The organism is Paenibacillus sp. 4624 (assembly GCF_050435065.1).
Taxonomy (GTDB): domain Bacteria; phylum Bacillota; class Bacilli; order Paenibacillales; family Paenibacillaceae; genus Paenibacillus; species Paenibacillus amylolyticus_D.
On the sequence record NZ_JBNDJR010000011.1, the window covers coordinates 230,113 to 281,428 of the forward strand.

The 51,316-nt window shown below is 45.5% G+C and carries 52 protein-coding genes, 15 tRNA genes, 1 rRNA gene and 1 other annotated feature (1 of these 69 cut by a window edge); of the genes, 15 read left to right on the forward strand and 53 right to left on the reverse strand.

The window, feature by feature from the left end:
- A protein-coding gene (locus ABIE27_RS23755) for a transglutaminase domain-containing protein (protein WP_123064714.1) crosses the window boundary here: on the reverse strand, positions 1 to 9 show its start. The gene continues 1,137 nt to the left of window position 1, outside the view; 9 of the gene's 1,146 nt are visible here — the first part of the coding sequence; the start codon lies at positions 7 to 9; its stop codon lies off the left edge, out of view.
- Between the two features lie 21 nt (positions 10 to 30).
- Positions 31 to 486, reverse strand: a complete 456-nt coding sequence (locus ABIE27_RS23760; RefSeq protein ID WP_123064715.1) for an ATPase — start codon at positions 484 to 486, stop codon at positions 31 to 33.
- Positions 487 to 700: 214 nt separating this feature from the next.
- Between ABIE27_RS23760 and ABIE27_RS23765 the strand changes: the two genes are divergently transcribed.
- Positions 701 to 1,918 (forward strand): MFS transporter, encoded by a 1,218-nt coding sequence (locus ABIE27_RS23765; protein WP_123064716.1) that lies wholly within the window; start codon positions 701 to 703, stop codon positions 1,916 to 1,918.
- Between the two features lie 170 nt (positions 1,919 to 2,088).
- Positions 2,089 to 2,436: a toprim domain-containing protein gene (locus tag ABIE27_RS23770; protein ID WP_090919605.1), complete on the forward strand. Its 348-nt coding sequence runs from the start codon at positions 2,089 to 2,091 to the stop codon at positions 2,434 to 2,436.
- An 86-nt stretch (positions 2,437 to 2,522) separates the two neighbouring features.
- Here the strand turns inward: ABIE27_RS23770 and ABIE27_RS23775 are convergent, their stop codons facing one another.
- Positions 2,523 to 3,140, reverse strand: coding sequence for an SCO family protein (locus tag ABIE27_RS23775; protein ID WP_123064717.1), 618 nt, complete (start codon positions 3,138 to 3,140; stop codon positions 2,523 to 2,525).
- 479 nt (positions 3,141 to 3,619) lie between these two features.
- Between ABIE27_RS23775 and ABIE27_RS23780 the strand changes: the two genes are divergently transcribed.
- On the forward strand, positions 3,620 to 4,600 hold the full coding sequence (locus ABIE27_RS23780) for a metal-dependent hydrolase (RefSeq protein WP_123064718.1): 981 nt from the start codon (positions 3,620 to 3,622) through the stop codon (positions 4,598 to 4,600).
- Positions 4,601 to 4,700: 100 nt separating this feature from the next.
- On the opposite strand, the gene ABIE27_RS23785 is transcribed toward ABIE27_RS23780, so the two are convergent.
- Entirely contained in the window at positions 4,701 to 4,916 is a 216-nt protein-coding gene (locus ABIE27_RS23785; RefSeq protein ID WP_090919614.1) for an alpha/beta-type small acid-soluble spore protein, read from the reverse strand.
- Between the two features lie 119 nt (positions 4,917 to 5,035).
- On the opposite strand from ABIE27_RS23785, the gene ABIE27_RS23790 reads away from it, so the two are divergent.
- The gene (locus tag ABIE27_RS23790; RefSeq protein WP_123064719.1) at positions 5,036 to 5,233 is read left to right on the forward strand and encodes a hypothetical protein; all 198 of its coding nucleotides are present in this window, start codon (positions 5,036 to 5,038) and stop codon (positions 5,231 to 5,233) included.
- 136 nt (positions 5,234 to 5,369) lie between these two features.
- Here ABIE27_RS23790 and trpS read toward each other — a convergent pair whose 3' ends face one another.
- Positions 5,370 to 6,362, reverse strand: a complete 993-nt coding sequence (gene trpS / locus ABIE27_RS23795; RefSeq protein WP_123064720.1) for a tryptophan--tRNA ligase — start codon at positions 6,360 to 6,362, stop codon at positions 5,370 to 5,372.
- A 126-nt stretch (positions 6,363 to 6,488) separates the two neighbouring features.
- Positions 6,489 to 6,754: a binding site (T-box leader), on the reverse strand.
- 248 nt (positions 6,755 to 7,002) lie between these two features.
- Here trpS and ABIE27_RS23800 point away from each other — a divergent pair.
- Together ABIE27_RS23800 and ABIE27_RS23805 are read left to right on the forward strand one after the other, a co-directional pair.
- Entirely contained in the window at positions 7,003 to 7,980 is a 978-nt protein-coding gene (locus tag ABIE27_RS23800; RefSeq protein WP_429351668.1) for an aldose 1-epimerase, read from the forward strand.
- A 204-nt stretch (positions 7,981 to 8,184) separates the two neighbouring features.
- On the forward strand, positions 8,185 to 8,418 hold the full coding sequence (locus ABIE27_RS23805) for an alpha/beta-type small acid-soluble spore protein (RefSeq protein ID WP_090919627.1): 234 nt from the start codon (positions 8,185 to 8,187) through the stop codon (positions 8,416 to 8,418).
- 124 nt (positions 8,419 to 8,542) lie between these two features.
- On the opposite strand, the gene ABIE27_RS23810 is transcribed toward ABIE27_RS23805, so the two are convergent.
- Together ABIE27_RS23810 and ABIE27_RS23815 are read right to left on the reverse strand one after the other, a co-directional pair.
- The gene (locus ABIE27_RS23810) at positions 8,543 to 8,953 is read right to left on the reverse strand and encodes an O-methyltransferase (protein ID WP_429351669.1); all 411 of its coding nucleotides are present in this window, start codon (positions 8,951 to 8,953) and stop codon (positions 8,543 to 8,545) included.
- A gap of 286 nt (positions 8,954 to 9,239) precedes the next feature.
- Positions 9,240 to 11,039: a M3 family oligoendopeptidase gene (locus ABIE27_RS23815; protein WP_429351670.1), complete on the reverse strand. Its 1,800-nt coding sequence runs from the start codon at positions 11,037 to 11,039 to the stop codon at positions 9,240 to 9,242.
- Positions 11,040 to 11,153: 114 nt separating this feature from the next.
- On the opposite strand from ABIE27_RS23815, the gene ABIE27_RS23820 reads away from it, so the two are divergent.
- Together ABIE27_RS23820 and ABIE27_RS23825 are read left to right on the forward strand one after the other, a co-directional pair.
- Positions 11,154 to 11,324, forward strand: coding sequence for a YycC family protein (locus ABIE27_RS23820; RefSeq protein WP_090919636.1), 171 nt, complete (start codon positions 11,154 to 11,156; stop codon positions 11,322 to 11,324).
- Positions 11,321 to 11,551, forward strand: coding sequence for a hypothetical protein (locus ABIE27_RS23825; RefSeq protein WP_090919639.1), 231 nt, complete (start codon positions 11,321 to 11,323; stop codon positions 11,549 to 11,551). The genes ABIE27_RS23820 and ABIE27_RS23825 overlap by 4 nt, the downstream gene beginning before the upstream one ends.
- 17 nt (positions 11,552 to 11,568) lie before the next feature.
- On the opposite strand, the gene ABIE27_RS23830 is transcribed toward ABIE27_RS23825, so the two are convergent.
- Both ABIE27_RS23830 and ABIE27_RS23835 read right to left on the reverse strand, forming a co-directional pair.
- Positions 11,569 to 12,300 (reverse strand): DUF2225 domain-containing protein, encoded by a 732-nt coding sequence (locus ABIE27_RS23830; protein WP_429351692.1) that lies wholly within the window; start codon positions 12,298 to 12,300, stop codon positions 11,569 to 11,571.
- 42 nt (positions 12,301 to 12,342) lie between these two features.
- A complete protein-coding gene (locus ABIE27_RS23835; protein ID WP_429351671.1) occupies positions 12,343 to 12,720 on the reverse strand; it encodes a globin in 378 nt (125 codons plus the stop codon).
- A gap of 556 nt (positions 12,721 to 13,276) precedes the next feature.
- Here ABIE27_RS23835 and ylbJ point away from each other — a divergent pair.
- Both ylbJ and ABIE27_RS23845 read left to right on the forward strand, forming a co-directional pair.
- Positions 13,277 to 14,518, forward strand: a complete 1,242-nt coding sequence (ylbJ, locus tag ABIE27_RS23840; RefSeq protein ID WP_429351672.1) for a sporulation integral membrane protein YlbJ — start codon at positions 13,277 to 13,279, stop codon at positions 14,516 to 14,518.
- 103 nt (positions 14,519 to 14,621) lie between these two features.
- Positions 14,622 to 15,425, forward strand: a complete 804-nt coding sequence (locus ABIE27_RS23845; protein ID WP_123064725.1) for an NAD kinase — start codon at positions 14,622 to 14,624, stop codon at positions 15,423 to 15,425.
- Positions 15,426 to 15,483: 58 nt separating this feature from the next.
- Here the strand turns inward: ABIE27_RS23845 and ABIE27_RS23850 are convergent, their stop codons facing one another.
- Together ABIE27_RS23850 and lipA are read right to left on the reverse strand one after the other, a co-directional pair.
- Positions 15,484 to 15,906, reverse strand: a complete 423-nt coding sequence (locus ABIE27_RS23850; RefSeq protein ID WP_429351673.1) for a YutD family protein — start codon at positions 15,904 to 15,906, stop codon at positions 15,484 to 15,486.
- A 14-nt stretch (positions 15,907 to 15,920) separates the two neighbouring features.
- On the reverse strand, positions 15,921 to 16,820 hold the full coding sequence (gene lipA / locus ABIE27_RS23855; protein WP_123064726.1) for a lipoyl synthase: 900 nt from the start codon (positions 16,818 to 16,820) through the stop codon (positions 15,921 to 15,923).
- 200 nt (positions 16,821 to 17,020) lie between these two features.
- Here lipA and ABIE27_RS23860 point away from each other — a divergent pair, with 200 nt between their 5' ends.
- Positions 17,021 to 18,094 carry a M23 family metallopeptidase gene (locus ABIE27_RS23860; protein WP_429351674.1) on the forward strand — a complete coding sequence of 358 codons (1,074 nt, stop codon included), beginning with the start codon at positions 17,021 to 17,023 and terminating at the stop codon, positions 18,092 to 18,094.
- Positions 18,095 to 18,222: 128 nt separating this feature from the next.
- On the opposite strand, the gene yunB is transcribed toward ABIE27_RS23860, so the two are convergent.
- The 3 genes from yunB to zwf (ABIE27_RS23875) form a co-directional block, all read right to left on the reverse strand.
- The gene (yunB, locus tag ABIE27_RS23865) at positions 18,223 to 19,179 is read right to left on the reverse strand and encodes a sporulation protein YunB (protein ID WP_429351675.1); all 957 of its coding nucleotides are present in this window, start codon (positions 19,177 to 19,179) and stop codon (positions 18,223 to 18,225) included.
- Between the two features lie 251 nt (positions 19,180 to 19,430).
- Positions 19,431 to 20,324 (reverse strand): phosphogluconate dehydrogenase (NAD(+)-dependent, decarboxylating), encoded by an 894-nt coding sequence (gnd, locus tag ABIE27_RS23870; RefSeq protein ID WP_123064728.1) that lies wholly within the window; start codon positions 20,322 to 20,324, stop codon positions 19,431 to 19,433.
- Positions 20,325 to 20,695: 371 nt separating this feature from the next.
- Entirely contained in the window at positions 20,696 to 22,150 is a 1,455-nt protein-coding gene (zwf, locus tag ABIE27_RS23875) for a glucose-6-phosphate dehydrogenase (protein ID WP_429351676.1), read from the reverse strand.
- 425 nt (positions 22,151 to 22,575) lie between these two features.
- On the opposite strand from zwf (ABIE27_RS23875), the gene ABIE27_RS23880 reads away from it, so the two are divergent.
- Positions 22,576 to 22,896 (forward strand): winged helix-turn-helix transcriptional regulator, encoded by a 321-nt coding sequence (locus ABIE27_RS23880; protein WP_090919666.1) that lies wholly within the window; start codon positions 22,576 to 22,578, stop codon positions 22,894 to 22,896.
- A 126-nt stretch (positions 22,897 to 23,022) separates the two neighbouring features.
- Here the strand turns inward: ABIE27_RS23880 and ABIE27_RS23885 are convergent, their stop codons facing one another.
- A complete protein-coding gene (locus ABIE27_RS23885) occupies positions 23,023 to 25,587 on the reverse strand; it encodes an S-layer homology domain-containing protein (RefSeq protein ID WP_429351677.1) in 2,565 nt (854 codons plus the stop codon).
- Positions 25,588 to 25,811: 224 nt separating this feature from the next.
- Positions 25,812 to 26,972 (reverse strand): Gfo/Idh/MocA family protein, encoded by a 1,161-nt coding sequence (locus ABIE27_RS23890; RefSeq protein ID WP_429351678.1) that lies wholly within the window; start codon positions 26,970 to 26,972, stop codon positions 25,812 to 25,814.
- Between the two features lie 115 nt (positions 26,973 to 27,087).
- On the opposite strand from ABIE27_RS23890, the gene ABIE27_RS23895 reads away from it, so the two are divergent.
- Positions 27,088 to 27,972 carry an AraC family transcriptional regulator gene (locus ABIE27_RS23895; protein WP_123064732.1) on the forward strand — a complete coding sequence of 295 codons (885 nt, stop codon included), beginning with the start codon at positions 27,088 to 27,090 and terminating at the stop codon, positions 27,970 to 27,972.
- A gap of 62 nt (positions 27,973 to 28,034) precedes the next feature.
- Here ABIE27_RS23895 and ABIE27_RS23900 read toward each other — a convergent pair whose 3' ends face one another.
- From ABIE27_RS23900 to ABIE27_RS23920, 5 genes are all read right to left on the reverse strand, one after another.
- A complete protein-coding gene (locus ABIE27_RS23900) occupies positions 28,035 to 28,802 on the reverse strand; it encodes a DUF3600 domain-containing protein (protein ID WP_429351679.1) in 768 nt (255 codons plus the stop codon).
- Positions 28,789 to 29,376, reverse strand: coding sequence for a sigma-70 family RNA polymerase sigma factor (locus ABIE27_RS23905; RefSeq protein ID WP_429351680.1), 588 nt, complete (start codon positions 29,374 to 29,376; stop codon positions 28,789 to 28,791). The genes ABIE27_RS23900 and ABIE27_RS23905 overlap by 14 nt, the downstream gene beginning before the upstream one ends.
- 440 nt (positions 29,377 to 29,816) lie before the next feature.
- A complete protein-coding gene (locus tag ABIE27_RS23910; protein ID WP_123064735.1) occupies positions 29,817 to 30,065 on the reverse strand; it encodes a hypothetical protein in 249 nt (82 codons plus the stop codon).
- Between the two features lie 276 nt (positions 30,066 to 30,341).
- The gene (locus tag ABIE27_RS23915) at positions 30,342 to 31,130 is read right to left on the reverse strand and encodes a TrmH family RNA methyltransferase (protein WP_123064736.1); all 789 of its coding nucleotides are present in this window, start codon (positions 31,128 to 31,130) and stop codon (positions 30,342 to 30,344) included.
- Positions 31,131 to 31,172: 42 nt separating this feature from the next.
- On the reverse strand, positions 31,173 to 31,835 hold the full coding sequence (locus tag ABIE27_RS23920) for a potassium channel family protein (protein ID WP_429351681.1): 663 nt from the start codon (positions 31,833 to 31,835) through the stop codon (positions 31,173 to 31,175).
- A gap of 168 nt (positions 31,836 to 32,003) precedes the next feature.
- Here ABIE27_RS23920 and sspI point away from each other — a divergent pair, with 168 nt between their 5' ends.
- Positions 32,004 to 32,237 carry a small acid-soluble spore protein SspI gene (gene sspI / locus ABIE27_RS23925; protein WP_123064738.1) on the forward strand — a complete coding sequence of 78 codons (234 nt, stop codon included), beginning with the start codon at positions 32,004 to 32,006 and terminating at the stop codon, positions 32,235 to 32,237.
- 161 nt (positions 32,238 to 32,398) lie between these two features.
- Here the strand turns inward: sspI and ABIE27_RS23930 are convergent, their stop codons facing one another.
- From ABIE27_RS23930 to ABIE27_RS23985, 12 genes are all read right to left on the reverse strand, one after another.
- On the reverse strand, positions 32,399 to 33,982 hold the full coding sequence (locus ABIE27_RS23930) for a peptide chain release factor 3 (protein WP_123064777.1): 1,584 nt from the start codon (positions 33,980 to 33,982) through the stop codon (positions 32,399 to 32,401).
- 395 nt (positions 33,983 to 34,377) lie between these two features.
- Complete coding sequence (locus tag ABIE27_RS23935) at positions 34,378 to 34,776, reverse strand: DoxX family protein (protein ID WP_053783291.1); 399 nt, start codon at positions 34,774 to 34,776, stop codon at positions 34,378 to 34,380.
- 376 nt (positions 34,777 to 35,152) lie between these two features.
- Positions 35,153 to 36,703 carry a glucose-6-phosphate dehydrogenase gene (gene zwf, locus ABIE27_RS23940; protein WP_123064739.1) on the reverse strand — a complete coding sequence of 517 codons (1,551 nt, stop codon included), beginning with the start codon at positions 36,701 to 36,703 and terminating at the stop codon, positions 35,153 to 35,155.
- A gap of 178 nt (positions 36,704 to 36,881) precedes the next feature.
- On the reverse strand, positions 36,882 to 37,712 hold the full coding sequence (locus tag ABIE27_RS23945; protein WP_429351682.1) for a YwmB family TATA-box binding protein: 831 nt from the start codon (positions 37,710 to 37,712) through the stop codon (positions 36,882 to 36,884).
- Positions 37,713 to 37,907: 195 nt separating this feature from the next.
- Entirely contained in the window at positions 37,908 to 38,576 is a 669-nt protein-coding gene (locus ABIE27_RS23950) for a response regulator transcription factor (RefSeq protein WP_123064741.1), read from the reverse strand.
- Positions 38,518 to 39,633: a sensor histidine kinase gene (locus ABIE27_RS23955; RefSeq protein ID WP_123064742.1), complete on the reverse strand. Its 1,116-nt coding sequence runs from the start codon at positions 39,631 to 39,633 to the stop codon at positions 38,518 to 38,520. The genes ABIE27_RS23950 and ABIE27_RS23955 overlap by 59 nt, the downstream gene beginning before the upstream one ends.
- A gap of 36 nt (positions 39,634 to 39,669) precedes the next feature.
- The gene (gene liaF, locus ABIE27_RS23960; protein WP_123064743.1) at positions 39,670 to 40,317 is read right to left on the reverse strand and encodes a cell wall-active antibiotics response protein LiaF; all 648 of its coding nucleotides are present in this window, start codon (positions 40,315 to 40,317) and stop codon (positions 39,670 to 39,672) included.
- A 162-nt stretch (positions 40,318 to 40,479) separates the two neighbouring features.
- Positions 40,480 to 41,187: a PspA/IM30 family protein gene (locus ABIE27_RS23965; protein WP_090919700.1), complete on the reverse strand. Its 708-nt coding sequence runs from the start codon at positions 41,185 to 41,187 to the stop codon at positions 40,480 to 40,482.
- Between the two features lies 1 nt (position 41,188).
- Entirely contained in the window at positions 41,189 to 41,683 is a 495-nt protein-coding gene (locus ABIE27_RS23970) for a PspC domain-containing protein (protein WP_429351683.1), read from the reverse strand.
- A 17-nt stretch (positions 41,684 to 41,700) separates the two neighbouring features.
- Positions 41,701 to 41,937, reverse strand: coding sequence for a PspC domain-containing protein (locus ABIE27_RS23975; RefSeq protein WP_123064745.1), 237 nt, complete (start codon positions 41,935 to 41,937; stop codon positions 41,701 to 41,703).
- Between the two features lie 4 nt (positions 41,938 to 41,941).
- The gene (locus ABIE27_RS23980) at positions 41,942 to 42,613 is read right to left on the reverse strand and encodes a PspA/IM30 family protein (protein ID WP_123064746.1); all 672 of its coding nucleotides are present in this window, start codon (positions 42,611 to 42,613) and stop codon (positions 41,942 to 41,944) included.
- A gap of 38 nt (positions 42,614 to 42,651) precedes the next feature.
- Complete coding sequence (locus tag ABIE27_RS23985) at positions 42,652 to 42,960, reverse strand: LiaF transmembrane domain-containing protein (RefSeq protein ID WP_123064747.1); 309 nt, start codon at positions 42,958 to 42,960, stop codon at positions 42,652 to 42,654.
- Between the two features lie 508 nt (positions 42,961 to 43,468).
- Here ABIE27_RS23985 and ABIE27_RS23990 point away from each other — a divergent pair.
- Positions 43,469 to 45,889 carry an AraC family transcriptional regulator gene (locus tag ABIE27_RS23990; RefSeq protein WP_429351684.1) on the forward strand — a complete coding sequence of 807 codons (2,421 nt, stop codon included), beginning with the start codon at positions 43,469 to 43,471 and terminating at the stop codon, positions 45,887 to 45,889.
- Between the two features lie 144 nt (positions 45,890 to 46,033).
- Here the strand turns inward: ABIE27_RS23990 and ABIE27_RS23995 are convergent, their stop codons facing one another.
- The 20 genes from ABIE27_RS23995 to ABIE27_RS24090 form a co-directional block, all read right to left on the reverse strand.
- Positions 46,034 to 46,936 carry a methyltransferase domain-containing protein gene (locus ABIE27_RS23995; protein ID WP_429351685.1) on the reverse strand — a complete coding sequence of 301 codons (903 nt, stop codon included), beginning with the start codon at positions 46,934 to 46,936 and terminating at the stop codon, positions 46,034 to 46,036.
- A gap of 277 nt (positions 46,937 to 47,213) precedes the next feature.
- Positions 47,214 to 47,825, reverse strand: a complete 612-nt coding sequence (locus ABIE27_RS24000; RefSeq protein ID WP_161556928.1) for an anti-sigma factor — start codon at positions 47,823 to 47,825, stop codon at positions 47,214 to 47,216.
- 155 nt (positions 47,826 to 47,980) lie between these two features.
- A complete protein-coding gene (locus tag ABIE27_RS24005; protein ID WP_123064751.1) occupies positions 47,981 to 48,556 on the reverse strand; it encodes an RNA polymerase sigma factor in 576 nt (191 codons plus the stop codon).
- 49 nt (positions 48,557 to 48,605) lie between these two features.
- A complete protein-coding gene (locus ABIE27_RS24010; RefSeq protein WP_429351686.1) occupies positions 48,606 to 49,184 on the reverse strand; it encodes a cupredoxin domain-containing protein in 579 nt (192 codons plus the stop codon).
- 393 nt (positions 49,185 to 49,577) lie between these two features.
- Positions 49,578 to 49,656 (reverse strand) — tRNA-Leu (locus ABIE27_RS24015).
- 32 nt (positions 49,657 to 49,688) lie between these two features.
- A tRNA-Cys gene (locus tag ABIE27_RS24020) sits at positions 49,689 to 49,762 on the reverse strand.
- Between the two features lie 6 nt (positions 49,763 to 49,768).
- Positions 49,769 to 49,843, reverse strand: a tRNA-Gly gene (locus ABIE27_RS24025).
- A 4-nt stretch (positions 49,844 to 49,847) separates the two neighbouring features.
- Positions 49,848 to 49,922 (reverse strand) — tRNA-Gln (locus ABIE27_RS24030).
- 14 nt (positions 49,923 to 49,936) lie between these two features.
- Positions 49,937 to 50,009 (reverse strand) — tRNA-His (locus ABIE27_RS24035).
- A gap of 27 nt (positions 50,010 to 50,036) precedes the next feature.
- A tRNA-Trp gene (locus ABIE27_RS24040) sits at positions 50,037 to 50,110 on the reverse strand.
- A 6-nt stretch (positions 50,111 to 50,116) separates the two neighbouring features.
- A tRNA-Tyr gene (locus ABIE27_RS24045) sits at positions 50,117 to 50,202 on the reverse strand.
- Between the two features lie 9 nt (positions 50,203 to 50,211).
- Positions 50,212 to 50,287, reverse strand: a tRNA-Thr gene (locus ABIE27_RS24050).
- A gap of 21 nt (positions 50,288 to 50,308) precedes the next feature.
- Positions 50,309 to 50,381 (reverse strand) — tRNA-Phe (locus tag ABIE27_RS24055).
- A 96-nt stretch (positions 50,382 to 50,477) separates the two neighbouring features.
- Positions 50,478 to 50,555: transfer RNA gene (locus ABIE27_RS24060), tRNA-Asp, on the reverse strand.
- A gap of 28 nt (positions 50,556 to 50,583) precedes the next feature.
- A tRNA-Met gene (locus tag ABIE27_RS24065) sits at positions 50,584 to 50,657 on the reverse strand.
- 15 nt (positions 50,658 to 50,672) lie between these two features.
- A tRNA-Val gene (locus tag ABIE27_RS24070) sits at positions 50,673 to 50,748 on the reverse strand.
- 100 nt (positions 50,749 to 50,848) lie between these two features.
- Positions 50,849 to 50,920: transfer RNA gene (locus ABIE27_RS24075), tRNA-Glu, on the reverse strand.
- 18 nt (positions 50,921 to 50,938) lie between these two features.
- Positions 50,939 to 51,030 (reverse strand) — tRNA-Ser (locus ABIE27_RS24080).
- 1 nt (position 51,031) lies between these two features.
- A tRNA-Asn gene (locus ABIE27_RS24085) sits at positions 51,032 to 51,107 on the reverse strand.
- A 68-nt stretch (positions 51,108 to 51,175) separates the two neighbouring features.
- Positions 51,176 to 51,316 (reverse strand): 23S ribosomal RNA (locus ABIE27_RS24090); the annotation flags it as partial.

The following is a 51,316-nucleotide window of genomic DNA, read 5'->3' on the forward strand; positions in this document are numbered from 1 at the left end:
TTGCAGCACGTCTTCATTCCTCCTTTATAACTACGAAGCAGGTGCTGTTTTGTTTTTTTGTGCCTGTTCGACAAATGTGCGGATCGTTTCGTTGCCCATCTTCCATTCTCCAAGCGAAATGCCGCGGAACGTCACATCGACTTTATCCGACTTCGTGCTACCCTTAAGCTCAACATTAGGACTGGTTATCGTAAACTCACCATTTTGTCCGGCCGAATAGGTTGCTTTGGAAGCTTCCTTGAGCATGATGCTTGTTGCTTCTTTCTTGAGTGTGTCCATCGTGCTGGACTGCACGTCTGTGACGGTTTGTTTGATCTGTTCAATGGAGATGCCGCTGTATATCAGCAGAGCCGCAATAATGATGATGGCAATCGCCCATTTTAACATCGTTTTGACCACATTCAGAACAAAGAACAAAATGATCAGCGCAACGACGATCACCAGCCAGTTCTGCATCACAAACTCTTTGATTACTTCTATGTTCATGATTACACCTTCCGAATTAGAATTAATTCATGACTTCCCGAATATTATACATGATTTCCGAACCTGCTGTCAGCTAAGCCCTCTCCGGCAAAAATAAACGGTCTAAGTTCGTCCTGCGGGGCGTACAAGTAGTACCATGAGGATTCGTCCGACGAACGTGGACACGTTCAAGACCTGTGTACAAACAGGCATCGCCTAACAAGGAGGGGCTCTAGTGAAAACGGCCATCTGGCTATACCTGTTTTTGTTTCTAGCTGTGTTTGATCTGCATGCCCAGTATCCCATTCTGACGCCGTTTGCGATATCGCTCGGTGCGGCTCCAACCTTTATCGGCTGGATGATGGGCATCTATTCCCTAACCCATCTGCCTGGCAATCTGATTGCCGGGACACAGATTGATAAACATGGGAGCCGTCGATATATTGTGTTCAGTCTGGTAGGTGCGGGGTTCATCCTGCTTCTACAGGCTCATATTCATACCCCTTGGCAACTACTCGCGCTACGCTCCATCAGTGGCTTTGTATTAGCCTTTCTGTCTCCGGCATGTCTGGCCCTGCTCGCTCAACTCTCCAATGACCCGGTGAAGCAAGGAAAATACATGTCGGGTCACGGTGTCGTGCACACGCTGGCTTCTGTGGTGTCACCCGCTGCAGGTGCGATTATCGTAGGTGCCATGGGCTTCTCCGCCACCTTCTCCAGTCTCGGCTATCTGCTCATCCTGACAGGTGTCATTGCACTGCTCACCATGCCGCGAGGCCTTGTTCGCCAGCCGCAGCTATTGACGGAACCCGCAAAACCTGGCCTTGCGCCTTCCGGCTCCGCTAAAGCTACCTCTGATCCCACGCCAGCAGATGTGCCAAAAGCATTCCTGCCCGTTTCCTGGCGTTATTTCATGCTGCCCCTGGTCATTGCCTGCGCTCAAGGTATTCTATTTTTCGAATTACCGCTGCGGGGAGGCGGACACTCCTCCATGATGTCGACGGGTTTACTGTTTTCAATCATTAGCATCGGTGCGCTCTTTACGCTCAGCATGCTGTTTCTTAACCGTTATTCGCCCAAACTGCGTTTAGTTGCTGGTGTGCTGCTGATGTCCTTGAGCTTTTTTGCAATGGCAGCCATTCCTCAAATTTCGTTATCCATTGTGTTATTTGTGCTCGGGATGTCCAAAGGCATCATTTTTCCCGCGATGGCTACACTTTTTATTCACTTAAGCGGCGGCAGCAAGCTTGGGCGTATTTTCTCTCTGCAATCGATTGCCACCTCTATTGGTTCGTTTATTGGTCCGATTACAGCTGGACAGCTGAGGCTGGGCGTATCCCCTTATTTCATTGCTTTTATTTTGCTGATGATTGGCATCTTGCTGCTCCCCTATTATACGTCCAGACATACTGCCCCGCTCTCATCTTCCGATGCGAATAGCATCCTGGGGTGAAGCATCTAAGCTTGTCCTGACCAACTTATTCGTTAGAGCCTTCTCAAGTACAATTTAAACTTTGCATCATTCCCCCATTTCCAGATACACTATAAGTACATTCAGTCGATTTTCGCTGTAACATTTCCCGGGGAATGTCGACATCAGCTCTCGAATCAGGGGTGAATACGATGCCTATTCATGTCATTGTGGAAGGTAAAAATGATCGCAGTAAACTCAAACGTTTAGTGGGGCCAGAGATCAATATTTTGTGCACATTCGGAACGCTGAACTCCCTTAAACTAGAGACACTGCGCAAACAAGTGGGATATGATGAAGTTTATTTATTCATGGACAATGACAGCTCAGGCAAAAAAATAAGAGGTGTACTGCGCGACGCCTTTCCCGATGCGGTACAAATGTACACCAGGCGTGGGTACGCAGGGGTTGAAGGCACACCTGATGAATACATCATCTCGCAATTAGAGAAGGCCGGACTGGAGGAATATATCCAGTATCCTGACGAACCTTCCTATTAAAAAGAACAACGACAAAAAGGCTGTTCCTGGTTAAAGCAACCAGAGACAGCCTTTTCTAAAGACTTAGTGCCTAACATTTTACATTGTTATTCTTTAATCAGCCTGCGAATGTCCTCGGCAATGACTTCCGGCTGTACATCTTCGGTATTAAAAGCGTTATACACCTTGCGCAGCTGGTTATTCTCATCCACCAGACCAATCATGTTCATATGGGCAAAATCATCCTTATTCTCGCCTTCGATCAGAATCTGAAACGATTCTTTGGCTAACTGCTTGGTTTTATCCATATCCCCACGCAGGAAATACCAGCCAGAATAATCCGCGTGGAAACGGTCGGCGAACGTTTTGATCTTCTCTCTTGTATCCACTTTTGGGTCGAAGGAAATCGATACAAAGGATGCCTTATCTCCGAAAGTTCCATCTTCTTTCAACAAGTCCTGCACCTGAGACAGTGTAAATGTCGTAATCGGGCAAACATCAGGGCAACTGGTGAAATAAAAGTAGAACAATCGCACTTTGCCCTGCGTATCCGCCAGCGATACGTTACGACCATCCACATTTTCCATGGAAAACGATTGGATCTCCCGAATCTCGGGTAATTTCTCTTGGCTGGCAAATGCCGTGTTCCACATTAAATACACCGCCATAATCAGTGCAATACCGAGCAAAATCCATGTCCATTTGTATTTCTTAATGACCTGCATCCTTTTCCCTTCCCCCCAACAATATACTAGTGAATACGCATACATATTTAATCCATAAAACCCTCTGTTAAGCTTCCTTAGCTTTCTGATACAAAATGATTTCGTTTAGCGCGCTAAGTTAAATCTACGTTATCATTTCGGCCAAGGGATACATATGTATAATACAGTGCCTTCATTGCGGGACTGCGGGACATATCTTGTCTTATAACAAGGTCGTTGTTTACAAAATATGTCTCATCGCGACATGTTTATTGAAGCAGCCACGCGACTTCCGATATAAATTTTATCACAATAACCAAGGGAATAGTTTGACAATGTTCGTACATTTGTTGGGAAATGAACAGATTGTTCCCAGCGCTCAGCAGGTTTTGCATCCATACAGGTGGATAATATACACTATATATGGGCATCACCTAGATAGAGAAGGTTAATAATCTGATAACGATACACTGACGATACACCTTATAAAGGAGAGATTTATGGATACCTCTACACATTTTGTCATGGGCATTGGTCTGGCGGGTCTCGCTTATGTTGATCCTGTCGTTGCAACCGACCCCATGCTGGCAGCTGCCGTCATGGTGGGCACGATCGCTGGCTCCCAGGCCCCTGACATTGATACTGCACTGCGTTTTAAAAGCAACTCGCTCTATATTCGAAATCATCGGGGACTGTCCCACTCGCTGCCGCTTCTGTTGTTATGGGTGCTGCTGCTTACGGGTGTGATCGGATTGATTTTTTCAGGAGTTTCACTTGGTCATGTTGCCCTTTGGACTGCCGTAGCTGTAGGCGTACATGTCTTCACAGACTTGTTCAATACGTATGGAACACAAGCTGCCCGTCCTTTTACAGAACGCTGGATTGCGTGGAACATCATTCATATCTTTGACCCGTTCCTGTTTACTACGCATGTGATTGCGATTCTATTATGGGCTTTCGATCTTATTGCACCTGCTCCGCTCTTTACTACGCTGTATATCCTGATTGGAATATATTATATATGGCGTACAATCGCGAGGGCGCTGGTCGTTCGAAAAGTGAGACGTATGGATAACAGCCCGGAACCAGCCAAATACATTGTGATTCCAACGATTTCCTGGAGCCGCTGGCATGTTGTCAAAACGAATAAGGATGGAAGTTATGAGCTTGGTAAGATTGATGGTTCTGAGCTGACCTGGAGCCTGCATGCCACCTCGTCCACTCATGCAGCCGTTGCAGCTTCACGCAAGGCACCGGAGGTTAGTGCATTCCTCTATTTCACCTCTTATGCTGTAGCCGAGGTAGAGGAACTTCCTGTCGGATATAAAGTTCGCTGGGCTGATGTTCGGTATCGACACCGGAAACAATATCCGTTTGTCGCTGTAGTTATCATGGATCGCAACTTCAAAACGATCGATACCTACGTAGGCTGGCTAAGCGATGAGAAAATGGATAAAAAACTTTTATCTGCTCGCCCTTGACGCGGACCTTGGTTGCAGGGCACAATCGTTATAGGAACGATTGCGCGGGAAAAGCCCGGAGCGTTATCCGCTCCGGGCTTTCACTGCTTTGGTATATAAATTATTTGCCAGACAGAGACTGCTCAGCGATTTGTACCAGACGTTTGGTGATATATCCACCCAAAGATCCAGTCTCACGGGAAGTGTAGTTACCATAGTATCCGTCTTGCGGGATAGTTACACCCAGTTCTTGTGCAGCCTCCATTTTCAATTGTTGCAGAGCTGCTGTCGCTTGAGGCACCACCAAGTTGTTAGAAGAGCGAGATCCTTGAGCCATATTTAAAATCTCCTTTCAATCTGTGTCTGTAATGTATTGCAAGCTTGCAAGATTATTATGGCTCGCACGCTTCAGGTTATACGAAAATTCAATAAATTTGTACATGGAGGTTTTTCCCAATGAGCAAAGGCTTATCCTTATGGTTTGCATTTTCTTCGATTGTTTTGTTAACGGTTACAGCAATTACGATTTCATACAACGGCTGGCTTGCAGCCTTGCTATTTGTTCTATCTATGGCTAATATCGTTTGGGGATTTGTCATTCGGGCGAAAAAAGAACGTCAGGAAGCCCGCTCGGCTTCCGAATCTGCTTCATAGCCTGTTGCTATATATGAAGTTAATAAGTCAAAAAAAGGAGGCGGATGAATTCATCCGCCTCCTCTTCTATATTCACATGATTAACCGTTAATGGCTTTATCCAAATAAATTGACTTAGCTGAACTCGTATTCCTAATTACAGCTTACGTCTAGGAACGAAACCCATCCGCGCTTTCACCGCGTCCAGCGTCTTCGCAGCATCCTCCTCAGCACGACGTGCCGAAGTCTCTAATACATCTGCAAGCTCACCAGACTCACGAATTTCGTTGTATCTTGCTTGTAGCGGTTCAATCACAGAGACAACTACTTCGGCGAGTTCCTTTTTGAATGGGCCGTACATTTTGCCCTCGTAACGCTCAGCCACCTCATTCAGTGTCATACCCGCACATTCCGCATAGATGCTCATCAAGTTGCTAACCTCTGGCTTATTCGCCGGATCATAGACAACTTCACGACCAGAATCCGTCGTTGCACGGCTAATTTTTTTACGAATGACGTCCGGCGGGTCTAACAGCGCGATATAACTGCCGGCATTGGGATTACTTTTGCTCATTTTTGAAGAAGCATCATCCAGTGACATGACACGCGCACCGACTTGTGGAATATAAGGTTCAGGAATCGTGAAATATTCTCCATAGCGATGGTTAAAGCGCCCTGCCAAATCACGAGTCAACTCCAAATGTTGTTTCTGATCTTCACCAACAGGCACGAGATCTGCATTATACAACAAAATATCTGCAGCCATCAGAGATGGATAAACGAACAACCCGGCGCCGACAGAATCTTTGCCGGAAGATTTGTCTTTAAACTGAGTCATACGCTCCAGCTCACCCATCGAGGTTAGCGTAGTCATCAACCAGCCGAGTTCAGCATGCTGTGGTACGTGAGATTGCAGAAATACGTTTGATTTGCTCGGATCAATTCCGGCCGCGATGAACAAAGCGGCTACAGCCTCGGACTGCTCACGCAGCGCTGCTGGCTCTTGTGGTACTGTGATAGCGTGAAGGTCTACAACCATAAAATGACATTTGTAGTCATGTTGTAATTTCACAAAATTTTTAATCGCACCAATGTAATTACCCAGTGTAAGCTTACCGCTGGGCTGAATGCCTGATAATACGGTTTTCATATCCCAATACGCCTCCCTAATTCACATAATCTAGAATTTTAAACTTTGCTCTTCTTTCTTCTTAACTTCTGACACCTGAACACGAAGCATATTCGCTCTCTGCGAACGCAAAAAAGCCCCACATCCGCAAGGGACGTGAGACCGTGGTGCCACCCTTATTCGCTCTCCACTCCGCTGCCCTCATATGCAGGGATATAGCAGGAAGAAAAGCCTTCATTGTTCCGTAACGTGGAATAACCGGCATAACCTACTGAGATCTCCCTGCATAAGCTCGATCTGTTCAGCTATACACTCAAGGGTCCATTCAAAAAAGAGTTCACACCAGTTCACATCAACCACTGGCTTTCTGAAGAGATTACTCCTTGCCTACTTGTCCCCGTCATCGCTTTGATATCATTCAATTCATAAAAACCTTTTAGAATTCCATCTTAATGCGCATAAGCCTGAATGTCAAAATGGAATGAGTTTTTTTTCGCGAAGCTTGAAAATCTGTTATGATGGTATTGCTTATCCTGTTATGGCTGTGAAGCGGATTGCAGGATGTCTCAACAAGTTGGCATGATCACAATGACACGCCTGCAGCAGTTCAGCAAGCAAAACTGCATGCAGACAGATTTCAAGTGGGAAAAGGAGCATCGATATGAAACAAGTGACCAAAGGTCAATGGAATGGTTACGACACGTATATCCTACATAGCCGTGAATTGGAAATCACCCTGCTGCCTCGTCTGGGAAATAACATCATCTCGATTCGCGATTTGGTGCAGAACCGGGATATCGTTCGTCGCCCGGACGAAAACGATCTGGCTTTCTATTTGCAGAAGCCCTATCATTTTGGAGTCCCGTTGCTCATACCGCCAGGACGTATCCATCAGGGACAATTCGAGTATGAAGGTGTACGTTATCAGTTCGATCAGAATACGGCGAATGGCAACCATATTCACGGTCTCCATCGCAGCCAGTCCTGGTGTGTCAGTGATATTGAAGAAGATGAAGATGGCTGTGCAATCACTACCGAATTATTAACCGAAAATGAAAAGCATTGGATGGAACAATTCCCTATTCCTCTGAAACTTGAAATGACATTCAGTTTAAAAAATGCTGTACTGACCCAGCGACTGCGTGTCACCAATTTAAGTTCAACACCTGCTCCCTTCGGAATGGGATATCATACATGGTTTTTGCTCGACGGTAAGCCTGCTGACTGGACATTGCAGCTGCCTGTCTCCGGATTGTATGCTCAAAATGATGAGCAGTTACCAACAGGCGAACTACAAACATTGCATAATGAATGGTCCTCTATCGGTGAAGGAATTAGCATGCAGGGACGAGACTGGGATACGTTGCTTCGTGCTGCGGAAGGTCAACCTGCAGTGGCTCATTTGCGGAGAAAAGATGGCTATACACTGAAATATTCAGTGGATGAAGCTTTTTTCAAACACTGGGTGTTGTATACCAAAGGAGAATCCGATCAATTCTTGTGTATCGAACCTTATACCTGGTTGCCGGATGCGCCGAATCTGAAATTGACTGATGACGTAACCGGACTGATTCGTCTCGAACCAGAGCAACCTGTAGAGTTGTTCACCCATATCGAGGTTGTTCCCCCGATCGACTAAACAAGACTTCTTTTTAGGATAGTTGAATGACCTCAACTTTTGCTATTCTCGCATGGAGACAAAAAAAGCCGATCCGCACTGGATCGGCTTTTTGAGTTGACATGCCTTCGTTTGATTATCCATATATTCCCTTACGCCATATCATGTATATTTCCTCATTCTCGATCCATACTAACATCACTAACCCACAAGGAGGTGAGACATATGTACGGAAGCCAAAACCAAGGTGGCGGAAGCCGCTCCAACAATCTGGTTGTGCCTCAAGCAAACGCAGCATTGCAACAACTGAAAATGGAAGCTGCGCAAGAGCTGGGTGTAACAATTCCTCAAGATGGTTACTACGGTAACTATACTTCCCGTGAGACTGGATCTCTGGGTGGATATATCACTAAACGTCTGGTACAAATCGCTGAGCAGCAATTATCGGGTCGTTCGTAAGCTCGTAATTATTGCTTGAGTGTTGCTGAAAATGATGGCGGCCTTCTTCGGAAGTGCCGCTTTATTTCTATTTGTACTAAACATGTGTATAAACTTAACGATATCATTCTCTGGTTTTCCTCAATCATGAGCCAGATCCCATACCCGAATCCAGATATGTATTCGTTCTAGGATAGCGAATCATCAGGTTCGCCATGTTGTAATTGGATTCCATCGTCGCATCGATCATAATCATGCCTTGTCTGACGGTAAAGTCATAGCTTATTTCGCCGTGTGTCCAATTACGCTTAAATTTCAGAGTCTCCAATGCCATGGCGCGGAAGGAAGTACGTTGCGCATGATTAAGTCCCTCAACCTCCATTTCCATTCGTCCATCTTTACCCGTTATCGGATTATGTCGAATTCCAAATTTCCCAATAACGTTATTTCGTATTTGCACAAAAATCACTCCTGAATTCAATCCTGACAGTTCCTGATCAAGCTCTTTGAATACCAAATCTAACTGTCTTGCTAATGAAAGTTGCTCCGTTTTCACGTTAACACTCCTCCTAATATGCTTTTAGTCCTATACAGCAAGGACTTACGACTCATTATATGACATCATATGTCCTTACTCAACAAATATAAACATTTTTGGGTAATTATCCCTATATTTTGCGCAATTAATTGCCACCCCTCCTCCTTAAACCGAGTTTTTTCATTTATTTACGACAAAAAATACAATCCACTTAAAAGAAGCATCACAAATAAAAGAAGCCATAATAGATGTCTGTCAGACAATTCATTATGGCTTCTCTTTTTATGGAAATAAGTTGGCAACACTATTTTACATCTGAGGTCATCTCTAAAAATTGCTCAATATCGGCAATAACTAAATCCGCAGCATTTTGCCAGAAGTCCGGCTGCGTCAGATCTGTATTCAGATGTTTCTGAGCTAATTCCTCCACAGTCATTCGTCCAGTATCACGCAGCAAATCATCATATTTCCCCGCAAAAGCGGTACCTTCTTGCTGCGCACGAGCATAGATTCCCGCACTAAACATGTATCCGAAGGTATACGGGAAATTATAGAAAGGTACACCTGTCAGATAGAAATGCAGCTTCGATGCCCAGAAATGAGGATGATTTGACGCAAGAACGCCGCAGTAAGCCTCTTCTTGAGCCTCTACCATTAATCTGCTCAACTCGTCGGCACTTACCAGGCCCTTCTTACGTTGCTCATAGAAACGAGTCTCAAACAGGAAACGGGCATGAATGTTCATAAAAAACGCAACACTGCGCTGTATTTTATCTTCAAGCAACGCGAGTTTCTCCTGCTCATCACTTGCGGAATGCACTAATGCATCGGCAACGATCATCTCTGCGAATGTAGAAGCCGTCTCAGCTACATTCATCGCGTAACGCTGATTCAATGCAGGTAGTTCTTCCATGATATGCTGGTGGTATCCATGACCAAGTTCGTGCGCGAGTGTGGATACATTCGACGCCGTTCCAGAGAAGGTCATAAAGATCCGAGTCGCTTTACTCAGCGGCAATGAGGTGCAGAAGCCCCCTGGGCGTTTGCCTGGGCGATCCTCAGCTTCAATCCATCGTTTCTCAAAAGCCATCTCTGCAAAGCTCGACAGTTTAGGACTGAACTTGGCAAATTGCTCCACGATTGTCTGAGCTGCCCCGTCATACGTTACTTTTCCAACAGACTTGCCCACCGGTGCTTCTACATCACTCCAGCTTAGCTTATCAACACCCAGCAATTGGGCTTTTCGCTCCAAATACTGTACAAGTACCGGCTTTGCTCCGTTGATGACCTCCCACATCGTATCCAGCGTTTGGCGTGACATCCGGTTGATGGAGAGAGGTTCCTTCAAGATATCATGCCAGCCACGCTTCTCATACAATTTCAGACGGAAACCCGCGAGATGGTTCAACGTGTCTGCGCAGTAATCCTCCACATCTGTCCAGGCCTGCTCCCATGACGCAAATACCTGCTCACGCACTTCACGATCACTGTCACTAAGCTTGTTAGCAGCCTGTCCTGCGGACAGCATAACCGTCTCCCCATCCTGTTCAAACGGGATATTTACTTTACTTACAATTGTATTGTAGAATTTGCCCCAACCATGATAACCATCCACAGCGAGATCCAGAGCAAGCCCCTCCAGCTCCGGTGACAATTTTTCTTTCGCTTGTCTACGACTTTCATTTAACACGAAGGACAATGGTTGGATTTCCGGAAGTTCAAGCCACTCCGTCCATACATCCTCTGGCATCTGGCTAAGCGTATTGTCGAATTTGGATTTACTGCTGTTCAGCATCGCTGCAATGGAACTTACAGTCCCTTGAAGCTGAGCCGCTTTCTTATCTTGCTGATTTTGAGCGGACAGACAGGATACGAACGCAGACCCTTCAGAGATTCGAACATAACAACGCTGCAACAGTTCAAGAATAGGGTCAAAGACCTCAGTATCTTTCAATGTTGCTGGAGCCGCCGTTTGATTCAATGTTTCTTGCAGCTTTCGCACATCCGTTTCCAGTTCATTCAGATATGCGGCGAATGCTTCGGAAGAAGAACCTCCACTAAAGATGGACTCCAGATCCCATACAGGATGTAATGGCATTTTCATCTAATAAGGCACCTCTTTCTATAGATTCGGGTGAATTGAATTAAAAACTGGTTTTATACGCAACGTATCTCTATACTAGAGAAATAATGAGCAACTTTTTCAGGAGGTAAGTGTATGAAACCTTTACAAGTATCGGCTGAGACAGCCGTCAAATTAGCAGCATCTCTGGGCGTGCCTCTGGAACATTTAATGCATATGCCCCAACATATTCTCATGCAGAAGATTGCAGAACTGGCCAAGGAAGAGGCAGCTAAACCTTCAGATCAGGAAGACAAGTCCGAATGATTCCTTTCGAGAACAGTTGGCCATACGATGTCATTATGGGGGATATCTATGTACAGCAATGCCCTTTTTGCGGTGCAAACAATGTGCTGCTTCCCCTCAAACCCAAGGAACTCATCCGTATCCGTGAAGGAAAAAAGAAATTGCTTGTCTTTCCCTGCTGCAATAGCAGCATGACCGTCATTGACACCGATAACGATTACCTGTTGTCCAGTCGTCCAGTTCGATAAATACGCCTGCAATAAACTTAGAGAGGGCTGCGCTTCGCAGCCTCTTTGTCTGCTTCCAGCATCTCTTGAGGCAGCTCCATTTTTCCTGATATCATCTGTTCACGTAGCAACGCCCATTGTTCTCTGGACGCACGAATCATCGCTGCATCTGTAATGCGCTTGTCATGAATGACTCTGCCGAACCATTGAACCGCTTCATGAAACTTTCCTACTCTGCGATTCAGTTCTCCAAGCAGATACAGCAACTTGGCCTCATTACCGCCTGTTCCTTCCCGTTCAAACACCTTGATATAAGCCTCCAGGCTGAATTCGAGAAAACGATGTTCCTGTGTTTGATCTTCCATATACCGATACAACCAGGCAATATGATGCAACAGGCCAGCAACGACACGTTCCTTTTCCTGAATCACCTGAGCACACAGCAGACCCAATTTGTACGTAGCAAGTGCCTGTTCCAAATTTCTTGCTCCACTATAATCTCGCTTAACCCAGCGATTCCCGATCTGCTCAATGAACGCCTTGCGCTGCATCTCATTGAGATTAGCTGAAGAATTTTCGGTAGAGGCGAATCCACACGAAGGACAGATTCGGACAACATAAAAATCTGGATTTTCCTGTTTGTAATAAGCACAAAAATCAGAATCTGTTCGGTAAGGCCGTTTCAAGCTCGGTCTTACTCGTGACGTTTCAAATTCATTCTCGCAGTAATGACATGTCACCTTCACCTTATACAGCGGCTCTAATTCCACTTGTTCCATCCCTCTCCCGTAAGGCTTGTCGTATATTTGGAACTATGGCGTATTCACAAAATGGTGAGCGGGCCCGGATAAACGCTGCAAAATAAACGAATGCAACGGTTCTTCCACGCCAATTTGTGTCAACGCTTGATTCATACATGCAAGCCATGCCTCTGCTCGCTCGACCGTCACCTCAAAGTGCATATGACGAGCACGCATCATGGGATGTCCGTAAGCCTCAGAGAACAATGCAGGACCACCAAAAAATTGAGATAGGAACATGTATTGTTTGTCCATTACCGGCGTAATATCTTCCGGGAAGAGAGGTGCTAGTTGTTCATTTTGCAATACGATTGGATAAAAAGCCTCCACCAGTGCCCGAACAGCTTGTTCACCACCAAGATTGTCATAAATACTCAAACTGGAATTCATACTTCTTCCCTCCTTTAATATGTCGAATTTTGTAATATAACACATGCTACATGAACATGATGAACAACAGATCAACAAGCTGGCCCTAAAGGCCAGCATCTTTATTCTATCAAAAAAAACCAAAAAGTCCTATATCACATGAAAGATCAGATTTGACTAGAGCCTTACGTACCAAGGAGTTTCGGAACAAAATGACAAAAAAAGCGCCAACCTTAAAGGCTGGCGCATCACATATTACGTTAATAACTTCGCCAATCTTCCTCTTCAGTACGCACCAGCGAGGCACGTATCACATACACAAATGCACAGACCAGGACTCCGGCGACAAGACTCATGATCATCACTCCATCCTTATTGATTCCACCTTTATGGCAATTAGGTGACGTTCAGGCGTTTTTACCATTTTAGCATACATCATTCAAAAACACAGCCATTTTTGCAAGCGCTTTCCCAAGATTATTTTGTACTGTTTGTCCGATCTTTTTCATATATTTATGGCAAAAGCTCCATCATGGACTGCGATTCCTGCATCTTAACCCTTAAAGGAGAGAAATTCATGAATGTTCCAAAGCGCATCATGCAACTCCTGGTTATCCTTGCTCTCCTTTTCTTTTGTGTTCTGATGGCTTTGTATCCATCCGAAACCTGGCATGCCAGTGTGAGGGGACTATCGATCTGGTGGGATGTGCTATTCCCTTCCCTGTTTCCATTTCTGGTATTATCCGAGTTGCTTCTCGGTTTTGGTATTGTGCATTTTCTGGGTACATTGCTTAATCCACTTATGCGCCCAATATTCCGCGTTCCTGGAAGCGGTGGGTTTGTTTTTGCCGTAAGCTGTGCTTCAGGTTACCCTACAGGGGCTAAACTGACAGCACAATTATGGGAACAGAAATTGGTCACACGAGAGGAAGGCGAGCGCCTGGTTGCTTTCACTACCTCATCTGACCCGATCTTTATGATCGGAGCAGTATCTGTAGGATTTTTCCATAATACCTCTATCGCGCCAATTCTCGTGGCATCCCATTACTTGGCAGCTATTCTTGTAGGGGTGCTCATGCGTTTTCACGGTCGTCCCACTGCAGCTCTACCGTCCGAGTCCCCTCCCGCTCACGGATTGCATCGCAACCGTTTCTTGAATGCCATCTATGCGATGCACGAAGCGAGACAAGCCGATGGACGGACCTTAGGGGAATTGCTTCGGCACGCCATCTCCTCTTCCCTCCGGCTTATTATTATCGTAGGCGGGCTCGTTGTATTCTTCTCCGTCATTATGGAATTATTGGTACAGACCGGCTGGCTAGGCATACTATACACCCTAACGGAGCAAGGACTTCAACTTGCCGGTTTACCCCCATCCCTGTCCCACAGTCTCGTCGGCGGATTATTTGAGGTGACGCTTGGAGCCAAAGAAGCCGGAACGGCATCCACTTCCATTCCTCTCGTTTTCAAAGTTGCTACGGCTGCGTTTGTACTTTCCTGGGGCGGATTATCTGTGCATGCGCAAATTATGAGCGTGTTAAGCAATACACCAATGCGATACGGGCCTTTTCTACTGGCTCGAACAATTCATGCGGCAGTTGCACCGCTCCTCGTCATTTTGTTATGGCCGCTGATCATGAGCAAATCAGCCTCGCCTGCATTTTTGGAAAATACGTTGGTCCCTTCGATCTCTACACACACACCCGGATGGAATGTCATTGGAATAACCGGAATTAAGGTGTTCGTTGGTATGCTCGCTATCCTCTTATGTCTTGCCTGGATTCGTTCTTACCTGATGCCCAAACGGAGCGAAAAATAGGGCTTGGTCCAGATCGTTTACCCAGAAGTTTGAATCGGACGTTGTGTTCTCGCGCGGAATTGATTATCATCGGTAGTATAATGACCACAAAGGAGCTTTCATCTTGAGATACTATGTTCAAGACCGCGGAGACCAGTTATCGATTGATCTCAGTCAGCAGTTTCATGCGCTGGCGAAGGAAGAAGGATTCAAGCTGGATGCAGAATCGCCGGAGATTGTCATCTCCATCGGAGGCGATGGAACGATGCTTCAAGCTTTTCACAATTTCATCGACCGCATTCCGGATATTGCTTTTGTTGGGGTTCATACGGGCCATCTCGGTTTCTATGCCGATTGGAAGAAGGAAGAATTAAGGGAATTGATTCGACTTATGAGTGGTAAAGGTGATCCTGATCTCCTTAAACCTCGTATTGTGAAGTATCCATTGCTCGAACTGGAGATTCGTAAAAAGTCAGGCAATGCCTCGTACATCGCTCTGAATGAATTTACGTTAAAAGGGGTAGACGGTACCGTTGTGGCACAAGTGGACATCAATGACGTTACATTTGAGATGTTCCGGGGGGATGGGATCTGCGTTTCCACTCCTTCAGGTAGTACGGCGTACAACAAAGCACTCGGCGGAGCCATGGTGCATCCAACGATCGAAGCCATTCAGATTGCTGAGATTGCTTCCATTAATAACCGTGTCTACCGGACGCTCGGTTCACCTGTCATTTTGCCCAAGCATCACCATTGTGACATTTTCTCACGCAAAGATCAGCGTCTGTTGCTAACCATTGATCACGTCAATGTCATGGTTGAGGATCTGATCTCCGTTCGCTGCCAGGTCTCTGAGCAGAAGGTCAGCTTTGCGCGTTTTCGCCCATATCCGTTCTGGAACCGGGTTCGCACTGCCTTTCTTGATTAGGCCAACATGTCGGCTGACTAACAAAAATGATGTATGCGCACCAAAAAAGCGGTCCTTCTCAGGAACCGCTTTTTGCTTTGGCTTGTGGCTGCTCTTTGCACTTCTGAAGTACGAAGTAGGCACAGCCAAAATTACAATACTCGTTGATGTAATCCACAAGATAAGAGATGGTTGAATCCTTCGTTGCTTTGGGATGATTGTCTCGATAAAAGCCTTTAAGTCTAAGCTGGCTATATCCCCAGTCACCAATAATATAGTCGTAACGCTCCAGCACTTCGCTGTACCGGTCACGGAACACTTCGGGGTTCCAACCCTGCTTGTGGTTCTGTACAATTTCATAATTTTTGCCGCCGACTTGAACAATGACTGGTGCCTTAGGCTTTTCCTGCTCCTGTACAGACTGCTGTTCCGTTTCCTGCAGCTGTTGCTCGGTCTGTTGCTCGTTCTCCAGCTGTTCTTCCGTGTTTTTGTTCTGTTCCAATCCGGATTCCTCCATCACGCGTGTGTTGCCGCCTGTTCCGTATGCTGATTCGCTGATTTTACCTGTTCATGGGCATGATAAGAACTGCGTACCATTGGACCGGATTCGACGTGACTGAATCCACGCTTCAATCCTTCTTGTTTCAATGCCGCAAATTCTTCAGGCGGATAATACTTCTCAACAAACAGATGTTTCTCGGATGGCTGTAAATACTGACCGATCGTCATAATGTCACAGTTCACCGCACGAAGATCATCCATCGTTGCCAAAATTTCGTTATATTCTTCACCTACACCGAGCATAATACTCGATTTCGTTGGGATGTTAGGTTGCATCTCTTTGGCACGAGCGAGCAATTCCAGTGAACGTTTATACTTGGCTTTGGCACGCACTTTGTCTGACAACCGTTCAACGGTTTCGATGTTATGGTTCAAAATATCCGGCTTAGCATCCATAACGATCTGCAGTGAATCCCGATCCCCCATAAAATCCGGAATAAGCACTTCCACACTGCATAGTGGCAGACGCTTGCGTACGGCTTTCACCGTTTCGGCAAAAATGGTCGCTCCTCCGTCCTTCAAATCATCCCGGGCCACACTTGTAATGACACAATGTTGCAGATTCATTTGCTCAGCTGCTTCAGCCACACGTTCCGGTTCCTGTAAATCGAGTTCCGTAGGCAAACCGGTATTGACCGCGCAAAATCGGCATGCTCTTGTACAAATATCGCCCAAAATCATAAAAGTCGCTGTTCGATTCGCCCAGCATTCATAAATATTCGGACACCGTGCTTCCTCACATACGGTATGCAATGTTTTGGAACGCATCATGTTTTTAATTTCCTGATAGTTATCTCCGGTTGTCAATTTGATCCGAATCCAGTCCGGTTTCGGTTCTTTAACACGTTTAGCCAATGCATAAACCTTCTTTCTACTGAAGTTAGGCTGTTGCTCGGAACATATTATACCATGAAAGGCTTGGAAAAACCCCCATTTGTCACATCTTGTGCTTACACAACGAAATGGATAAAAACAGAACGTTTGAAGAACGCTAAGATATAGCTTGATTTATCGGGCATAAGCGCATCATCTTAACGGAAAGGGGCTGCTTCCCTGTGCAACATCAGTGGATACTCCGAAATACGCACAGCTTTTGCATCAAAACGTTACTCGCAGGCGCGATGCTTCTCCCATTCCTGCCTGCTGATGTTTACGGAGAGTCTGTCCAGAAAACAACGAACCAAACCCAAGCTTCAGAGCCCAAAGCAGCCGACATTTTCGCTGCACGTCGGCATCTGTATGAAAGCATTGGTCAGATGACCCAAGTTCCATGGTACAGGCTGGCCGCCATTGATCAGTATGAACGAACGATTACACGAGCACATCCCAAGGATCGCAAACACCCTGAACGTTTGACTGGTATTTTCTTGACCTCTCCGGCTTGGAGAGGGTGGTTGAATCCGGATGAGACAGACCAGCATCCCCAATCGATTCTTTTTTTCAACGGAAAAGGCAGAGATGGTTCAGGAGACGGGATTGCGGACCCGAACAATGATTTGGATGTACTCTACAGCATGGCGTCAATCATCCAGCAATACGGAAACAAATCGGAGGACTTCGGCATTGGACTATGGGAGTACTATCACAATTCGAGAGCCGTGCAACGAATTCAGCAATTTGCGAAATTATATGAGCATTTTGATAACCTCGATCTATTCGGACATGCCTTTCCTGTTCCTTTGGGTACCAATTATTCCTATCGCAGCACATGGGGAACCAAACGCAGCTGGGGTGGATATCGCATTCATGAAGGTACCGATATTTTTGCTCCACATGGTCTGCCTGTTCGCAGTACATGTTACGGCATTGTGGAGATTAAAGGCTGGAATCCATTCGGCGGATGGCGGATTGGTATTCGGGATTTGAACAATCATTATCATTATTACGCTCACTTGTCCGGCTTTGATAAAGGGGTTCGGACCGGTGATGTGGTTACTCCTGGTCAGGTTGTAGGCTGGGTTGGCAGCTCTGGCTACGGCAAGCCGGGAACTCAAGGTAAATTCCCTCCGCATCTTCATTACGGCATTTACCGGGACAGTGGTCTGCATGAATGGTCTTTCGATCCCTATCCGTTACTTAGACACTGGGAACAGGAAGAACGAAGCCAGAGAAACAAGAAGAGTAAATAAAAGGCGGGCAGCATACATCTTGTTGAATATGTGCTCAGAAAGGGGAACCTCTGCGATTCACGCGAGGTTCCCCTTTCTCTGTCTATGGTTGAGCTTGAGGAGATATTGCAAGCAAGAAATTCAGCGGCTCAATGCCCATTTTGTCCGGACTGGAAACTCCCGTTCAGATCAGGCGGGTCCAGTTCAAGTTCAAGCCCGTTTGACTGTGTATTGCTTCCCGGCGCTTGCTGCGGACTTGGAATCTGTGGCTGATTACCTGGTGTCTCACCACTATTGCGCGCGCCATTTCCATTCCCATTATCATTACCATTGTTTGTACCACTCCCACTCCCCGTGTGACCATTACCGCCGCTAGATACACCTGTCTGCCCAGAAGGCAACGCGATTGCGGGAGCATTACTGCCATTGCTTCCGACAGGCCTACCCTGATTATCGTAATAATACATCGGTACATCACCAACAACGAGTAAATATGAGATAGGGATTTCGGTATCTACGGTCTCAGGTTCCATGTCAAAAGGCACTACAACGGCAACCTCAGCAATGATGTGGATATATACCTCGACCAGAATCATGTTAATACCTGCATTCTGCTGACGGGTGTTCAGGTCAACCTTTACAGCCCCCTGAGGTTCAATACGAACGGGGATGCTTGGGCCAAATGAAGCCATAACCGGGCTGCCCAGCGCCTGCCCCAGGGGAATTTTTTCTTTTAACATATGCACGTTCTGAAGGGTAGACTGCACGACATTCATCGTACTTGCCGTGATGCGCATATGCTCGTTATAGTTCAGCATGAAACCTGAAACTTTGCCCGCCGTGTCAGTTTTCCAATCAATCAAACCTTCCGTTGTCTTGCCTTCAGCAACCTGAGCCGTAATTGCTTTATTAATCGCTTCAGTTGCAATCTGCTTCACCCTGATCTTGGCCAAGTGCATAATAGGCGGCTTCATCTTTTTGTCCACGTATGCAAAGCCTTGCATCAAACAAAATATAGCTACGAGCAAAGCAATTAACCATACTTTCCGCTTGCCGCTTGGCGGCTTAGACCGCCGTCTACGGCTTCGCCATCTCTTTCGCATCATCGGAGCGTCCCTCCCCTGCGGGATGAGCCATAGGCTTATATGTTATCCATATGCAATGTTGTCCTGAAAAAGAAGGACAGCACTCTGTAATGCACGACGGAGTAGTCTGATCGGTACATCCGCAGGTTGTACAAATCAGGCTGCTCCGGGCACAAAAAAACCTTCCGCCCGTGGCAGATATGCCATCTGCACAGGCGAAAGGTTTTACTTTTCACAAATGAGGAATCTTTAGGTTTGGTCTAATGAACAGATTAATTTTTTTCAACCGCATGTCCGCCGAATTCGTTACGCAGGGCTGCAACGACTTTACCAGTGAACGTATCGGTTTCCAGGGAACGATAACGCATCAGCAAGGACAGGGCGATAACCGGTGTAGCCGTTTGAAGGTCAAATGCTGTTTCAACAGTCCAGCGGCCTTCGCCGGAGGAGTGCATAACCCCTTTGATTTCATCCAGGTTAGCATCCTTGGAGAACGCACGCTCTGTCAATTCCATCAGCCAAGAACGGATTACGGAACCGTTGTTCCATACACGCGCAACTTGTTCAAAGTCGAAGTCAAATCCGCTTTTCTCCAATACGTCGAAGCCTTCACCGATGGAAGCCATCATGCCGTACTCGATTCCGTTATGCACCATTTTGAGGAAGTGGCCGCTGCCTGCTTTACCCGCGTACAGATAACCGTTTTCTACGGAAGTGTCTTTGAAAGCCGGCTCAACGATCGCCCAAGCTTCCGGATCTCCACCGATCATGTAACATGCACCGTTACGCGCACCTTCCATACCGCCTGAAGTTCCTGCATCCATGTAGTGAATGCCTTGTGGTTTCAGCTGTTCGTAACGACGAATGGACTCTTTGTAGTGAGAGTTCCCTGCTTCGATGATAATGTCACCTTTGGACAGCAACGGGCTTACTTCAGCCAGTACAGCATCCACTACATTGTGAGGAACCATGATCCACAGCACGCGTGGAGATTCCAAGGATTCAACCATTTCTTTGTATGAGGAAACGCCTTGAGCGCCGTATTCTTTCATTTCTTTAACCGCTTCTGCATTCAGGTCAAAGGCAACCACTTCGTGTTTGTGATCAATCAGGTTTCTACCCAGGTTCAAGCCCATTTTTCCGAGTCCGATAAGTCCAAGTTTCATGATAAAATCCTCCTATTTATGCAAATGTTTAGTATTCAAATTGTTCAATGAAAGTAGTTCCTGGCCATGCAGCAAATTCCCGTTACGGTTGCGAATCGTTCCTTCGAGCGCTGTTATCCCCAGATTTTTTTGATCTCCTTTGATAAGGAGAAAATCCGGTGATAAAGGCGCACGCTTCGCTTCTTCGGAATCGATTTCGTCCCCTCCACTCTCTTTGCTGTCAAACGAAACACTTTAAAAGGAACAATCATCTATATATAAAATGTTTGCAGCCTTCTGGCTGGATAAGCTAGAAGGGCTTATGCAAAATTGGAACGGTATAATTTAAAGCAATGAAATATTTTGAAAATAGTTGAGGAATGTTTCCTCTCTTACCACCAACGGAATCCATTCTCCGCAGTCAAGCGATCGGCTGATTCAGGTCCTTTCGAACCTGCATTGTACGTATCCAGTGGAATGGTACCTGCCTCAAAGGCTTCCTGGATCGGTTGTACCCACTGCCATGCCAGTTCAACTTCGTTCCAGTGTGCAAAGAATGTGGAGTCTCCACGCATCGCGTCAAAGATCAAGTTCTCGTACGCTTCAGGAACGTTACGTTCTCCTGAGTTAAAGGTCATGTGCATCGGTTCTACCTCACCATGGTTCAGTGGGTTCTTCGCATTTAATTGAAGAGAGATACTTTCGCCAGGACCAATCTCCAGCGTCAACAGGTTTGGAGCCATCGTGTTTTCAGACTCATGCCCTGTTTTGAGCGGCGCCTTGAATTCAACGACGATTCGTGTCGATTTCTCAGCCATGCGTTTACCTGTACGAATATAAAATGGAACCTCGTCCCAGAACGGATCATCCAGCCACAGTCTTGCAGCCACATAGGTTTCATTCTGTGAGTTAGCAGGGATACCAGGCTCGTCCAGATAACCAACGACTGCGGAGCCTTGAAGCTCGCCTGCACCATATTGGGCGCGAACCACTTCTGATGCTACATTCTCTTTGTTTAATGGGCGCAGCGACTCAGCAATTTTTTTCTTTTTATACTGAATTTCTTGCGGTGTACAGCGTTTTGGCAGATGCAGCGCAATCATCATCAGCAGTTGAAGCATATGGTTCTGGAACATATCGCGAAGCGCACCACTTTGATCATAATACGCAGCGCGTTCCTCAACACCTACGGTTTCACTGGCTGTGATTTGCACATTCGCAATGTAACGGTTAGACCAAAGTGCCTGAATCACCGGGTTGGCATACGTCAATGTTTCGATGTTTTGTACCATTGGTTTTCCTAGGAAGTGGTCGATCCGATAAATTTCTTCTTCCGCAAACGTATTGCTCAACTTCTCATTCAGCTCACGAGCAGATTGCAAATCATGTCCAAATGGCTTTTCGATAATCAGTTTCTTCCAGCCCTTCGTGTTGCCCAGACCGCTTTCTTGAATATTCAGTGCGATTGGCTCGAAAAATTCAGGTGCAACCGACATATAGAACATGCGGTTTTCAGGGATATTCAATTCTTGTTCACGTTCTTGTACCAGTTCAAGCAACCGGGTGTAATCTTCAAGCTTCGTATTGTTCAGCGAACAGTAACGGAAAGCTCCGATGAAATCACGTACCCGTGATGCCTCCTCCGGCTTTTGACGGGAGAATTCCTGCAGTGACTTTTCCACATTCGCCTGGAAGTCTGCATCTGACAGTTCACGACGGCCCAAACCGATGACGGAGAATGCCTTCGGCATTTTCTGATCTACGTACAGATTGTATAATGCAGGGTAAATTTTACGTTTGGCTAAATCGCCTGTTGCCCCGAACAGGACAAATGTCATTGCATCCATTGGAGTGCCTCCTATGATCTGTGCAGTATAGTATATGATGTTGCAAAATGGTCAAATCCAAGCATGACAAAAGACGGAATAAGTGGGCACATCGCCCGCCTTGCCTCCGTTTATTAACGCTGCCTCAATCCAACCATGGGAACATTCCTTCTCTCCACAACCTTAATCATCTTTGATCAGGTTATAAATTGTAACCTTTAGAATTAACGTTACCCATATTACACCTGTCGTCACAATTCGTCAACATTCGTGTCGAACCTGTGAACTCCAGTGTTTACAGGGGTTTTGTTGAATGTTAACGCTTTATGTGGTAAGTTTAATAGCAATTGGATTGTGACATTTTATACATATCCCCTGTGGACAAGAAGGTTACAATAAGTATACTAAGTATATTACAAGGGATACTAAACCAAAGGAGTACAGTTATGAACGATGATGAGAATGCCAAACAAATGTGCTCAAAAGTGGAACAATCTTATCAGATCATTGGCCGAAAATGGGTAGCATTAATTATCCATGCGTTAATGGAAGAACCCAAACGCTTCAGTGAAATTCATGCTTATATTCCCGATTTGAGCAAACGTGTATTGAATGAGCGTATGAAGGAATTGGAAGAAGAGGGACTGGTCGTACGGCATGTCGTTACTGAACGTCCCGTTCGGACTGAATATATGTTGTCCCGCAAAGGAAGCGAACTCGGGCGCGCGTTAAGCGCTGTCGAGCGATGGGCGGAGAAGTGGCTGTAACCGTTATGGTCCTGTTTTACAGGACCATACAGGACAATGGTTCATTAATCATATTCTGCCGCAGTTCAACAAATGAGAGACAAAAAAACGAAGGGAATTCATCCCTCCGTTTTTTGAAAATTATGTTTATTTCAGGGTTACGTAAATCGTGTATCCATTAGCCATATAGAATCGATATTTTCCTGGCTGTAAATCTTTGGTGTCGAATTCAAAAACCTTTCCTTCGATATCTTGCGGGATTTCTAACTTCATTCCATGACCATCCCTGACTTCTTTTTCAAAATTGGCTATAGTACCATAGGTATCCTCGTAAACAAAGTAAACCGTGCCCCCACCATAGTCTAAAGTAAATTTAATCACAGTGCCAACAGGCTCCTGTATTCTCCATTCAGTTGGATGATCTACAAATACGGGACGAGTATATGAAATAAATTTCGATGTGGTATAAACTTCATTTTTATAAACACTATCCGTTGTAGAAACCGCGCCTTCTAACACCTTAAAGTAGGTGCTTTTTCCCAGAACTGCCTTCTTGGGATTGATCTCAATTTTGTTGTATTTGATTGAGATTTCATCCTCTGGATCAAGAGGAACAAAATTGGGTGTTTGGGACCCTGTAGAAACGAGAATATAATCTCTTAATTTTCCTAGTTCAGACTCCATAATCATCCGATTAAAACTAATGGAATAAGATTCCCGAATGGAAACCCAGCTTCCACTCATACTTGTTGACTTCTGAACCAAAGGTTTATCTGGACCATCCATGACATTATAATAATTAACTTGAGAACTATTATTCATTGCATCCAATACAAAAATTCTTAATCCGCCATAGTGATTAATTAGCTCAGCTGTTGGAACTTCTGTTCTTTCATTTGCCACAATGGGGAATTTAATAGCTGCTCCAGCTTTTACTGCTTCATCGAGTAGAATAAGATTTTTGCCATCAATATTCTGAGTAGTAGCATAAACATTACCGCTCCGAGGACTGTACACATATACTGACTCCGTTGCTGTAATCGCTTGTTCTTCTGTACCTAGTATAAAAAAGGAGCCTCCCTCATAACTGCCATATTGACCGCTTGGTGAAGGGGTAGAACCTCCATTTCCCGGATTCGGGCTTCCCGGGGTTGGACTTCCAGAATTTGAGTTGCCCGTTCCACCAGTTGAACCTGAAGATGATCCAGTGCTTCCAGAGGGTACATTTGAAGTTGGAATCGAAGTGACGGGCTTGCTCGTACCGTCAATTTGTACGGTTGTACCTGAAGGTACCGAAGAACCTAAAATCACTTTGTTTGGTGCCTTTTCCATAGTTACACCCACAGCATTAACTGTAGCCTGTTCCACGGTGCCTGTCCCAAACATCTTGACTGCTGCATTAAGGATAGCTGTTATTACTTTTGCTTCCTTACTAATCTGAACTTCGGTTCCCTCGGCCGAATCAGCAAAATTTAGTTCCGTAACCGTTCCAGAAGGAACTTGAATATTTATACTCTTAGCTTCAACATCTACGGTATCAAAATTCCCTTTAAGATATACTCTGGACTTTTCGGGAAGTGCTTCGGATAGCTTGAGCTTATCGATTTTTGCAGTTCCATTAGATTCAATGTTTGCAGAAGTTTGAATTGTCATCTCATGTACTTCCGTTTTTCCCGAAGCAACCAAACGAACTGTGCCATCTTTTTTGTTGACAATAACCGTCAGCAAAACGGAATCTTCCAGATGTACACTATTCTCTCCACCGCCATATACGTAAGTTTTTCCTTGAACTGTTACGTTTTTGAGGAATACATCTCCTTGACCAACAGATTTGCTGATAATCAGATCACCTGTAATAGTCATATTCTGAAGAGTTACGCCCGAAGCGCCGATGACTACGTTTCCTTGAATCTCTTCTTTCTTGTCCTTAGAACCATACTGGCCTTCTTGTCCGTACCAGCTTCCATATGTACTAAAAGCCCTGTCTAGAATCTGTACTGCTTCAGCTCTGGTGACTGCACTATTCGGTTTGAAACTACCATTGCTATAGCCTACGACGATCTGCTTCTCAGCAGCAGCACTTACAGCCTCTTTACTCCAACTTTTAATATCTATCTGATCTGTAAAACTGGTCTCTCCACTACCCTGCAAGTTTAAAATTCGTGATACTACAGTTGCTGCCTCCTGCCTTGTTAGTGTAGCATTTGGGTGGAAAGAACCGTCTTTGTATCCTTGAATATATCCTGCTTGAACGCCTTTAGCGACATCTTGAGCATACCAATCAGATTGAGATACATCGGTAAAAGTTGAATGACCAACTTGTTCATACTGGAAAACACGATTAATCATAGCCGCCCACTCGGCACGTGTAATTTCTTCCTTAGGTAAGAAAAGATCTTGTTTATTTCCTTGTACAATACCTCTACCAGCCCATTTTTCAACGACTTCCTGTGCCCAATTCCCGTTTAAGTCTTTAAACGTTTTTACGGCAACAGTTGCTTTCCCGTCACGATCATACACTGCATCGGTTACAGTTTCAGCCTGAACTGCTGTGCCCATACTCCCAAATAACAAAACTCCTGATAAAAATAAACTTCCCCACTTCTTCACGATACTCTGTCTCCTCCTCTGTTTTGATTCCAAAGACCTATTACTTTGGTTCCAATCCCGTAAAATAGTATCATATAAATTAAAAACTAACAATATTTTCATGCAATAGGATTCTTTTTTTCACACTCCACATTTTTCTGCATCTTGGTCTGCCCTGTTGTTGTTTGGTATCCAGCTCATTATTACCAAAACTACATGATGAGGATCACGATCGTATTTGAATAAAAAAAAATGCTTTATCCGTAGATAAAGCGGCTTCTTTCTCATTTTATATTTTTCTGTTTCCTGCATAATGAGGTACTACTTAAACGTTATCTTATCTTTGTTCACTCTGCATCCAATCTGCGTCCAAGCGTAATGCCCCTATCCTCAAAATTTTCAACAGACGACTTCTTTTCATAAAAGTGAACAACATGCCGCATCATACTCTCTCTGGAATAAAATGTATCGTCCGATGGTATAGGAAAAACCACCTTCTCCCCAGTACTTGCAGACTTATATATCCCAACAATTAGCTCCAGCGTATCACGTCCGCTCTCTCCATCAACAACTAACGATGTCCCCTTCTCTATAGCATCCAGCACATTCTGTACCTGTCCGGCGTGACCTGAATGAATAACTTCCGGCAATGCATCATACTGCTGCTGAAGCTGCCGTTCGAGATCCGGATTAGGTTCGGGGAATCCATTACTTTGCGAAGTGGATGCGACTACTTTCCAGGGAACCGACACGCGGGCTTCTTTTCCTTGAAAAATTAACTGCTGCTCCTCTCCGTGATGTACCACGGAACTTGTAATCATACCCACTGCTCCCTGGCTGAAGCGTAGCATCGCCATGGATATGTCCTCCACCTCGGCATTATCATGTGCCGTATTGGCCATCATAGCCTGCACCTCGATGGGCGCCCCCATCATCCAGAGCATGGCATCTATATGATGTACCGCATGATTAAGCGTACAGCCGCCTCCTTCTTTTTCCCAAGTCCCACGCCACCACAGATCATAATAGCTATATCCTCGCCACCAGTAGGAGTCCACTTGAACATGGAGAATGGGCCCCATTTGACGGCTGTCTATTACACTTTTAAGCTTCATCATGGGAGTGGTAAACCGATTCTGGGCAACAACCGACAGCAGTTTGCCGCTATCCTGCGCTGCTTTCAGCATCTGATCCGCTTCCTCCAATGAAGAAGCCATCGGTTTTTCAACCAATACATGCTTGCCAGCCTTCATGAAATCACACGCGATGGAAGCATGGGTATACGGAGGTGTACAGATCGATACATGATCAATATCGTTTTGTAGCAGTTCATGATAATCCCTTACAGCAACAGCATCATGTAGTCCGTACTCAAGGATTCGCTTTTGCGCTTTTTCCACATACACATCGACCACAGCTACAATCCGGCATCGCTCCCGGAACTTCATATACGCAGAGATATGCGCACTACTAATCGCACCAGCACCAATAATAGCTACTTTAATCATCACTCTATCCCTCCCTTAGTTCTTTCACAATACCTCGGAATAGAGCGCTTTTATGCATGTATTCTGTGATAAAATATAACTATCTTGCGATGGTAAGGGAGGTCATCTGATTTCTATGTCACATATAAGTGATAGGCAATTCAGCCTGGCATGTCGCCGTACATCCCATGTAGCCTTTCGCGAGGTCTTTCATGCTCATTCACAGCTAGAATTAACCTATATTCATGACGGTTACGGACAATTGATTACCGAGGGACAGGTATTTCCACTTGAACCGGGTACACTGATGATTTTCCGGCCTTTTCAGATGCACCATGTGCAAATTCAGTTATCTGAAGCACACCCGTTTATACGCACGGTGCTTATGGTGGAGCTAGAGTTACTACATGCCTATTGGCCACACTTCATAGCCACTCATCAATTTACCGAACACCTTCTCAATGAGCAGCATTCTATACAACCGATCTTTCTCCTACCGGATTCACCACTCATTCAGCGAATGGAACTTTTCGGTGAACAATACCCTGAATTATTACCTCATGAAGCTGCGGAAGATGCCTGTCTTTTTGTACTGGATGCACTGACGCAATTACGCTACATCTGGAATATAACAGCCCGTCCCCTAGATCAGTATTCGTCAAACCAACCAACAGGGCGTTCAGAAATCATCGATCCCCACGCCGGAGCAGCCATGCAGTGGATTGAGCAACACTTCGCGAAACCTTTTCGTTTAGCCCATATTGCAGATGAACTGCATCTCTCTGCTTATCACCTGTCCCATGTGTTTAAAAAGGCAACCGGCACCAGCATTATTGCATATGCTCAAGCCACCCGTATTCGTCAAGCCTGCGTACTGCTCGGTCGTACATCTTTATCCATTCCTGAGATCGGCCACCGTGTCGGCATGTCCAGTCCATCTTATTTTTGCAAAGTATTTCGTAAAGCTACCGGCACCACACCACATCAGTATCGGTTAAGGATGAGGAGTGGAATGAGATGACGTTTTGACGTTTCCCTTAGAACGTACATATGAGATGATATGGAATAGATGAACCGTATGAATCAGCGTACATCCAGCCCCAGTTTTTCCAAATACACACTCATATACTCTGTCAATTGATCCAGATCAGCCCGCTGATCCTTGGATAAACGCTCCATGTGGTAACTCCCGTCCGTATCTTCTACTTTCGTTTTATACGTCTTCATTTGTTCATATACGGATCTAAAGTCGGCATATTCTTCCTTCGTAAACAACTTTTCAGCCTTGGTAAACTGTTCCGTCCAAAATTCATCCTCATCCATCAGCCTCGGTGAAACAGGTATAGATTTTGACGACTTGTTCTCTAACGAATTTATTTTATCAAAAAAGGGCTCAAGCTTTGCTGTAATCTGCTTGTACTTTTCCTGCTCCTCTATACTCCAGGTATCCGGATTCATTTTCCCCTGGGCATCAGCATGGATCAATGCCATTTGTCCAAATTGTTTGAGCAGTCCCATATAAAGCCCGAATTCACTTTCCGTAAAATGAGCCTTGGCCTGCTGCAGCTTTGCTTCCAATCGCTCGTAATCTGCTGCTGTCCCACCTAACGGGGTGATGTTTTCCCGTGAACCATATATACTGTCAGCCAGATATGTATACCCCGCGTAAGCACCTGTAGGGATAAGAAGCGCTGCCAGCAGCAGTATGGTCACCCGCCATGTTTTGCTTCGTTGTACATTAGTCGTTTTTCTCAGAGTTCCATTCATTACATTATGTTTGACACGATCCGAGATGATCCAATCTTTCGTTTTCTCCTGATATGCCGACCGTAACTGTTCATCCAATTTCATTGGCATTGTCCACCTTTCTCGCAAATTCAGAGTGCAGTTGCTGCTTCTGTCTCAACTTGGTGAGTGCAGCATGAATTCGAGATTTGACCGTACCCAGCGGGATATCTAAAATATCAGCGACTTCTTCCTGGGTATATTCGTTCAGATAGTGTAAAGTCACTACCTGTTGCAACTTGTAAGGCAGACGCTTTACCTGCTCTAGTAAGGGAAGATTGGCCAGCTTACGAATCAGATGTGGTGAAAAATCATATTCCATAGCTGTATCCATCTGCTCCATCCGTTGCTTAAAGCGAAACTGCATCATTTTCCTACGTCGGTAACTTTTGACCTGTCGCATGCTAACCCCCATTAACCAAGGCCGAAAAGCACGTCCAGGATCATATCGTGCCAGAGATCGATAAGCCTGAATATAAATCTCCTGCACCAGATCCTCGGCATCCGCCGCATCATGCACCAGAAAACGAACCGTACGATACACATCCGTTACCGTCTTCTCATATAACTCTCCATAAGCCTCATGGTCTCCAGCCAAGGTAAGTTTCACCAATGTTATGTACTCATTCTGTTCACTCATTTTCCATCCCCTTTCTGCTGATACTATATATTGGTTTAGGTCTATGATATCGTTCGATTTAATTTTAAATTTTTTATAAACATAATAAAAACCTATTCCCAAAACTTCGGGCTGAAGTTGGAATAGGCTCATACATAGAAAAATTGGAATGAGATAACCAAGCCGTAGTCCTTTGACCATAGCATATACAAAACATAATTGAACCTGTAGCATCCAGATAACTCCCTTTAAGGTCTCCCTGATCACGTACCAATACCAAAGACCGCTGGCAGCATCTTGTACATTAACGTGAGCGTGGCACATTCTTTTGAAGATACCAATAATCTTACCTCATTTGGGATAGTTAACAAGGAAAGTTCAGACAATCAACAAGAGCCACTGCGTACGATCCCATTGCAATACTCTAGAAAATAGGTTGATAACCGGTTAAAAGAGCTGTCTTAGTCACTATTCCGACTCTTTCTATATAAGCGATAAACATCCCTTAATACATCTAAGGCGAGTTGAAAAAGTGACAACTTACGAAACAACCGCATCATCACCACAAACATGAAAATGAATACAATTTCCATAAAAGTTCTGTTTAGCAGATCGTGACCATACAGTTGATAAATGCCTCGGCTCAAAAACAATAATCCTCCTCCAACCATTAGCCGAACAACCAGGAGTAACTCTTCTTCTTTCTCCATATCACTTTTCCCCTTCCCCAAAATCAAACGTATGTTTATTTTGATCCTGCACTTTGGCTATCTCTTCCTCGATTCCCTTAAAAAATAAAAAAGCACCAATCTAACCCTTTAAGGTTGATCGGTGCTTCCGATTTGAGATATTCAATTTAATTGTCTTTATTATAGTTAATACTTTGGGTTAAGTAAATACACTTATAGAATGATAGAGAAAAATACTTGAACAATGGTTGGGAAAACGTTAAAAAATAAAATTGGACAGCAGGATTTTTTTATTTGTTAAACCATCCGCTGCCGCATCGCTTCAAACAACAATATCGTTGCTGCCATCGCGGCGTTAAGCGACTCAGCTTGTCCCTGCATCGGAATCGTAATTGCGTCATCAACGAGCTGTGCCGTGGTGTCCGAGATGCCCTTGCCCTCATTTCCTATAACAAGCCACACAGGCTGGGTAAAATCATAACTGTAACACGAATACGCTGCCTGCAAAGAGGTGCTAACCAGCCTCACGCCTGCGGCTTTTGCTTCAGGAAGCAACGACTGCAACTCGCCCTCCACAATAGGCAGATGAAACAAAGAGCCCATCGTTGATCGAATCGTCTTCGGGTTATACACATCCGCACAACCAGCGCCAAGAACGACACCTGCGGCTCCGGCAGCGTCCGCACTGCGAATAATCGTACCCACATTGCCAGGGTCTTGCACACCATCAAGCACAACCACCAATCCTTGTGGCTCTGCGATAAGACTTTGCAGCGACTCTTTGCTTTTTCGCACGATGGCAAATATCGGCTGAGGTGTCATCGTATCCGTACATTTGGCGATCACGGCAGGAGACACACTGACCCACTCGACTCGCTTCAGTGGATTCTCCAGTCCAGCCAGTTCTACAGGCACTCCCTGCTCACCATCGTACACGATACACTCCAGATCAGCTCCGGCACGCAATGCTTCCTGTACGAGATGAATACCCTCGATTATATATTTATGTTGACGGGTTCGATGCTTTTTCTCCAGCAACTGTGCCCATTCTTTTACACGTGTATTTTGCGGTGATACAATATCCATCGTTCCATCCTTCCCATTTTCGGGCTCATTATTATTCCTTAATCACTTTGGATAGGCCAGCTCCAGCTTGGTCAGATGATCCTTGTGCCCGACAATAACCAGCACATCTCCATCTGCAATCCGATCCTCGGCATAAGGAGAGATGTTCATCGAACCCCCGCTTTTAATTGCCATAACGTTACAGCCGAAACGTGCCCGGATGTTCAGCTCCAGCAGGTTTTTGCCAATCATCTGCTCAGAGGCCTTCATCTCCAGAATGCTGTAATCCTCAGATAACTCAATATAGTCCAGAATGTTGGGGGATGTTAAGTGATGCGCTACACGCAGACCCATATCCCGTTCAGGGTAGATCACTTTGTCCGCACCAATCTTCTGCAACACCTTGCCATGCAATTCATTCTGAGCTTTTACAATCAATACGGGTACACCCATATCTTTCAATATCAAAGTGGTCAAAATACTCGCTTGTATATCTTCGCCAATCGCTACAACGACAACGTCAAAATTACGTATTCCCAGCGCTCGCAGCGCTTCTTCATCCGTTGAATCTGCCGATACCGCATGGGTCACCACATTGGACATTTCCTGCGTCCGCTGCTCGTTCGCATCAATCGCCAGCACGTCAAACCCCATACCGCTCAGTGCATGCGCTATACTTGACCCGAATCGTCCCATACCGATTACAGCATATTGTTTCTTCGTCATCAGGGTATTTAACCTCCCGCTGCATTACGGCAAGACGTACCAATTCCGGTACGATGCCAACGTAAATAATCCTTCGTAGTATACCACAAAGACAGAAAAACTTGAATGCGCTCATCCTCCACAGGGAACAGTAATACAGCAGCCGAATAACACGAGGAGGGAATTGCGATGCCCATTACATTAAGCTTGCGTGAAGCGATTGTTCATAAGGTCCATGACAAGAGTGATGACCAGCTCCGGGAGATGATCGAAGGATCAGTGGATGGACCTGAAGCAGCTTTGCCTGGACTTGGTGCCATTTTCGAGATGATCTGGAAGAACACCGAACCTGCCAAGCAGGATGAAATGATTCAAATCGCGCAGGAGCATCTGCACACCATTCCCGTTCAACCACTTCGATAACCGAAGTATTAGCGGGATAAGGGAACCATCAAACCGTTTGTTCTGTCTGCAAAAAAAAGTCCCCCTAACCCGGCAGTTAGAATAATGCTGCCAAATAGGTAAGGATAAGCAAAAAATCCCTCCACCACGCGGCGGAGGGATTTCATTATATCTCGGTAACATTAAGGCGCAGTTTCCAGGAACTTCGCCGTTGGATTTTTATCGATCGCCGTTCTCATCGCATACTCATTCTCGAAGAGTACAACATAGTTTCCTTTTTTATCTTTTACCAGGGCAGAGTTGATCCGGAATTTACTCGGGTCTAAGTTCTCGTCCACGATCCAGCGGGCAAACTGATACTGCATCCGTTGCAGCTGCACATCTACCCCGTATTCACCCTTCATCCGGTATTCAAATACCTCGAACTGGAGCTGACCAACTACGCCCAGAATGGTCTCATCAAAGCTCACCGTGTTAAATACCTGAATGGTACCTTCCTCCGTAAGCTGATCGATCCCTTTTTGATACTGTTTGTGTTTCAAGGCATTTTTAACCGTTACCTTCGCAAAAATCTCTGGCGAGAACGTTGGCAATTCATCGAATACCACTTCACTGCCCTGACTCAGCGAATCCCCAATCCGGAAAATGCCCGGATCGAACAAACCAATAATGTCGCCTGCATAAGCCTCTTCAACAATATCCCGATCTTGTGCCAGAAATTGCTGCGGCTGGGACAGTTTAATTTCCTTGCCCACACGATTATGTTTAACGCTCATCCCTCGCTCGAATTTGCCCGATACAATCCGCAAGAACGCGATCCGGTCGCGGTGCGCAGGGTTCATGTTCGCCTGAATTTTGAACACATAACCAGTGAACTTCTCATTCGTTGGTTCAATTTCGCCTGCGGTACTGCGGCGCGGTTCTGGCTTCGGAGCCAGTTCCAGGAAGTTCTCCAGGAACGTCTGCACACCGAAATTGTTAATTGCACTACCGAAGAAGATCGGAGTCAATTCGCCACGCTGTACCTTTTCCATATCAAACGGGTCACCCGCGACATCCAAAAGTTCAAGCTCCTGACACAGCTGATCATGCAGATACTCGCCCGCCATCTCACGGATAATCGGATCTTTGTATCCATCGACTTTTTGCACTTTGATCGTCGAATGATCGTCGCCCTGGAACAGTTCCACCTGATTTTTCATCCGGTCATACACACCGCACAGATCGCGGCCTGTTCCAATCGGCCAGTTCATCGGCACGGAGCGAATACCCAGCACGTTCTCCAGTTCTTCCATCAGATCAAACGGACTTTGACCCTCACGGTCGAGCTTGTTGATAAACGTAAAGATCGGAATGCCGCGCTTCGCACACACCTGGAACAATTTAATTGTCTGTGCTTCGACACCTTTTGCCACGTCAATCAACATCACCGCGCTGTCAGCAGCTGTAAGTGTACGATACGTGTCCTCACTGAAGTCTTGGTGACCAGGAGTATCCAAAATGTTCACCCGATGATCCAGATAATCGAACTGCATTACAGAGGACGTAACCGAGATCCCCCGTTGTTTCTCAATTTCCATCCAGTCACTTGTCGCGTGTTTGCTCGCTTTCCGGGCTTTAACCGTTCCCGCAAGGCGAATCGCTCCCCCGAACAACAGCAGCTTCTCGGTCAAAGTCGTTTTACCCGCATCGGGGTGAGAGATAATGGCAAACGTCCGGCGTTTGTCCACTTCCTTTTGAAGAATGTTATTTGCAGCTTTGCTCATAGCGTCTATCCCTTTCATCCGTTCATTCACGTTAATCCGGTCAGCGCCGGTCATCCATAGATTCACTCGGTAAACTTTCAAACCTAGTTGTAAGCTCTAAAACTTTATGCCACCAAGGCTAAGCCGGTTGATTATAAACTCGCATGTCATCCTCATCATCAGAGGTACACGATAAATTCATTTTACACATTTACAATGGAGTTCATCCTTTCAGATCAGTGCTTCCATTCATGCTTTTTCCCTCGTTCTCAATTCAACTCTCCTATTGTACCATAATCTGTGCCGAAAATAACCGATTAGCTTCCACCAATTCAACACTTTTCTTCACAAAAAAGAACCCTTCCGCCATGTAACTGGCATTCGGGTTCCTCTCATGTCTTACAGATCATTCGATTTTAGAAGATCAGTGCATCCAGCGCATATTGCCCGCCGCCTGTCAGAGCCAGAGCCACACCCACCACAAGGATGGCGAGGTTATACTCAAATCCGTTCTGTGTAGACCAGTAACCGTTAGCACCGTGTACCTTAACGATGGCAATCACCATAGTCAGTGCGATCAGAATTCCGCCTACCGGTGTCAGAAGACCCAGCGCGAGCAGCAATCCGCCGCCGAATTCAGCAAGTCCTGCCAGCAAAGCAACGAGTGCACCAGGTTTCATGCCCATGGATTCAAACCATCCGCCTGTACCTTTGATTCCATATCCTCCGAACCATCCAAACAACTTCTGTGCCCCGTGCGCCATGAACGACAAACCAATCACCAAACGAATCAACAACAATCCTACATCCAACATCATTTTCTTTTCCTCCATTCGATATATACAAAATAGTATTCTTAGATTAAAGATATTATGCGAAATTTTTTTTCATGATTCTGTCTGCCCGCAAACCCCTTCAACTGGTTTACCTTTTATCTCATGAACGTTCCTCTGTGTCGGAATTTCTATATCACGTTTTGACCGAACGCAGCAGGTCTTTTGCTTAACTCTTTAACTCATGTGTTGAGTATAAGTTATTCACTTACTTTTTGTCAACAACTTAATTTAAATTATTTATTTCCTTTTGATGGAGCCACTTAGGATCTACTTCTTTGTCCGTAACTTCGATGGGGCATCAACTGAAAAAAGCCCGAAAGACCGCATCTTTCATGCGATCTTCCAAGGCCCTTTGCTAACCATTCACATGCCAAATGACGCTGTCCTCATCCTGCCCATTCACCGGCCACCAATGGAAACCATCCTGCTCCAGCAGCTTGGCTGTTGCCTCCGGGCCCCACGTTCCTGCCGGATACGTGTACAACTCACCCTGATTACGTCCCCAAGCGGCCGCGATCCGATCGACAAAAGACCAAGCAGTCGCCACTTCATCCCAGCGGGTGAAGTATGTGGAATCGCCTTCTGCTGCATCATGCAGCAGGCGCTCATAAGCTTCGGGCGAGTTGATTCCGATCATGCAACTCTGGCAGAAGTCCATCGCCAAGGGCTGAATCTCGGAATCCGAGCCCGGCTTTTTGGCATTAATTTTGATATAAATGCCTTCCATCGGATTCACCCGAATCACAAGCAGATTCGGCTCAAGCTTATATTTTTTACCGAGGTATACGTTATTCGGCATTGATTTGAACTCAACTACAATTTCCGTTGTTTTCACCGGCAGACGTTTGCCTGTCCGAATATAGAATGGCACACCAGCCCAGCGAAAGTTATCTACAAATACGCGTGCAGCAAAATACGTCTCCGTATTCGATTCCGGATCAACCTTATCTTCCTGACGATATCCGGGAAGCTGTTTACCGCGGTACTCCCCTTCCGTATACTGGGCACGTACAACGTTGTTACGCACATCTTCATCTGACGTAAACTCTCGCAGGGAACGGAGCACCTTCACCTTCTCATCCCGGATATCCTCCGGGAACAGACGACTTGGCGGCTCCATCGCGATCATCGTCAGCATCTGCAACATATGATTCTGCCCCATATCACGCAGGGCGCCGGAATGATCATAATATCCTCCGCGTTCCTCTACACCAACTGTCTCACCCAGTGTAATCTGAACGTTCGCAATGTGTTTGTTGTTCCATAGTGGTTCAAAGAAGGCGTTCCCGAAGCGAATTACCTCGATATTTTGCACCATTTCCTTACCAAGATAGTGGTCAATCCGATAGATTTCCTCTTCCCTAAACACCTCGCGGATCTGTTCATTCAGCTTCTCGGCCGATGGCAGATCATATCCAAACGGCTTCTCAATCACCAGACGATTCCATCCACTGCTCTCCAGCATGCCGCCATCTCTTAAACTGTACGACACACTGCCAAACAACTCAGGTGCCAGTGCCAGATAGAACAACCGATTTCCCGGTGTTTTGAACTTAGCCTCCAACTGTTCCGTCTGCTCCCGCAGTTCCCGGAACCCGTCCACGTTGTTGATGTCCAGTGATTTATATTCAAAATGCTCAGCAAAAGCGTTCCACTCCTGCGAATCCCCCGCCGGGTAACGGCAGAACTCCTGGATAGATTCCAGAAGATCGTCCCGAAACTGTTCCTTGGACCTCGGACGCCGAGCTACGCCAATGACCGCAAAGTCATCAGCAAGCTTGCCTTCACGGTATAAACTGTAGATGGCCGGAAACAACTTCCGGCGGGCCAAATCTCCCGTTGCTCCAAAAATGAAAAATACTGCACCTGGTGTCTGTACTTCATTTTGCATTTGTTTATTGTCCATAGGCCCCTCTTTCCTCCGGGAAGATCTTCTAATCCGCTTCCCGAGCTATGTAATAGTGTTCAGTTCAGTCGATCTCATTAAACTAAATGACAATTACCAGCAAGTCCCAACTTGGATGTGATGCTATTTTAGCATATCACCTGCCAGGATTCAGCTACAATATCATTACCTCCATCATTTAATATTCAATCGTGATCACCGGAAAACCGACAGTAACACGCGCATCATCCTGCCCACTAACTTGATGTACCGCAAGTTGCATATTTAATAGGTGTGAGCCGCTCAGAATCTTTAGCGGTAACTCTGTCGCCTGATACGAAACACTGGCTGTAGCTACATCCTCATAACGCTCAACTTCCGTCATATCCAGTTCACAAAAGAGCTTGGCTTCCAGCGCTGCTAACTGTTCACCGGGCTTAATCCCCACACTAGCCTGAACTATATTTGATACGTCTATTGTGGATGATTCTCCATTCCCTTCACTCATCTCACTTAACTTGCCCTGTACGGACATATTCCAGCTTGCTTCTTTCAAACCGTTTTCAGTCATCGCCTCCTCCACCTGACCATGTAAAGCAAGCAATGCCTGACGATCCAGTTTTGCTCTTCCTGCCAGCTGCACGATCACATAATATTCATCCTGTTCTGTACTCGCCACATTAAGCAACAACCCTATTGGAGATTCAGACATGCCAACTTCCCCTTCGCTTCGATAGACATCATGTCCGGTTCGAACATCTTGAACGGGTGCTTCAAGTCCCAGATCTGCTGCCAGCTTCACAGCTTGCGTACGAGCATACCCGTGGCCTGCGACTTGCCATTTGATCACCCATTGATCTGCATGTTTTATAACTGCATCTGCTGTATGTAACAATTGCTCCAGTCCTGCCACTTCGGTACCAGAACCTTTCTTTTCTACTTCTGCATTCTCTGCATATACCTGTGTAACCCCGATTAAAATAATAATGGCTATGGCAACAACCCCTGTATTCATCCAACGTTTTACCAAGTGAATTCCCCCCGTTCGCTCTGCCAATCTATGAATCTATCAACAGCATGCCCTCTTCAGACTTGACCTATACCTTCTACCATATTCTCTCTACGGATGCACAAAAAAAGCCCATCCACCACGTTAGGGCAGAACGAGCTTTCTGTTCATATTTCTTTCCATTGCAGACACACACCTTGCGGTTACATCATCATCTTACTCGGCTAATCCATTCTTATAAGCGTAGATAGCAGCCTGTGTCCGGTCATCCACATCCAGTTTGGCCAGCAGGTTGGTTACATGGAACTTAACCGTCTTAATACCGATGATCAGTTCATCCGCAATATCCTGATTGGACTTGCCCTGCGCCAGCAACCGCAGAACATCCATCTCGCGATCGGTTAACTCTTCGTGTAAAGGTGCTGCCGCTTGCGGCTGTCTGAACCGATTCATCATCTTGGATGCTACCTGTGATTCCAGAACAGATTGTCCGCGGGCAGCGGCACGAATCGCATCAGCTACCTCATTGGCTCTGGACGTTTTCAGCAGATAACTGAAAGCTCCTGCTTCAATGACCGGATACATTTTCTCATCGTCCAGATAACTGGTCAGCACAATGACTTTACATTCCGGGTTCATTTTGAGCACCTGACGTGTCGCTTCAATGCCATCCATACCTTCCATGACAAGGTCCATCAGCACAACATCCGGCTTATACTCCTGTGCAAGCCGGATGCCTTCCTCTCCACTTCCGGCTTCACCGATTACTTCAATGCCGTCTTCCGTATCAAGAACCGCGGCAAGACCTATACGCACCATCTCATGATCATCCACGAGCAATACTCTGATCGACGCTTCCGTCTCCGTTTCGACTTCCGGTTCCATTGACATGTTCTACCTCGCTTTCATCGTTCATCAAAGGGATGGTAATCTCAATCCGTGTTCCTTTGCCAGGTGCCGTCACAAATTGGATGGCTCCCCCGATCTCCGTAACCCGTTCACGCATATTCGCCAAACCATATGAAGCCTGCTTCTGTTCATCCAGATCGAAGCCCTGCCCGTCGTCTCGAATCAGTACACGCACCGCATCCATTCGGCGTTGCAACCTGATCTCCATTTTCTCCGCTTTTGCGTGACGCAATGTATTGGACATCGCTTCCTGAATGATTCGGAATAAATGATTCTCAATTCCCTTTACCAGATGAATATCTTCGTCCATCTCCAGTACAATCTCCATCGGCACTTTCGTTTTTAATTCCATCACCAGATCACGCAAACCCTGCTCGAGATGTTTACCCTCCAGATAGACTGGCCGCAGATGGAGCAGCAGTGCCCTCATCTCGGACTGAGCAACCGAAGCCATTTCTTCAATCAAAGCAACCTGCCGCTGTGCCCGTTCAAAATCCTTCTCCATCTTCCGGCCTACCGCCGTTGCTGTCATCGAGATCGCAAATAACTGCTGTGATACCGCATCATGCAATTCCCTTGCGAGCCTTTGTCTCTCCTCTACAATGGCTGTAATTCTGGCCTGTTCGGCAAGCTGTGCATTGTTCGTAGATAACCTTTGCAGGGATGATACCTGATCCTCCCACTTTTTGCCGATGCGACCCAGCTGTTCACTAAGCCGGCCGACATCATCCTGACCGAGGTCGGGTACCGTACGGGAGAGTGAACCTTTTTCCCATTGCAGCAACGTTTCCGTTAACAATTCTAGCCGCCTTTTCACCCTGTAACTCTGATAAAATCCAAATACCGCCCCAATTCCGATCAGAAGCAGCAACAGAGCCAGCCCGGACTGTATAAGATGACGCCAGCCTGCAAATGGGGCCAGATAACCATATGTATACAATACATATAAAATAACAGCAAACACAATGAAAACAAGGAGGATCCCTTCACGCATACTTCGGGTAACCATATCGGTATGTTTTCTGTCCTTCATCCGGGACTCCTCCTTTTCCTCATCCACTTCTTAGTACTACGGATTATGAATATTTAAGTCGCCAACAATATACGAAATAACAAATTTTACTTTATATTCACTGGATTCATATCCAGGAGTTCTCCATACTAATCGATTCATCATGCCACTATCCTGCTCGCCCAGCAGATTGATTCGGCCAAACAGCACAGATGCCTCAATCTCAACCCCGTAATCCTCAGGCAGCGTTAGACGTACATTGCCCATAACCCCTTGCAACAGCACAATCGTTTGCTTCTCTTCAGGAATAGAGAGGGACAGATCCGCGTTGACCTCGCCAATGGCATGCCATAGACTCATACTGCGCAGCCTCCAGGAGGATTGATCCCAGTAATAACGGGCCATAAAATTTTGTTTTTTCATGACATCATCATGTAGATGAATCTTTTTGTTCTTGGAATAAAAATAAGCTAATGATGCGAGTACAATTAAAAAGACAATCATCAAGTTATCCAAGAGCAGCAAGGCTGCGCCAACACCAAGATAACGATACCCTTTTTTTGTTTCTCCTTTTCGAATCTGAAGCATTCCGACCGTTAACAAAATAAGTGCGGCAGCCGTCAGCAAGTTCATATTCCGGTTAAAGAGCATCAGAAAACCAACCACAATAATAATGACTGCAATCCAGTGACTTTTTTTACTCATCTCTGCCGCACCTCCTCTGTAAGTTCAACTACGATCTGGATTTTCTTCATTCGACGGAAAAGCCATAGCAGGCAATGAAGTCCTGTATGGCTTAACTTTTGCTCTACGAATCGTATAGGTTACACGATCTATAGAATATCATATTGTCCAGCAAGCGAACAGTTATTCTTTAGAAGTATCGATTGCTTCGTTCTTGGAACCATTGCCCATTTTATTTTTCAGAGCCTGCAATTGTTGATCTACTTTGAATTGTTTCTCCAGATCAACCGGATTGGTGTAGGAAGCTCCAGTATTGCGGTATGGTGCACGGGCAACATCTGCCTCAGCTTCAAGTTGCATAATCTTCTCTTCCATGCGGTGGAATCCAAGGGATGCACTTCCGCTCTCAATGGAATGCAAGCTGTTGATCGAAGACATTTGTTTCTTAGCTTTAGCCATCTGTGCACGGGATACCAGCTCATTACGTTTGTTGCGCATTTTGTAGAATTCATCTTTCATATCATGCAACTGTTGCAACAGATCTTTCGCTTGTGCTTCTGATTGAGCGTGCAGTTCGCGGTATTCCTCAATTTTTTGATCAAAATAAATTTTCTCTTCCAGCAATTTACGTGCTACTTCTTCCTGACCATTGGACAGAGCAGCTTCAGCTTGGGACTCCCGTTGTACCGAAGTACGTTCTGCCTCATCCAGACGTTGCTTCATGCGGCGCTCGTTAGCCATTTGTTTGGCTACAGTCACCTCAGCCTCATGAATTTCGGCCTCCATATCACGCAAGTACTGGTTCAACATTACAATCGGATCTTCCACTTTATCCAACATATCATTTACAGATGCCTTCGTCATATCCTTAATCCGTTTAAATACTCCCATTTTACTTTTCTCCCTTCTCGTAACGAGATAATTTTTGGCGAAGCTCTTCAACTTCTTTTTTCAGTGCCTTCTTCTCAATATCTTTCATCATGGAATCCAGTTCACTTTCGTGCTGGCTTCCTGTTCCATACGTGTTGTTGTCATAGGAACGCGGGCCGGACTGCGGTCTGCTGTTGTATCCTGGACCAGGGCCAAAGCCGGGACCCGGTTGATTAGGGTTGCTGTTAAAAGGATCTCTTGGGGGCTGATGGTCGTAACCACCATACCCTCTGCCAGCACCCGGGCCGTATCCATATGGATCATATGGCGGGAAAGGCTCTTTTGGTACGACGAGAGCGGCGATGAAGTAGATTAACAACGTCGTGCCCCCGGTTGCAAAGATACTGATGACGAAGATGATCCGTAGCAGCGTAGAATCCATTCCAATTGCTTCGGATATGCCGCCGATTAGACCGGTCATCATTCGGTCACGCGTTGAGCGGTATAGTTTGCTCATGTGCTTGCTCCTTTCGTTTACTTGTAACCTCTACTGTGATCGGGACCGTATACGTACGGATCTGCGTAGTTAGGTTCCTTAGGTACAACTAACGCTGCGATGAAGTAGATGAATAGAGATGTACCACCCGTTGCGAAGATACTGATGAAGAAAATGATCCGTAGCAGCGTGGTACTAAATCCTAGATTTTCAGATATGCCGCCGATCAAACCTGTCAGCATACGGTTACGCGTTGAGCGGTATAATTTATTCATTTGACTACTCCTTTTTATCGTTATTGAGCTTTTGCTTCAAGCGTTCCAGCTCTTTGTCCAGTGCAGAGGATGACATGTTACCGGATAAGCCGGAACCATCCTGACCCATTCGCCGGATTTCCCGAAGACTCTGCGCCTCATATTCGAGATCGGAGACTTGGTCATCAAGCTTGTTAAACATGCCGGGTACGTTTTGACCACTGTAGTTTCCGCGTTGATTCATTCGTTGTTGCAACTGAATCGTTTGCATTCGAGCATAGTAATATTGGCGTTTGCTATACACATTCTGATACTCTGCCTTCAACTGATTGATCTGTTCATCGAGTTCCTGCAGTGCAGCAGCGCTTTGTGTGTACAATTCGGTGTATTGATCCATTTTTTCCTCGTGGAGAATTTTCTCCTGCAGAGCCAGCTTGGCGAGATGTTCCTCTCCGGCTTTCAAAGCCATAGATGCCTGTTCCTCTCGTTTGTTAACCATAGCGGCGGCTTGATCTGCCTGCTGTTTCATTTGTCTTGTATGACTTGCATACTGGTGTCGAAGCTTCTCGGCTTCTCCAATGTCTTGGCGGGTCGAGACCAGGAACTGATCAATCAGTTTAACCGGGTCCTGACTTTGCTCCAGATGTTCGTTCAGACTAGCTACGGTGATATCCCGCATTCGACGAAATACACTCATTATGTTCTGTCCCTCCTTTTACTTGATCGTGAACCTACTTAATAACGGCGACGTGAATTGCGATTGTTGCTCAGCATCGAGATACCGAAGATAATCAATCCGATTGCGATAATCGGCCCGATCATCCAAGCAAGTTTGCCCATCAGAGATACGATACCGATGATAAGCACGATCCATCCAAGCGTTACATTTCCTCTTTTAATTCCGTAATACCCCAGTGCAACCATCAGGACCGGAATCAGATAACCCATCAGATGTCCAAGCAATGGTGTTAACTTTCCGAAGAGCATCAATGCACCAAGTACAATCAACACAATCGCCCAGCCATTTCCCTTGTTCATTCTCATAATTGTTGTTCACCGCCCTTCCCGACTTACTTTTTTGTTTTGAACTTCAACTTAATCGCTGTTAGCCTAATCCCTGCATTTGTTCAATGAATCGTTTAATTCGTTTGTTGAAAACTTGCTTGTTTTTGTTTCCGTGTTTCTTGTTTAACCTTATGTCCTTATTCTAGGGGATTCAGCAACTTTTCAAAACAGACTGCGGACGGTTTTTGATCCTAGACTCAGGTCGGGGGTCTGCTTGGACCTTGGACTGTCCGCGGCCAGGACTTAGGGCATTCTCACCAAAACACCGCAATTCGGATACCTGTTATTACCCTTATAACGGAAACATCTCACGGAAGCCCCACCGTCTAATAGGAAAAAGCCGTTATCTCTATAGTACGTAAATTACATGCTTTCGTTTCTATAATTACTTTTTTATCCAAATAAACAAAAATTAGATTGTTCTAATTGAAAGCGTTTACTAAAATAAAGAAGTAATGAAATCTATTTTCCATCAAGGGGTGGACATGTGCGAACACTAAGCTATCTACATAAAATGATCATCTTCGGACTTCTGTTAAGTACAGTGCCAATTCTGCTCACGGGAATTGCTGCTTTTATTTATTCTTCCAACCAGACTGAGCTGCACCGGACACAAGCGAATCAACAGCTTCTCGAACAAATCCAGTCCAATGTAGAGCACAAACTCGCTACGGTCAGTTACATGCTGGATCAAGCGGTGCGCTCTCCGATTACACTTCGTTCTCTTACGGACTCTAATTCACTTCAACGAGTCAGCAAGTTACAAGCGGGCGACCTGCAGACAGAGTTCCAGCATATGAAGTCATGGGAACCTCTGCTCGATATTATTTTGGTGGACCAATCCAAGGATTGGCTTATTAATCATGCCGGCTTTTATACCAACACTCGCTTCCCGTTATCACTGCCCATGAAAGATCTAATTGCGGATACACTAACCTCGGGATGGCAACTCGCACCCTCAACCATATTTAGTAACGAAGATGAAGACAAGCAAAGCATCTCAAGCGAGCGTCTTTCAGATAAAGGCTGCATTTATCATATTACGCTCGCAAGAACGATTCCCGATGCAAGTGCATCGTCCAATGCAGCACTGATCGCTGGAATTCCGGCATGTTATATGCAAAATCCGCTGGCGCAATCCCCGACAACTGAAGCCTCAGCCTCAGGTCTGATCATTATAAATCGGGAACAACGGATCATTGCCCACCCGAATGCATCCTTTATTGGACAACCTTTGTCTGCGATAGGCCTGCGTGATCGGAAAAACGGAGAACACATTCAGGCGTTACCACCTGTAATGTACTCAGACGCTTATGCTGAGCGTGAAGTGCAACTTGCCAATGCAGATTATTCGTTAACTTATAGTCCTTCTACATTAAAAGGATGGACATATATTCTCATTTCTCCGGAGAATACATTGACTCAAGACTATATTAAAATCGGATTCCATACGCTATATATCAGTATGGCCATACTCTTGCTTTCGCTGCTGCTCGCGTGGCTGGGCTCCCAACGAATGCTCGCCCCTATCAGACGGATTCTTACTCAATTAGGCGATCATATCATCCACAAAGGCTATTCCGTGGTACCAAAACAGTCTATGATTATGCCTGATGAACTGGAGCAGATTCGAATGGGTGTTTCTCAGTTATCCGATGCACATTCTCAACTGGAATCCACTTTAAATCAGCATCAGAACCAGATACGTACCTACGCTATGATGCAGTTGCTTCAAGGCAAAACCAGCTTTAAAACATTACACAGCACATTAAGAGAACAGGGCTACGTCACACACGCTTCTACGTGGCAACTAATTGCCGTCATTGCGCTACAGCCTGAACTAATAAACCACTCTAAATATAAAATGGAAGATCGTTCTCTGCTCTTATTTGCCATCCAGAACATGCTTGAAGAAACGCTTCAGCCTGATCAGCAACTACTTCCCATTGTATTGGAACAACATGTTGTAACCGTGATTGGCAGTACGGAAGGAGATCTAATGCTGTTTTCGGAGCACATTTCACGATTAACAGAACGATTACAGCAACAGATCCATGAGGTTTTGGATTTGAAGGTCAGTATCGGTCTAAGTCAGCCACATCCATTCATGAATCATATTCCACAGGCGTACAACGAAGCCATAGATGCGCTTAAACATCGGATGCGGCTTGGGACAGGCATTATCGTACAATACCAGCAACATGATTTGACTTCAGCAGCGTGGGCCATGACCTATCCCGAGGCAATAGAGTACTCTCTGCTTCAATCTATTCAGCAAGCAGACGAGGCTGTTGCTACCCAACAGCTGATCGAACTGCTAGAGACTCTATTTTCACTGGAGTGCACTCCAGAAGAGTATCAGTACGCTCTCATGCGGCTATTAACACAAATCTTGAAGCTCGTACAAGACTCTGGCATTCGACTTGCACAGATCAGTCAGAGCCACCGCTCTCTTTTTCAAGAACTTCATATTTTACAATCCGCTGTTGAGGTGGAGCATTGGTTCAGCCAGCGGGTGATTCTGCCTGTGATTCACATTTTTAAAGAAAGACAGTTGGCACAATCTCAGCATATTTCAGAGAAAGTGATTGCTATTATCCAGCAAGATTACGACAAAGACCTAACGCTTGACGAATGTGCGATGCGGCTTCATTACAATGCTAACTATTTAAGCAGCGTTTTCCGTAAAGAAACTGGCGCTTCATTTAGTGAGTATTTGACAAGGTACCGGCTGAATATCGCCAAAAGATGGCTGGACGAGAGGGATTGGACGGTAAAAGAAATCGCTGAACGGCTTCGTTATACTAATCCGCAAAATTTTATCCGTTCTTTTCGAAAATGGGAGGGTATGACTCCCGGAAGATACCGGGAGCGTAAGAGGCACCACGAGCGGGCTGTTAAAAGATAGGTTTAAGATGCAGATGCACTTTAGGACGTTTTTGTAGGCTGCCAGCTTGCCCACGGTACCTAAAGTGCCTGCCTTGCTATAACTGGGCCTGCCTGTAGCATGATTTATCTAATCTTCGAAGTAACTCTCGTTTAGTTTCCATGTTTACTTTTTGACTGCTGACACGGTTTTCATATGAGCTTGCTCTAGCTGAATCAGCATTTTACCAAATCTTGCTCCGCGAGAAAAGGGAATTACGCCGTTCGTATAGGTGTCACGAATGTACGTTTCAGCTTTACTTAATGCTGCCGCATCGGTAGGCATTTCATAGGTGTGAAGCCACTCAGGGAGCTTTTGAATCAATTCTTCTGTCTCAATCTCAAAATCATTCACTTCTTTTGTAATAATCATTGTATATGAATATCCCTTGAGGTAAAGCAACTGCTGGAGGTATGCCATGTCCCCTGCCTTGTAAGGAGCATCCACGCCAAGCACTGTTCTGAGCTCATCCATCAGTGTATGCTCTTTGGCACCGGCAATCGTACTAACATAAACATACTTTCGGGCACAGTGAATGGCTTGCTCTATCGTTTCCCAATCAGACATCGCCGGGCACATTGAGGCAAATACGATATCATATTGTTTCTCCAAACCTTTATCCAGTATAGAGATTTCTTCAAATCGCTCGGATACAATCGTAATGTTATTCTCCAGTTCAGCAGGAATGGTTTCCTGCATTAACGAGACAAGCAGAGCAGAAGGCTCAACTGCAGTGACCGTGGCTCCCTTTTCTGCAAAAGGGATCGTAAATATACCAGAGGCCGCACCCACGTCCAGCACCGAGGCTCCTTCAAATGTTACACCCTGATTTTCAATCCAGCCCATAATACGTGCCGAGCGGTTCTTGCCTTCCTCCGTAAACGACTGAGCATGATAATTCCGGGCCCAACGTTCGAATGCTTCCTCTGTATCAAAAGGGGCACTTTTTTGCTTATATCTTGAACTTCTCGGGCGGTTTCTCCATGCTTCTTCCCAGACACCCAGGTCAAATAATAATGCTGCGTTCACTGTACTCGGTTGAGTTGTCAGCTTCTTCACGTCCTTTCATATTATAGACTTAATATATCTACAATATATTGAATGTAATCGCACGTCAACCTTTATGTTACTTATGTTCAAACGGAAAAACAACACAGAAGGATGTGAAGCTCTCTTCTGTGTTGTTTTTTTAACAGTCTGGCAACTCAATGAGTACACGAATTTACTACGATCTCTTATCTAACCTCTAGAGGGGCAGTGTCCAGCAATGTATTGCGAAAAGAAAGCTGTATCACGCTGTAATCTGTTAACTTGAACGAAACATCTGTGGACCACGCGGAACAAGTCCCGTTGAATCAGGTTCCAGCGTAATCGCAATGGAATCATAGCTCCATGCCTGGTTGCCCATTGGAATTGCGAGCACAGCAAGCCCCATCTGATTTTCTACTTTCAGCTTGCCTGCGTTATGGTATGCCTGCTCCTTGTTTAACCATACCTGATAAACCTCGTTCTTCTCCGTCTGTGGAGGATTGAACAGGTAGACGACAAACTGCTGATCTTTTCCGGTGCCTACAATACAAGCTACTCCATAACTCGTTCCAGAAGTAAGTGATTTCAACTTCATAACCTTTTGTATCTCAGAAGTTGGCAAATCCATCGAATTCATTAAAGTTACAGGTTGTTCGATGCGTTCTTGAACTAAAACTACATTTCCTATCAAACTGGCCCCAAGAAGGATAAGTAAAGAAGCTACTGCAAGATTCACTTTTGGATTGTTATAACGCTTCGTAAGCCGCTTGAATCTGCTACTTCTTCGATGATGTTCTACAAGATCTGGCGAGGTGCTTTCGTTGCTTTTCCCCCATGCCGCTTCCATCACCTGTTGTTTTAAATCAGATGGCAACTCCACTTGATTCATATGCGTTGGAATCGCCTCCCAACCTAGCCGTAATTGTTCTACTTCAAGCTTACATGATGCACAGTCACTAAGATGCCTTTCGAAAGCTTTGCCTTCTTCTGAGCAAGGATCCGATAGGTATTCCAGCATGTATGAGCAGACGGGTATTGACGACATTACCACTCTTCCCCTCCCGCAAGCAAATGCTTACGCAGTATTTTCAGTGTCTGGTGCAGTCGGCTTTTAACTGTTCCCAAAGGCTCCTGGTAGTGCGCAGCTAACTCACTCAAGCTGTATCCTTGCCAATAAAAATGTTCGAGCAATTGAAGTTGCTGCTGAGACAGGAATTCACGCATTCCTTTAATCTGCTCCTTCAACATTTGTTTTTCAACTTGGCTTTCGACCGATAGTTCAGCAAGCTCTGCAATTCTCTCCAGCTTCTCGGCTGTATAATAAGACACTACCTGGCTCGACAGACTTCGTTGCTTACGTAGCCAATCAATAGCCAAATGACGTGTGATCGTGATGATCCAGTTCCGGCAATGGCCCTTATTGGGATCAAATTCCGCCTCTGTTGTCCATATCCTGACAAAAACGGACTGCACCACTTCCCGAGCACCGTCCTCCTGTTGAAGAGCCTTCCAGGCGAATGAGTATATGAGAGAAGCATACCGATCATATAATTCTGATAATGCTTCTTGCTTTTTTTGTTTAATCAGCAAAATGAGCTGGTAATCGGAATACTCCTGCATTCAAAAGTCTTCCCCTCTCCTGTCAGGTAGAGCAATTTCAATCACAGGACTACTTGGAGAGAACTTTAATTACCCCTTTCATACTTGGATGAGGCCCACAGTGATAATTGATCTCGCCCTCCTTCTTAAACGTAATCACTGACTTCTCTCCCTCGCCCAGTAGTCCTGTATCGAAAGAATCATCTTCTGCAACAACGGAATGCTTAACTTGATCCTTATTTACAAATTCAACACGATCACCAACCTTGATTTTCAGCTCTGCAGTTTGAAATGCAAAATCAGCAATTTCAATTACATAAGTCTTGCTTTTCTCTGCTTGGGTACCCGTAGGTTTTTTAGTATCTTTAGAAGATTTGGATGCATCACTCTTCTTCTTTGTAGACTTTTTCTTATCTGTAGTAGTTGCAGGCGCTGATTTCTTTGGTTTGGTTGGTTGGGTTGGCTTAGTTGGTTTGGTCGTTTTGTTAGCTGTAGAACCCGTTTGCTTGGACGATGGCTTTACGTCCTTTTGCTCTGTTGTTCCTGTCATGTGATGGTGAGCTGATGCTTCTGCACCCGCTAACTGTGGCAATGTTAAACATAGGCCCATTACCAAAAGTAAGGATAAATATTTTGCTGATTTGTTCATTATTGCTTTCCTCCCTAGAATAAAAAATAGTCGCATAAATGTATCCAATCATAAGAAACGAGTTATATCCTTAATCGGTTTGATATCCTTGAATTTTTATTTTAAAGAGTCATCATGCTGATTTTATGGAAAAGTACTTAATACGCAGAATACAAGATACACTTACATATCGAATTGAAGTGGGCGTAAATGAAACCCAGGCCCCTAACTAACCAATCATTTCTTATTTACTTAGGAAGCACTGTTTTAAAATAATTCGTTATCTTTAGAATAAATCTTTAGGCAGTTTTGACGTATTTTCAACTTAAATTACGAGTACAGTATTAAAACTCAAAAAACTTAATACAAAAAAGAGTTCACTAGAGATAAACTCTAATGAACTCTTTAAATAAATACCGGCGAGAGGACTCGAACCTCCACGGTTTCCCACTCGATTTTGAGTCGAGCGCGTCTGCCATTCCGCCACGCCGGCTTATTTGATTATAGCATATAGTAAAAATATGCTGGAGGCGCCACCCAGATTCGAACTGGGGATAAAGCTTTTGCAGAGCTGTGCCTTACCACTTGGCTATGGCGCCTTATTATGGAGCGGACGACGGGAATCGAACCCGCGACCCTCGCCTTGGCAAGGCGATGCTCTACCGCTGAGCCACGTCCGCATAATGGCTGGGGATATAGGATTTGAACCTATGCATGACGGAGTCAAAGTCCGTTGCCTTACCGCTTGGCTAATCCCCATTAGATAACAAAGGGGCGATCGAGGGGAATTGAACCCCCGAATGCCGGATCCACAAACCGGTGCGTTAACCACTTCGCCACGATCGCCATATAAAAACTACTATTAAAATTAATTGGCAGGGGCAGCAGGAATTGAACCCACACCAACGGTTTTGGAGACCGTTGTTCTACCTTTAAACTATGCCCCTAAAAACTGGTGGAGGATGATGGATTCGAACCACCGAACCCGTACGGGAGCAGATTTACAGTCTGATGCGTTTGGCCACTTCGCTAATCCTCCAGGATTACATGGTGCCGGCGAGAGGACTTGAACCCCCAACCTACTGATTACAAGTCAGTTGCTCTACCAGTTGAGCTACACCGGCATATTAAGTTTTTTATCAAGGTGGCTCGGGACGGAATCGAACCGCCGACACGAGGATTTTCAGTCCTCTGCTCTACCGACTGAGCTACCGAGCCATAATAAAGTTTAAGCTTGAGTCGCTACACTTTATCCAGGGCATCAGTGCCATACAGCAGATGTAGTGAACAACTTCCCTCATGTTAAAACTTAAATGGCGGAACCGACGGGATTCGAACCCGCGATCTCCTGCGTGACAGGCAGGCATGTTAGGCCAACTACACCACGGTTCCAGATCACTTTCACTAAAGAAAGCTTTAATTGCGGGGGCAGGATTTGAACCTGCGGCCTTCGGGTTATGAGCCCGACGAGCTACCGGGCTGCTCCACCCCGCGTCATCAAAAATTATATGGTGGAGGCTGAGGGGATCGAACCCCCGACCCTCTGCTTGTAAGGCAGATGCTCTCCCAGCTGAGCTAAGCCTCCGAACAACACATTTATGATCTTACCATATAACCGATGTGAAAATCAACTCTTTTTTGAAGTGATGAGTTTCTCATCTCGGTTTATAGTTTGAAAATAATAATGACCCGTAGGGGATTCGAACCCCTGTTACCTCCGTGAAAGGGAGGTGTCTTAACCCCTTGACCAACGGGCCTTACCTAAAGAAGAATTATGGCGGAGAGAGAGGGATTCGAACCCTCGAGACGCTTGTGACGCCTACACGATTTCCAATCGTGCTCCTTCGGCCAGCTCGGACACCTCTCCATGGCTCCCCGAACAGGACTCGAACCTGTGACAACTCGATTAACAGTCGAGTGCTCTACCAACTGAGCTATCAGGGAATATGTTTCAGAGTGTTGTTCTCTGAAAACTAGATTCGAAACGAAATTCACGCGATCAAAACTTGCTATTGGATAAGCCCTCGACCGATTAGTACTGGTCAGCTCCATGCATTGCTGCACTTCCACCCCCAGCCTATCTACCTCGTCGTCTTCAAGGGGTCTTACATACTGGGAAATCTCATCTTGAGGGGGGCTTCACGCTTAGATGC

What these genes read in the sequence shown, in the direction of transcription:
- ABIE27_RS23760 (WP_123064715.1), bottom strand. Translation starts at nt 486, where the DNA reads ATGAACATAGAAGTAATCAAAGAGTTTGTGATGCAGAACTGGCTGGTG.
- ABIE27_RS23770 (WP_090919605.1), top strand. Translation starts at nt 2,089, where the DNA reads ATGCCTATTCATGTCATTGTGGAAGGTAAAAATGATCGCAGTAAACTC.
- ABIE27_RS23775 (WP_123064717.1), bottom strand. Translation starts at nt 3,140, where the DNA reads ATGCAGGTCATTAAGAAATACAAATGGACATGGATTTTGCTCGGTATT.
- ABIE27_RS23780 (WP_123064718.1), top strand. Translation starts at nt 3,620, where the DNA reads ATGGATACCTCTACACATTTTGTCATGGGCATTGGTCTGGCGGGTCTC.
- ABIE27_RS23785 (WP_090919614.1), bottom strand. Translation starts at nt 4,916, where the DNA reads ATGGCTCAAGGATCTCGCTCTTCTAACAACTTGGTGGTGCCTCAAGCG.
- ABIE27_RS23790 (WP_123064719.1), top strand. Translation starts at nt 5,036, where the DNA reads ATGAGCAAAGGCTTATCCTTATGGTTTGCATTTTCTTCGATTGTTTTG.
- trpS (WP_123064720.1), bottom strand. Translation starts at nt 6,362, where the DNA reads ATGAAAACCGTATTATCAGGCATTCAGCCCAGCGGTAAGCTTACACTG.
- ABIE27_RS23800 (WP_429351668.1), top strand. Translation starts at nt 7,003, where the DNA reads ATGAAACAAGTGACCAAAGGTCAATGGAATGGTTACGACACGTATATC.
- ABIE27_RS23805 (WP_090919627.1), top strand. Translation starts at nt 8,185, where the DNA reads ATGTACGGAAGCCAAAACCAAGGTGGCGGAAGCCGCTCCAACAATCTG.
- ABIE27_RS23815 (WP_429351670.1), bottom strand. Translation starts at nt 11,039, where the DNA reads ATGAAAATGCCATTACATCCTGTATGGGATCTGGAGTCCATCTTTAGT.
- ABIE27_RS23820 (WP_090919636.1), top strand. Translation starts at nt 11,154, where the DNA reads ATGAAACCTTTACAAGTATCGGCTGAGACAGCCGTCAAATTAGCAGCA.
- ABIE27_RS23825 (WP_090919639.1), top strand. Translation starts at nt 11,321, where the DNA reads ATGATTCCTTTCGAGAACAGTTGGCCATACGATGTCATTATGGGGGAT.
- ABIE27_RS23835 (WP_429351671.1), bottom strand. Translation starts at nt 12,720, where the DNA reads ATGAATTCCAGTTTGAGTATTTATGACAATCTTGGTGGTGAACAAGCT.
- ylbJ (WP_429351672.1), top strand. Translation starts at nt 13,277, where the DNA reads ATGAATGTTCCAAAGCGCATCATGCAACTCCTGGTTATCCTTGCTCTC.
- yunB (WP_429351675.1), bottom strand. Translation starts at nt 19,179, where the DNA reads ATGATGCGAAAGAGATGGCGAAGCCGTAGACGGCGGTCTAAGCCGCCA.
- gnd (WP_123064728.1), bottom strand. Translation starts at nt 20,324, where the DNA reads ATGAAACTTGGACTTATCGGACTCGGAAAAATGGGCTTGAACCTGGGT.
- zwf (WP_429351676.1), bottom strand. Translation starts at nt 22,150, where the DNA reads ATGGATGCAATGACATTTGTCCTGTTCGGGGCAACAGGCGATTTAGCC.
- ABIE27_RS23880 (WP_090919666.1), top strand. Translation starts at nt 22,576, where the DNA reads ATGAACGATGATGAGAATGCCAAACAAATGTGCTCAAAAGTGGAACAA.
- ABIE27_RS23885 (WP_429351677.1), bottom strand. Translation starts at nt 25,587, where the DNA reads ATGAAAATATTGTTAGTTTTTAATTTATATGATACTATTTTACGGGAT.
- ABIE27_RS23890 (WP_429351678.1), bottom strand. Translation starts at nt 26,972, where the DNA reads ATGATTAAAGTAGCTATTATTGGTGCTGGTGCGATTAGTAGTGCGCAT.
- ABIE27_RS23895 (WP_123064732.1), top strand. Translation starts at nt 27,088, where the DNA reads ATGTCACATATAAGTGATAGGCAATTCAGCCTGGCATGTCGCCGTACA.
- ABIE27_RS23900 (WP_429351679.1), bottom strand. Translation starts at nt 28,802, where the DNA reads ATGAAATTGGATGAACAGTTACGGTCGGCATATCAGGAGAAAACGAAA.
- ABIE27_RS23905 (WP_429351680.1), bottom strand. Translation starts at nt 29,376, where the DNA reads ATGAGTGAACAGAATGAGTACATAACATTGGTGAAACTTACCTTGGCT.
- ABIE27_RS23910 (WP_123064735.1), bottom strand. Translation starts at nt 30,065, where the DNA reads ATGGAGAAAGAAGAAGAGTTACTCCTGGTTGTTCGGCTAATGGTTGGA.
- ABIE27_RS23915 (WP_123064736.1), bottom strand. Translation starts at nt 31,130, where the DNA reads ATGGATATTGTATCACCGCAAAATACACGTGTAAAAGAATGGGCACAG.
- ABIE27_RS23920 (WP_429351681.1), bottom strand. Translation starts at nt 31,835, where the DNA reads ATGACGAAGAAACAATATGCTGTAATCGGTATGGGACGATTCGGGTCA.
- sspI (WP_123064738.1), top strand. Translation starts at nt 32,004, where the DNA reads ATGCCCATTACATTAAGCTTGCGTGAAGCGATTGTTCATAAGGTCCAT.
- ABIE27_RS23930 (WP_123064777.1), bottom strand. Translation starts at nt 33,982, where the DNA reads ATGAGCAAAGCTGCAAATAACATTCTTCAAAAGGAAGTGGACAAACGC.
- ABIE27_RS23935 (WP_053783291.1), bottom strand. Translation starts at nt 34,776, where the DNA reads ATGTTGGATGTAGGATTGTTGTTGATTCGTTTGGTGATTGGTTTGTCG.
- zwf (WP_123064739.1), bottom strand. Translation starts at nt 36,703, where the DNA reads ATGGACAATAAACAAATGCAAAATGAAGTACAGACACCAGGTGCAGTA.
- ABIE27_RS23950 (WP_123064741.1), bottom strand. Translation starts at nt 38,576, where the DNA reads ATGGAACCGGAAGTCGAAACGGAGACGGAAGCGTCGATCAGAGTATTG.
- ABIE27_RS23955 (WP_123064742.1), bottom strand. Translation starts at nt 39,633, where the DNA reads ATGAAGGACAGAAAACATACCGATATGGTTACCCGAAGTATGCGTGAA.
- liaF (WP_123064743.1), bottom strand. Translation starts at nt 40,317, where the DNA reads ATGAGTAAAAAAAGTCACTGGATTGCAGTCATTATTATTGTGGTTGGT.
- ABIE27_RS23965 (WP_090919700.1), bottom strand. Translation starts at nt 41,187, where the DNA reads ATGGGAGTATTTAAACGGATTAAGGATATGACGAAGGCATCTGTAAAT.
- ABIE27_RS23970 (WP_429351683.1), bottom strand. Translation starts at nt 41,683, where the DNA reads ATGAGCAAACTATACCGCTCAACGCGTGACCGAATGATGACCGGTCTA.
- ABIE27_RS23975 (WP_123064745.1), bottom strand. Translation starts at nt 41,937, where the DNA reads ATGAATAAATTATACCGCTCAACGCGTAACCGTATGCTGACAGGTTTG.
- ABIE27_RS23980 (WP_123064746.1), bottom strand. Translation starts at nt 42,613, where the DNA reads ATGAGTGTATTTCGTCGAATGCGGGATATCACCGTAGCTAGTCTGAAC.
- ABIE27_RS23985 (WP_123064747.1), bottom strand. Translation starts at nt 42,960, where the DNA reads ATGAGAATGAACAAGGGAAATGGCTGGGCGATTGTGTTGATTGTACTT.
- ABIE27_RS24000 (WP_161556928.1), bottom strand. Translation starts at nt 47,825, where the DNA reads ATGAATCAAGTGGAGTTGCCATCTGATTTAAAACAACAGGTGATGGAA.
- ABIE27_RS24005 (WP_123064751.1), bottom strand. Translation starts at nt 48,556, where the DNA reads ATGCAGGAGTATTCCGATTACCAGCTCATTTTGCTGATTAAACAAAAA.
- ABIE27_RS24010 (WP_429351686.1), bottom strand. Translation starts at nt 49,184, where the DNA reads ATGAACAAATCAGCAAAATATTTATCCTTACTTTTGGTAATGGGCCTA.